51 protein-coding genes and 5 pseudogenes (1 of these 56 only partly in view) are annotated in these 56,646 nt (G+C 72.6%); 29 read left to right on the top strand and 27 right to left on the bottom strand.

Annotation, left to right across the window (positions count from 1 at the left end; translation table 11 throughout):
* Positions 1-917, bottom strand: partial view of a cobalamin-independent methionine synthase II family protein gene (locus tag ACFY3L_RS51765; RefSeq protein WP_389342404.1) — the 5' portion only. 148 nt of this gene lie to the left of the window's left edge; 917 of the gene's 1,065 nt are visible here — the first part of the coding sequence; it begins with the start codon at positions 915-917; its stop codon lies off the left edge, out of view.
* Between the two features lie 557 nt (positions 918-1,474).
* Positions 1,475-2,314: a helix-turn-helix transcriptional regulator gene (locus tag ACFY3L_RS51760; RefSeq protein ID WP_389342401.1), complete on the bottom strand. Its 840-nt coding sequence runs from the start codon at positions 2,312-2,314 to the stop codon at positions 1,475-1,477.
* Positions 2,315-2,363: 49 nt separating this feature from the next.
* Here ACFY3L_RS51760 and ACFY3L_RS51755 point away from each other — a divergent pair, with 49 nt between their 5' ends.
* Positions 2,364-3,074, top strand: coding sequence for an alpha/beta fold hydrolase (locus ACFY3L_RS51755; protein WP_389342398.1), 711 nt, complete (start codon positions 2,364-2,366; stop codon positions 3,072-3,074).
* Between the two features lie 83 nt (positions 3,075-3,157).
* Here the strand turns inward: ACFY3L_RS51755 and ACFY3L_RS51750 are convergent, their stop codons facing one another.
* Entirely contained in the window at positions 3,158-3,373 is a 216-nt protein-coding gene (locus ACFY3L_RS51750; protein ID WP_389342395.1) for a helix-turn-helix domain-containing protein, read from the bottom strand.
* A 3-nt stretch (positions 3,374-3,376) separates the two neighbouring features.
* On the bottom strand, positions 3,377-3,937 hold the full coding sequence (locus ACFY3L_RS51745; RefSeq protein ID WP_389342392.1) for a TetR family transcriptional regulator: 561 nt from the start codon (positions 3,935-3,937) through the stop codon (positions 3,377-3,379).
* Positions 3,938-4,003: 66 nt separating this feature from the next.
* On the opposite strand from ACFY3L_RS51745, the gene ACFY3L_RS51740 reads away from it, so the two are divergent.
* On the top strand, positions 4,004-4,942 hold the full coding sequence (locus ACFY3L_RS51740) for an oxidoreductase (protein ID WP_389342446.1): 939 nt from the start codon (positions 4,004-4,006) through the stop codon (positions 4,940-4,942).
* Between the two features lie 231 nt (positions 4,943-5,173).
* Here ACFY3L_RS51740 and ACFY3L_RS51735 read toward each other — a convergent pair whose 3' ends face one another.
* Positions 5,174-5,416, bottom strand: a complete 243-nt coding sequence (locus ACFY3L_RS51735; RefSeq protein ID WP_389342389.1) for a hypothetical protein — start codon at positions 5,414-5,416, stop codon at positions 5,174-5,176.
* A gap of 212 nt (positions 5,417-5,628) precedes the next feature.
* Here ACFY3L_RS51735 and sigJ point away from each other — a divergent pair, with 212 nt between their 5' ends.
* Both sigJ and ACFY3L_RS51725 read left to right on the top strand, forming a co-directional pair.
* Entirely contained in the window at positions 5,629-6,579 is a 951-nt protein-coding gene (gene sigJ, locus ACFY3L_RS51730; protein WP_389342386.1) for an RNA polymerase sigma factor SigJ, read from the top strand.
* An 87-nt stretch (positions 6,580-6,666) separates the two neighbouring features.
* On the top strand, positions 6,667-7,839 hold the full coding sequence (locus ACFY3L_RS51725) for an NAD(P)/FAD-dependent oxidoreductase (protein WP_389342383.1): 1,173 nt from the start codon (positions 6,667-6,669) through the stop codon (positions 7,837-7,839).
* On the opposite strand, the gene ACFY3L_RS51720 is transcribed toward ACFY3L_RS51725, so the two are convergent.
* The 7 genes from ACFY3L_RS51720 to ACFY3L_RS51690 all read right to left on the bottom strand — a co-directional run bounded on the left by ACFY3L_RS51720 (position 7,805) and on the right by ACFY3L_RS51690 (position 18,978).
* Positions 7,805-9,964: a DUF3488 and transglutaminase-like domain-containing protein gene (locus ACFY3L_RS51720; protein ID WP_389342380.1), complete on the bottom strand. Its 2,160-nt coding sequence runs from the start codon at positions 9,962-9,964 to the stop codon at positions 7,805-7,807. The genes ACFY3L_RS51725 and ACFY3L_RS51720 overlap by 35 nt on opposite strands.
* The gene (locus ACFY3L_RS51715; protein WP_389342377.1) at positions 9,961-11,079 is read right to left on the bottom strand and encodes a DUF58 domain-containing protein; all 1,119 of its coding nucleotides are present in this window, start codon (positions 11,077-11,079) and stop codon (positions 9,961-9,963) included. Before ACFY3L_RS51715 ends, ACFY3L_RS51720 begins: the two co-directional genes overlap by 4 nt.
* Positions 11,076-12,053 carry an AAA family ATPase gene (locus ACFY3L_RS51710; RefSeq protein ID WP_389342374.1) on the bottom strand — a complete coding sequence of 326 codons (978 nt, stop codon included), beginning with the start codon at positions 12,051-12,053 and terminating at the stop codon, positions 11,076-11,078. Before ACFY3L_RS51710 ends, ACFY3L_RS51715 begins: the two co-directional genes overlap by 4 nt.
* A 12-nt stretch (positions 12,054-12,065) precedes the next feature.
* On the bottom strand, positions 12,066-13,553 hold the full coding sequence (locus tag ACFY3L_RS51705; protein WP_389342371.1) for a protein kinase: 1,488 nt from the start codon (positions 13,551-13,553) through the stop codon (positions 12,066-12,068).
* A gap of 80 nt (positions 13,554-13,633) precedes the next feature.
* A complete protein-coding gene (locus ACFY3L_RS51700) occupies positions 13,634-17,950 on the bottom strand; it encodes an FtsK/SpoIIIE domain-containing protein (protein WP_389342368.1) in 4,317 nt (1,438 codons plus the stop codon).
* Positions 17,951-17,974: 24 nt separating this feature from the next.
* A complete protein-coding gene (locus tag ACFY3L_RS51695; protein WP_344510109.1) occupies positions 17,975-18,238 on the bottom strand; it encodes a WXG100 family type VII secretion target in 264 nt (87 codons plus the stop codon).
* Positions 18,239-18,342: 104 nt separating this feature from the next.
* Entirely contained in the window at positions 18,343-18,978 is a 636-nt protein-coding gene (locus ACFY3L_RS51690; RefSeq protein WP_389342364.1) for an FHA domain-containing protein, read from the bottom strand.
* A gap of 122 nt (positions 18,979-19,100) precedes the next feature.
* Between ACFY3L_RS51690 and ACFY3L_RS51685 the strand changes: the two genes are divergently transcribed.
* The 7 genes from ACFY3L_RS51685 (at position 19,101) to ACFY3L_RS51655 (ending at position 26,018) form a co-directional block, all read left to right on the top strand.
* A complete protein-coding gene (locus ACFY3L_RS51685; protein ID WP_389342361.1) occupies positions 19,101-21,548 on the top strand; it encodes a PASTA domain-containing protein in 2,448 nt (815 codons plus the stop codon).
* 72 nt (positions 21,549-21,620) lie between these two features.
* Entirely contained in the window at positions 21,621-21,932 is a 312-nt protein-coding gene (locus tag ACFY3L_RS51680) for a hypothetical protein (RefSeq protein ID WP_389342358.1), read from the top strand.
* Positions 21,929-22,927: a hypothetical protein gene (locus tag ACFY3L_RS51675; RefSeq protein WP_389342355.1), complete on the top strand. Its 999-nt coding sequence runs from the start codon at positions 21,929-21,931 to the stop codon at positions 22,925-22,927. Before ACFY3L_RS51680 ends, ACFY3L_RS51675 begins: the two co-directional genes overlap by 4 nt.
* Complete coding sequence (locus ACFY3L_RS51670; protein ID WP_389342352.1) at positions 22,924-23,673, top strand: hypothetical protein; 750 nt, start codon at positions 22,924-22,926, stop codon at positions 23,671-23,673. The genes ACFY3L_RS51675 and ACFY3L_RS51670 overlap by 4 nt, the downstream gene beginning before the upstream one ends.
* A gap of 1 nt (position 23,674) precedes the next feature.
* Positions 23,675-23,971, top strand: a complete 297-nt coding sequence (locus ACFY3L_RS51665; RefSeq protein ID WP_389342350.1) for a hypothetical protein — start codon at positions 23,675-23,677, stop codon at positions 23,969-23,971.
* On the top strand, positions 23,968-24,732 hold the full coding sequence (locus ACFY3L_RS51660; protein WP_389342347.1) for a hypothetical protein: 765 nt from the start codon (positions 23,968-23,970) through the stop codon (positions 24,730-24,732). The genes ACFY3L_RS51665 and ACFY3L_RS51660 overlap by 4 nt, the downstream gene beginning before the upstream one ends.
* Positions 24,717-26,018, top strand: coding sequence for a hypothetical protein (locus ACFY3L_RS51655; RefSeq protein ID WP_389342344.1), 1,302 nt, complete (start codon positions 24,717-24,719; stop codon positions 26,016-26,018). The genes ACFY3L_RS51660 and ACFY3L_RS51655 overlap by 16 nt, the downstream gene beginning before the upstream one ends.
* 603 nt (positions 26,019-26,621) lie before the next feature.
* Here the strand turns inward: ACFY3L_RS51655 and ACFY3L_RS51650 are convergent.
* Together ACFY3L_RS51650 and ACFY3L_RS51645 are read right to left on the bottom strand one after the other, a co-directional pair.
* Positions 26,622-27,020, bottom strand: a pseudogene (locus tag ACFY3L_RS51650) (ferric reductase-like transmembrane domain-containing protein); the annotation flags it as partial.
* Between the two features lie 124 nt (positions 27,021-27,144).
* Positions 27,145-28,611, bottom strand: a complete 1,467-nt coding sequence (locus ACFY3L_RS51645) for a DUF1996 domain-containing protein (RefSeq protein ID WP_389342341.1) — start codon at positions 28,609-28,611, stop codon at positions 27,145-27,147.
* Between the two features lie 374 nt (positions 28,612-28,985).
* Between ACFY3L_RS51645 and ACFY3L_RS51640 the strand changes: the two genes are divergently transcribed.
* Together ACFY3L_RS51640 and ACFY3L_RS51635 are read left to right on the top strand one after the other, a co-directional pair.
* Positions 28,986-31,394, top strand: a complete 2,409-nt coding sequence (locus ACFY3L_RS51640) for a family 20 glycosylhydrolase (protein ID WP_389342338.1) — start codon at positions 28,986-28,988, stop codon at positions 31,392-31,394.
* Between the two features lie 77 nt (positions 31,395-31,471).
* Positions 31,472-31,912, top strand: coding sequence for a hypothetical protein (locus tag ACFY3L_RS51635; protein ID WP_389342335.1), 441 nt, complete (start codon positions 31,472-31,474; stop codon positions 31,910-31,912).
* 301 nt (positions 31,913-32,213) lie between these two features.
* On the opposite strand, the gene ACFY3L_RS51630 is transcribed toward ACFY3L_RS51635, so the two are convergent.
* Positions 32,214-32,729, bottom strand: a complete 516-nt coding sequence (locus ACFY3L_RS51630; protein ID WP_389342332.1) for a hypothetical protein — start codon at positions 32,727-32,729, stop codon at positions 32,214-32,216.
* Between the two features lie 38 nt (positions 32,730-32,767).
* Positions 32,768-32,974, bottom strand: a pseudogene (locus tag ACFY3L_RS51625) (ISNCY family transposase); the annotation flags it as partial.
* A 202-nt stretch (positions 32,975-33,176) separates the two neighbouring features.
* On the opposite strand from ACFY3L_RS51625, the gene ACFY3L_RS51620 reads away from it, so the two are divergent.
* The 3 genes from ACFY3L_RS51620 to ACFY3L_RS51610 all read left to right on the top strand — a co-directional run bounded on the left by ACFY3L_RS51620 (position 33,177) and on the right by ACFY3L_RS51610 (position 37,768).
* Complete coding sequence (locus ACFY3L_RS51620) at positions 33,177-33,704, top strand: hypothetical protein (RefSeq protein WP_389342329.1); 528 nt, start codon at positions 33,177-33,179, stop codon at positions 33,702-33,704.
* A 229-nt stretch (positions 33,705-33,933) separates the two neighbouring features.
* A complete protein-coding gene (locus ACFY3L_RS51615; protein WP_389342326.1) occupies positions 33,934-34,833 on the top strand; it encodes an AraC family transcriptional regulator N-terminal domain-containing protein in 900 nt (299 codons plus the stop codon).
* Between the two features lie 172 nt (positions 34,834-35,005).
* The gene (locus tag ACFY3L_RS51610; RefSeq protein ID WP_389342323.1) at positions 35,006-37,768 is read left to right on the top strand and encodes an AAA family ATPase; all 2,763 of its coding nucleotides are present in this window, start codon (positions 35,006-35,008) and stop codon (positions 37,766-37,768) included.
* Here ACFY3L_RS51610 and ACFY3L_RS51605 read toward each other — a convergent pair.
* Positions 37,722-38,309, bottom strand: a complete 588-nt coding sequence (locus tag ACFY3L_RS51605; RefSeq protein ID WP_389342320.1) for a ferritin-like domain-containing protein — start codon at positions 38,307-38,309, stop codon at positions 37,722-37,724. The genes ACFY3L_RS51610 and ACFY3L_RS51605 overlap by 47 nt on opposite strands.
* 300 nt (positions 38,310-38,609) lie before the next feature.
* Here ACFY3L_RS51605 and ACFY3L_RS51600 point away from each other — a divergent pair, with 300 nt between their 5' ends.
* From ACFY3L_RS51600 to ACFY3L_RS51570, 7 genes are read left to right on the top strand one after another with little or no spacing between them, the layout of a single operon-like run.
* Positions 38,610-38,915, top strand: coding sequence for a putative quinol monooxygenase (locus ACFY3L_RS51600; RefSeq protein ID WP_389342317.1), 306 nt, complete (start codon positions 38,610-38,612; stop codon positions 38,913-38,915).
* A gap of 45 nt (positions 38,916-38,960) precedes the next feature.
* Positions 38,961-39,965 carry an alpha/beta hydrolase gene (locus ACFY3L_RS51595; protein ID WP_389342314.1) on the top strand — a complete coding sequence of 335 codons (1,005 nt, stop codon included), beginning with the start codon at positions 38,961-38,963 and terminating at the stop codon, positions 39,963-39,965.
* Positions 39,962-40,585 carry a class I SAM-dependent methyltransferase gene (locus tag ACFY3L_RS51590; protein WP_389342311.1) on the top strand — a complete coding sequence of 208 codons (624 nt, stop codon included), beginning with the start codon at positions 39,962-39,964 and terminating at the stop codon, positions 40,583-40,585. Before ACFY3L_RS51595 ends, ACFY3L_RS51590 begins: the two co-directional genes overlap by 4 nt.
* Positions 40,586-40,611: 26 nt before the next feature.
* Complete coding sequence (locus ACFY3L_RS51585) at positions 40,612-41,358, top strand: low temperature requirement protein A (protein ID WP_389342443.1); 747 nt, start codon at positions 40,612-40,614, stop codon at positions 41,356-41,358.
* A 52-nt stretch (positions 41,359-41,410) separates the two neighbouring features.
* Positions 41,411-41,953, top strand: a complete 543-nt coding sequence (locus tag ACFY3L_RS51580; RefSeq protein WP_389342308.1) for a (2Fe-2S)-binding protein — start codon at positions 41,411-41,413, stop codon at positions 41,951-41,953.
* A complete protein-coding gene (locus tag ACFY3L_RS51575; RefSeq protein WP_389342305.1) occupies positions 41,950-42,945 on the top strand; it encodes an FAD binding domain-containing protein in 996 nt (331 codons plus the stop codon). Before ACFY3L_RS51580 ends, ACFY3L_RS51575 begins: the two co-directional genes overlap by 4 nt.
* Complete coding sequence (locus ACFY3L_RS51570; protein WP_389342302.1) at positions 42,942-45,056, top strand: xanthine dehydrogenase family protein molybdopterin-binding subunit; 2,115 nt, start codon at positions 42,942-42,944, stop codon at positions 45,054-45,056. Before ACFY3L_RS51575 ends, ACFY3L_RS51570 begins: the two co-directional genes overlap by 4 nt.
* A gap of 320 nt (positions 45,057-45,376) precedes the next feature.
* On the opposite strand, the gene ACFY3L_RS51565 is transcribed toward ACFY3L_RS51570, so the two are convergent.
* The 4 genes from ACFY3L_RS51565 to ACFY3L_RS51550 are packed head-to-tail and all read right to left on the bottom strand — an operon-like array spanning position 45,377 to position 48,808.
* Entirely contained in the window at positions 45,377-46,018 is a 642-nt protein-coding gene (locus ACFY3L_RS51565; protein WP_389342299.1) for a response regulator, read from the bottom strand.
* Positions 46,015-47,226, bottom strand: coding sequence for a sensor histidine kinase (locus ACFY3L_RS51560; protein ID WP_389342296.1), 1,212 nt, complete (start codon positions 47,224-47,226; stop codon positions 46,015-46,017). The genes ACFY3L_RS51565 and ACFY3L_RS51560 overlap by 4 nt, the downstream gene beginning before the upstream one ends.
* Positions 47,184-47,984 (bottom strand): ABC transporter permease, encoded by an 801-nt coding sequence (locus tag ACFY3L_RS51555; RefSeq protein WP_389342293.1) that lies wholly within the window; start codon positions 47,982-47,984, stop codon positions 47,184-47,186. The genes ACFY3L_RS51560 and ACFY3L_RS51555 overlap by 43 nt, the downstream gene beginning before the upstream one ends.
* Positions 47,972-48,808, bottom strand: coding sequence for an ABC transporter ATP-binding protein (locus ACFY3L_RS51550; protein ID WP_389342290.1), 837 nt, complete (start codon positions 48,806-48,808; stop codon positions 47,972-47,974). Before ACFY3L_RS51550 ends, ACFY3L_RS51555 begins: the two co-directional genes overlap by 13 nt.
* Positions 48,809-49,368: 560 nt before the next feature.
* Here ACFY3L_RS51550 and ACFY3L_RS51545 point away from each other — a divergent pair.
* Complete coding sequence (locus tag ACFY3L_RS51545; RefSeq protein ID WP_389342440.1) at positions 49,369-49,872, top strand: MarR family winged helix-turn-helix transcriptional regulator; 504 nt, start codon at positions 49,369-49,371, stop codon at positions 49,870-49,872.
* Between the two features lie 142 nt (positions 49,873-50,014).
* Here the strand turns inward: ACFY3L_RS51545 and ACFY3L_RS51540 are convergent, their stop codons facing one another.
* Positions 50,015-50,401, bottom strand: a complete 387-nt coding sequence (locus tag ACFY3L_RS51540) for a four-helix bundle copper-binding protein (protein WP_389342287.1) — start codon at positions 50,399-50,401, stop codon at positions 50,015-50,017.
* A gap of 108 nt (positions 50,402-50,509) precedes the next feature.
* Between ACFY3L_RS51540 and ACFY3L_RS51535 the strand changes: the two are divergent.
* Together ACFY3L_RS51535 and ACFY3L_RS51530 are read left to right on the top strand one after the other, a co-directional pair.
* Positions 50,510-51,058 (top strand): annotated as a pseudogene (locus ACFY3L_RS51535) (DM13 domain-containing protein).
* 9 nt (positions 51,059-51,067) lie between these two features.
* Positions 51,068-51,589: a GNAT family N-acetyltransferase gene (locus ACFY3L_RS51530; protein ID WP_389342284.1), complete on the top strand. Its 522-nt coding sequence runs from the start codon at positions 51,068-51,070 to the stop codon at positions 51,587-51,589.
* Between the two features lie 3 nt (positions 51,590-51,592).
* Here the strand turns inward: ACFY3L_RS51530 and ACFY3L_RS51525 are convergent, their stop codons facing one another.
* Complete coding sequence (locus ACFY3L_RS51525; protein ID WP_389342281.1) at positions 51,593-51,973, bottom strand: FtsX-like permease family protein; 381 nt, start codon at positions 51,971-51,973, stop codon at positions 51,593-51,595.
* Between the two features lie 135 nt (positions 51,974-52,108).
* Positions 52,109-52,423, bottom strand: coding sequence for a hypothetical protein (locus tag ACFY3L_RS51520; RefSeq protein ID WP_389342278.1), 315 nt, complete (start codon positions 52,421-52,423; stop codon positions 52,109-52,111).
* Between the two features lie 67 nt (positions 52,424-52,490).
* Here ACFY3L_RS51520 and ACFY3L_RS51515 point away from each other — a divergent pair, with 67 nt between their 5' ends.
* On the top strand, positions 52,491-52,775 hold the full coding sequence (locus tag ACFY3L_RS51515; RefSeq protein ID WP_389342275.1) for an AI-2E family transporter: 285 nt from the start codon (positions 52,491-52,493) through the stop codon (positions 52,773-52,775).
* Positions 52,776-53,291: 516 nt separating this feature from the next.
* Positions 53,292-53,609, top strand: a complete 318-nt coding sequence (locus ACFY3L_RS51510) for a hypothetical protein (RefSeq protein WP_389342272.1) — start codon at positions 53,292-53,294, stop codon at positions 53,607-53,609.
* Between the two features lie 816 nt (positions 53,610-54,425).
* On the opposite strand, the gene ACFY3L_RS51505 is transcribed toward ACFY3L_RS51510, so the two are convergent.
* Positions 54,426-54,992 (bottom strand): hypothetical protein, encoded by a 567-nt coding sequence (locus ACFY3L_RS51505; protein WP_389342269.1) that lies wholly within the window; start codon positions 54,990-54,992, stop codon positions 54,426-54,428.
* 472 nt (positions 54,993-55,464) lie between these two features.
* Here ACFY3L_RS51505 and ACFY3L_RS51500 point away from each other — a divergent pair, with 472 nt between their 5' ends.
* Positions 55,465-56,199, top strand: coding sequence for a hypothetical protein (locus tag ACFY3L_RS51500; protein ID WP_389342266.1), 735 nt, complete (start codon positions 55,465-55,467; stop codon positions 56,197-56,199).
* A 4-nt stretch (positions 56,200-56,203) separates the two neighbouring features.
* Here ACFY3L_RS51500 and ACFY3L_RS51495 read toward each other — a convergent pair.
* Both ACFY3L_RS51495 and ACFY3L_RS51490 read right to left on the bottom strand, forming a co-directional pair.
* Positions 56,204-56,311 (bottom strand): annotated as a pseudogene (locus ACFY3L_RS51495) (IS5/IS1182 family transposase); the annotation flags it as partial.
* 93 nt (positions 56,312-56,404) lie between these two features.
* Positions 56,405-56,646 (bottom strand): annotated as a pseudogene (locus tag ACFY3L_RS51490) (methyl-accepting chemotaxis protein); the annotation flags it as partial.

Raw genomic sequence — 56,646 nt, 5'->3', positions numbered from 1 at the left:
TACTCAGCGGCCCGTAGCACGCGGTCGCGCACTTGTTCGGCGGTCTCCACCACTGGGTCGACCGGGTCGGTCACGCCGACGAAGATCCGCTGGTGCGGGCGGGAATGCTCAGCGATCGAGGCGAGCACCCGTCCCGGCTCGGGCTCGCCGGCGAGCTGCACGTAGAAGATGCCGGCGTCGATCGCGAAGAGGCTGGGCAGCAGCTCGACGTAGTCCACATCAAGGCTGTGGGTGGAGTCCTGGTCGCCGCCGGGGCACGTGTGCACACCGATGCGCGCCCGCTCCTGCGGAGCGAACCGCTCGAGCACACGGTTGTTCAAGGCCACGAAAGCCTGCAGCAGGGCCTTGGAGGGGTCGAGTTTGATCGAAAGCCGGCCCTCGGTGAAGTCCAGCTGCACGGTCTGAGCGCCGGCGTCCAGCGCGCCGCGGATGTCGGCCTCCGCCTCGTCGACCAGGTCGTCGAGGAACGCCTCTCGGGGGTACCCGTCGATACCGCACTCCGGATACAGCAGGCTGAGCGCGGACGGCGCGATGACCGCCTGCTTGACCGGCACGCTCGCGTGCCGTCGCGCGGCGCTCAGGTACGTCTGCGATCGCGTCGCGTAGCGGAACGGCCCCATGGTGAGGCGGGGAAGCTGCCGCGTATGGCCGTCGGCGAATGGGATGACGGCGCCGTCCGGCGCCAGGGTGTCCAGACCCGACAGCGGGTACGTCGCGAAGCTCGGCTTGCGCTGTTCGCCGTCGGTGACCACAGGTGAGCCGAGCCGCTCAAGGGTGGCGATGGTGTCCCGCACGGCGTCGTCGTACCGCGCGTCCAGAGTGGCCTGCCCGATCCGCCCGGCGGCGTGATCGGCGATGGCGGCCAGCAGCTCCGACGGGCGTGGAAAGCTTCCGATCGGCTCGGTCGGGAGAATCATGGCCGTCAACCTATTGACGGATGACGGGCGGCGCATCTTTCAGCGTGCCCACTTCGGACGGGCGTCGATGAACGGCCAGACTCACGCGATTACTTGAGCGCACGGCTCATCGAGCAGCCCATCGACCCGCTCAGCGAGGGTCACCGCGCTGCTCGCCGTGACCGGCTGTTGCGGACTCTGCGGTGGTGCGCCTCCGGTGAGCTGCGGATGGAACACCGTCTCGCCCTGAAACCTTCCAGTGGGTGCGTGGTGCCGGACACGTGTCGCGAAGCGCACGGACGTGGTCCGTGGGGCGTGGCGGGGTTGCTGGTCGCCGCGTGCGGGGACGGGCGGCGGCACGACGGCGCGGGTCCGAGACGGCGCCGGCCGCGAGCGGCTGGGACCCGCCGCCGGTCTGATCGGCGCCGAGCCCGACCCGGCGACGCGGAAGCACGGTCCGGAGTTGGAGCCCCCACCGCCGGACCGCTCAGCGGGTCACGGCGCGTAGACGCCCTCCCGGACCGGGGTGGCTGCGGATGTGCTGTCGATCCAGCCCTGGAACGTCGGGCGCCACTACCTCAGCTGGGCGCCGCGGCGTTGACGGCGGCGCGGGTACGGGCGTCCGCGGGCACCAGGATCCGCAGGCGCAGCCACGGCGCGTGGGCGGGGCGGCTCTGGGCCGACAGGAACGTGAGGTCGCCGAGCGCCGGGTGCGGGATCCGCTTGCGGGACGGCTCCAGGACCTGCACGTCGTGCCCAGCCCACCAGTCCCGGAAGGACGGGCTGCCCGCGGTGAGCTCCTCGACGAGGGACAGGAAGGCGGGGTCGCCGGGGTGCCGGGCGTGCTCGCTGCGGAAGTCGAGCAGGTTCGCGTGGGCGGTCCGCCGCCACGCCGGTGACCCGGTGTCCCAGCTCGCCGGGTCGAACAGCCACAGCAGCAGGTTGCGCCGGCCGCCCGCCGGGGGCGTGACCAGCCCCGACATGATGATCTCGGCGGCCCGGTTGTGCGCGACCACGTCGAACCGCGGGTCCAGCACGAACGCGACGTGCGGCAGCAGCGCGTCGACGAACGCGGCCGTCTCCTCGTCGACCGGACCGTCCCCGGGCTGCGGCGGGGCCACGGCGGCGAGCAGGAACAGGTGGTCGCGCTCCGACTGGGTGAGCGCGAGGGCGCGGCTCAGCGCGAGCAGCACCTGCGCCGACGGGGTGACGTCGCGGCCCTGCTCCAGCCACGTGTACCAGGACAGGCCCACGCCGGACAGCTGCGCGACCTCCTCGCGGCGCAGCCCGGGCGTGCGGCGGCGGCCCGGGCCCGGGTCCAGGCCGGCGTCCTGCGGGCGCCGCGCCGCGCGGCGGGTCCGGAGGAAATCCGCCAGAGCGGCGCGGCGAGCGGCGCTGGGTGGTGGTGTGGGTCCCACGATGGACCATCCTCTCCCGCCGTCCGCTCCGGGACCGAATCCTGGGCCGGTGACCAACGACGACGTGACCTTCCTCGAGCTCGGCGCGGGCGCCGAGCCGTTCCTGCTCCTGCACGGCGGCGCCGGCCCGCGCTCGATGCTGCCCTTCGCCGAACTGCTCGCCGCGTCCCGCGACGCCCGCGTGATCGTGCCGACGCACCCCGGATTCGCGGGCACGCCGCGGCCCGCGGAGCTCAGCTCCGTCGCGGGGCTCGCCGAGCTGTACGCCGCCCTGCTCGACCGCCTCGACCTCAGCGGCGTGACGGTGGTCGGCAACTCGATCGGCGGCTGGGTCGCCGCCGAGCTCGCGCTCCTGCACAGCCCGCGCGTCGGCCGGGTGGTGCTGGTGAACGCGGTCGGCCTGGACGTCCCCGGCCATCCGGTCACCGACGTGTCCGGCCTCACCCCGGCCCGGCTCGCCGAGCTGTCGTTCCACGACCCGGCGCGCTTCCCGCCGGACCCGGCCCGGCCGAAGCCCGACCTGGCGGCCCTCGCCGCGTACACGGGGATGTCGATGTCCGACCCGGGGCTGCGGGACCGTCTCGCCGGGGTCGACCTTCCCGTGCTGGTCGTGTGGGGCGGGTCCGACGGCATCACCACGCCGTCCTACGGCCGCGCGTACGCCGGCGCCATCCCGGGCGCCCGGTTCACGCTCATGCCCGACGCCGGGCACCTGCCGCAGCTGGAGGCCCCGGACCGGCTCCTGGCCGCGGTCGCCTGACCGGCACCGCGGGCGGCGGACGGAGCCCCCGCCCGGCACCTGCACCGCTCCATGCAGGGGACGGACCAGCGGTGCGGGGCACGTCACTCGGTCGGGCGGGCGGCGAGGCGCAGCTCCAGCATCGCGGCGAAGCGGGCGTCCGGGTCGTGCAGGTCGAGCGGGCCGGCCTCGGCCGCCCGGCGCAGCCGGTACCGGAAGGTGTTCGGGTGCACGTACCTGGCCAGCGAGGCGTACTGGGACTTGCTCGACCGGTTGCGCCAGACCGGCACATCCGTCGCCGCGATGACCGCTCGGGACAACGGTCACGGGGCGGTCAGGCGGCGGACGGCTTCGACCACAGCCGCCCGGCGGCGGTCCGGCTCGACCAGGTCCAGGAACTCGGGCTCGCGTAGCTGCCACATGTTGGCCAGGGCCAGCACGAGGGCGAGGATCTCGCCCGGGGCGATGCGGTCGGTGACGACGCCCCGGCTCTGGGCCTGCGCGATCAGGGCGACCTTCTCGGCCATCGCGGCGGTGGTGGAAGCTCGCCGGGCGGCCGGGTCGCCGCGCTCGAGCTGGTACCAGGCCACGAAGCGCAACACGTCGGGGTGCGCGAGGCCGGCGTCGCAGAGGCGGCCGGCGTACTCCCCCAAATCGTCGGCGTCGATTGGGACGGCCGAGACGGTCTGCTCGACGATCAGGTCGAAGACCGCATCGAACAGGCCGTCCTTGTTCTCGTAGAACGAGTAGACCAGCCCGGCGCTGATGCCTGCCCGCTTGGCCAGCCGGTCGACCCGCGCGCCGGCCACGCCGTAGGCGGAGAACTCCTCCAGCGCCGCCTCCAGCAGCAGGCGGCGCTTGGTCTCGGGATCCCGTGTACGCATACCTCCAGTCTTCTTAATGAACATTCATTTGACAAGTCGCTCCGAACCCTCTATCTTCCATGCCTACTGAATGAATGTTCATTACGAAGGAGGCGTGATGGTCACCTGGACCCCGCGACGATCAGCGATCAGGCCGGGCGGGTCGCCCTGATCACCGGCGGCAACAGCGGAATCGGCTGGCAGACCGCCCGGGTCCTGGCTGTTCACGGCGCCCGCGTCGTGCTCGCCGGACGCGATCCCGGCAAGCTCACGGCCTCCGCCGAAGCGATCCGCGCCGAGGTCCCGTCGGCCGCGGTCGACACGCTCGTGCTCGATCTCGGCAACCTCAAGTCGATCGGCGCCGCGGCGGCCCGGGTCGTCGACCACGGTCCGCTGGACCTGCTCATCAACAACGCCGGCGTGATGAACATCGCCGAGCGGCAGACCACCGCCGACGGATTCGAGATGACCTTCGGCACCAATCACCTGGGCCACTTCGCCCTCACCGCCCAGCTCGTGCCCGCTCTGCGCGTCGCCCCGGCCGCCCGGGTGGTGACGGTCAGCGCAATCGCCGCCCGCTGGGGCAGCGGTGAGCTGACCGACCTGATGAGCGAGCGGAGGTACCGGCCGATGGGCGCCTACGCGAAATCCAAGCGGGCCAACATCGTGTTCACCATCGAACTCGCCCGCCGGCTGGCCGGCACCCCGATGACTGCCGTCGCCGTCCACCCCGGCGCCGCCATGACCAACCTCCAGCAACACTCCCAGGGCCTGGCCGCCCGGCTGCTCCTGCCGATGCTCGGGCGGCTGGCGATGGGTTCGCCCGAGGGCGCCGCCTGGCCCTCGCTCTATGCCGCGACCAACCCCGCGGTCGAGAACGGCGCCTTCATCGGGCCGGCCGGACGCCGCCAAGACTCCGGCACGCCGAAGCCGGCCCGCCTACCCCACGGCGCCGACGACCCGGCCGTCGGCGCCGCCTTGTGGCGCGACAGCGAGCGCCTCACCGGCACCCCCTTCGCCGTCTGACCGGCATCGCCACGCGAAGACGCCGGACGGGCGGTAATGACGTGTTACCGCCACAGCCGCGCGTAAACGCCAGGCCGCCGGCGACGGCCGCCTGCCTCGCCGTCCCTCGTCCGGCGCAAGTACGGCCTGCGTACTGCGTGCTCATGCTGATCGAACGCATCGTCGCCCGCGGCGCGGGACCGCGCCATGCTCCGCATCACTCTGCCTGCTTGACCGCCTCGGCGGGGCGGCTCACCGCCACCACGCGCTGACCGTCATCCCGACCCCGACGACGGTCATCACGACGCCGGCGAGCCGCGCGGTGCGGACCGCGTCGCGTTCCCGGTCGGCGGATACCTGCCGGTACCGGCTGACCAACGCGGCCACGTCCGCAGGCATCGTCAGACACCTCGTGGCGAGCCCTCTGACGTTCGTCGCGAGGGCCGCGCCCGCCACGACAAACGCCAGCCCGAACCCGAACAGCTCCCAGTCCATGGCGGCGCAGCCTACGGCGCTACACGCACACCGCCGTTACGAGGCCGTGTCGCGTGGGTGCGGATCCCCATCCCGGGCGGCGCGCTGTAGTAGGCGGGTTTGCGGCCGCCGCGATGCCGCGGACCACGCGGTCCAGGGTGTCGCTGAACGGCAGCGGACCGTTGCTGCGCCAGGCCGCGATGGCGGCGGCGAGAAGCACGTACCGTGTGGTCATGGTGCTGACCGTTGGAGACGTTGAGCGGTTCGAGATGGCCCGGCCGCGGCTGGAGGCCATCGCCTACCGCATGCTCGGCTCAGCGGCGGAGGCCGAGGACGCGGTGCAGGAGACGTTCCTGCGCTGGCAGGGCGCCGACCACGGGCACATCGAAGTGCTCGAGGCCTGGCTGACGAAGGTCCTCACCAACCTGTGCCTCAACCAGCTCACGTCGGCGCGGGCGCGCCGCGAGGTGTACGTGGGGCAGTGGCTGCCGGAGCCCCTGCTCGCGGGGGATCCGATGCTCGGTCCGGCCGACACCGTGGAGCAGCGCGAGTCGGTGTCCTACGCGGTGCTCACGCTGATGGAGCGGCTCACGCCGAACGAGCGGGCGGTGTACGTGCTGCGCGCCGCGTTCGACTACCCGCACCGGGAGATCGCCGGGATCCTCGACATCACGGAGGCCACCAGCCAGCAGATCTTCCACCGGGCCAAGCAGCACGTCGCCGAGGGCCGGGCGCGCACGGAGATCGACGAGGCCGCGGCGCGGCGGATCGTCGAGGAGTTCCTGGCGGCCGCGACCAGCGGGCGGACCGAGCCGCTCGTGCGGCTGCTCGCCGGGGACGCCGTCTCGATCGGTGACGGCGGCGGGAAGGTGCCGGCGCGGGCGAAGGCGTTCGAGGGTGCCCTCGCGGTGGCGAAGTTCGTGCGGGGGCTGTTCGCGCCCGGCGAGGCGAAGCGCGCCGCCGCCGGCGGGTCGCCTGAGATCTACGCCACGACCGCCAACGGGGAGCCGGCCGTGGTGGCCGTCGTGGAGGGGCGGGTCGTGGGGGTCATGTGCCTGGAGGTCACCGCCGGCGGTATCGCGGCGCTGCGCAACCAGGTCAACCCCGACAAGCTCGACCGCGCGACCGAGCGCTGGGCGGCCGCCGGCGACCACGGGAAACCTCTGTTCACCGCGTTCCAGTGAGCATGTGAGCTGCTTCACACCATGTTCCTGTCAGCAAACGGCGGGCCGCCCGGTTCAAGGGGCACACCGTCAGACAGGAGCAGGGACATGCAGCAGCACCGCATCATCGTTCTGGGCGCCGGGTACGCCGGGGCCATCGCCGCCGGCCGGCTCGCCAAGCGGCTGCGCCGGGAGGACGTCGCGATCACCCTCGTCAACGCCGAGCCGGACTTCGTCGAACGGGTCCGCATGCACCAGCTGGCGACCGGCCAGACGCTCAAGCCGCGGCCGTTCAGCGCGATGCTCGCCGGCACCGGCGTCCAGCTGCGGATCGCCAAGGTCACCGGCGTGGACGTGGAGCGCAGGACCGTCACGGCCGGCGGTGAGGAACTCGGATACGACACCCTCGTCTACGCGCTCGGCAGCGGCTGGAACGCCCAGGGCGTCCCCGGCACCGCTGAGCACGCCGACGAGGTCGCCAGCCGCCCCGGCGCGCTGCGGCTGCGGGACCGCCTGACCCGCCTCGACGCCGGGCAGCCCGTGGTCGTCGTCGGCGGCGGCCTCACGGGGCTGGAGGCCGCCACCGAGATCGCCGAGGCGCGTCCGGACCTCGAGGTCGCGCTCGCCGCCCGCGGTGAGCTCGGCGACTGGCTGTCGGACAAGGGCCGCGCGCACCTGCGGAAGGTGGCGGCCCGGCTCGGGATCATCGTGCACGAGCACGCCGACGTCGCCCGGGTCGAGGCCGACGCCGTCGTCACCGCGGACGGCCGCACGATCCCGGCCGCGGTCACGGTGTGGACCGCCGGGTTCGCGGTGCACCCGATCGCGCAGGCGAGCGGCCTGGAGGTCACCGGCACCGGCCGGATCGTCGTCGACGGCACCATGCGGTCGGTGTCCCATCCGGAGGTGTACGCCGTGGGCGACGCCGCCTTCGCCATGGGTGCCGGGGACAAGCCGCTGCGGATGTCGTGCGCGTCCGGCACCCCGATGGCGTGGCAGGCCGCCGACGCGATCGCGGCGCGCCTGACCGGCGGGAAGCTGCCGAACGTCCCGCTGCGCTACTTCAACCAGTGCATCTCGCTGGGCCGCAAGGATGGCCTGATCCAGTACGTGACCGCCGACGACCGTGCCGTCTCCGCGGTCCTCACCGGTCGGCTCGCCGCGGTCTACAAGGAGCTGGTCTGCAAGGGCGCGGCCTGGGGCGTCGCCAACCCGATGCTGGGCATGCCCACCCGCCGCCACCCCGTCACCGCGGAACCTGCCGTCGGGGTCCGGGGGTGAGCCTCGGCAGCAGCCGGCGCCACCAGGGGGTCGCCTTCGCCAGTTCGCCGCGCACAACCCCGTTGAGCGTCCACGCGTGATCAGCATCGCCTGCGGTCGGCTGCGAGGCCGCGTACCCGGCGGCGTCGGCGAGGCGGGCAAGTCTGCGGGTCGGCTCGCCGACGGCGGGGAAGCGCTGCGCCGCCGCGTCGGCGACCTGCCCGGACGTCGTGGACGGTGGCCAGGTCAGGCCGGCGTCGGCGTACCGGTCGAGCGCGTCCAGCCAGGCGCCGTAGATCCGCCGGCGGGGGTCGGGCGCGGTCCGTCTGCGCCGTGTGACGAGGCCCCGCGAAATGGGGCGGGCCGCGAGCAGCATGGCGGCGACGCCGGCCGCCAGTCCGGTAATGATCCACTGTGGATGGTTGCCGGCCATCGGTCCGCCGGTTGCCGAGGAGGCCGCCGTGGATTCAGCGGAGGGTGCGGTCAGGGGTGCCGGGGTCGTCGTGGGTGCGGGCTCGGCGGGTTCCTCCGGCTCGGCCGGCTGCGGCTCCGGCGCACGCTGCCGCGAGCCCGGCGTCGGGTAGAACCCGACCCATCCGGCGCCGGCGAAGCGGACCTCGGCCCAGGCGTCGACGTCCCGTTCGGTGATCTTGCCGGGTGTCGACGGGCGGAAGCCGACGACGACCCGGGCGTCGTAGCCGAGGGCCCGGGCCATCAGCGCGTACGCCGACGCGTACTGTTCGGCGGTGCCTGAGTGGCTGGTCAGCAGCCGGTCGATCTGGAACAGGCCGTGGCCGGTCGGCGGCCTGTCGGACGAGCTCACGGAGAAGCCGCCGTCGAACGCGAGCTGATCGGCGAGCCGGCGCAGCGCCGGGTATCCACCGTTCGCGCCGGCCAGCCGGGTCGCGTGACCGACGAGCGTCGCGGGCGGCCGTTCTCCGGTGAACGCGGCGGGTGTGTCACCGGCGAGCGTGGCCGGGTCGGGCTCGGTCACCAGGCTGCGGACCGTGTACTGCCGCGGAACCGGGCGGCCGGCCGGCATGACGACGTCACCGGTCTGCGTGTCGACGCCGAGCCCGGTCTCGGAAACCTGGACCGGCCGGCCGGTCGCGACGAGCCAGCCGAACGTGCCGGGGTCCTCGACGTGCACCTCGTCCTCGACGGTGACACCGGCCCGGTCGGGGGCCGGCAGGCGGGTCCCGGCACGGCGGTACGTGGCGGCGCTCGTCCAGTACGTCCCGTCGAACCGGTCCAGCGTCGCGAACCGAAGTCGTGTCGAGGGCTGCGCCGACCGGACGGTGAGCCGCAGCGTCAGCTTGCCGGACCTGAGGGCGGGGTACTGGGCGAGCGGGCTGGTCCCCTCCCGTGGCTGGACGGTCTGGTCGGCGAGGAGCCGCAGGTCGACCGGTTCCGGGTCACCGGCGAGGGTCAGCAGCGGTGTGGCGAGCAGCGCGCCGGCGGCACCGATGGCGGCGATCGCCAGCAGGGCGACCGGTGGCAGCAGCCGGAATCCGGCGGAGGCCGCCGAGACCGGTCGGCGTTCGCGGGCGGTCAGCGCGAGCAGCGCGACGGTGACAGTGACGAACGCCGGCGCGAGCCAGGTGGCCGGGCGGCCCGGGACGGCGAGCAGGACGGCGATGCCGGTGCCCAGGACCGGGGCGATCAGTGACCATCCGGCGGCGGTGCGGCGCAGCGCCGGTTCGACCGCGCCGATCGCGACGAGCCCGGCGAACAGCGTGCAGGCCGCGAGCTCGGCGCCGTCCGGGTCCAGCGGCGGGATGCTGGTCAGCAGCCGGAACGGGCCGGCGGCGAGTTCCGCCGGGGACAACCCGAAGATCAGCAACACGTACCCGGCGAGCGCGGCGAGCGCGATCGTCAGCCTGGTGACCGGCGGGACGCGCCGGGTCGCGCCGGACGCGGCCGTCATGAGCAGACACGCCAGCGGCGCGAGCGCGACGGCGCCGAGCATCGGCAGCGCGTACGCCGGTTCGGTCAGCGCCTCGACGCCGGTCCGCCCGTATGCGGGCGCCAGTGCGACGACCGGGGCGAACGCGAGCAGTCCGGCCAGTCCGGCGCGCGGCAGCGCCGCGCCGGATTTCCTCGCGGCGGGTCCGGTCCCGGCCGGTCGGGTCGCCGTTGCGGTCACCGTCCACCGCCGAGCCGGGTGTACGCCTGCGCGGCCACCTCGGCGGTCGGCGCGGAGATGATCGAGACCCCGGAGCGCAGCGACGTGCCTGTCGAGTCGCCGATCTGCACGAGCACGACGCGGGCGTGCCGTCGCCGCTGCGCCCCCAGGAGCGGGACGAGCCCGCCCGATTCGCCACTGACGACGACGATCGTCCCGCCGCCGGGCGTGCCGCGGACCATCGCGAGCAGTCCGGCTTCGTCGCCGCCGTCCTGGACGGCTGCGGCGAGCCGGTCGAGCGCGGTGACCGGCGGCGGGTCCGTCGGTGTGGTGCACAGCAGCGTGACCGGGTGGCCGCCGCGGCCGGCGGCCGACACCACCGACGCGGCGAAGGCAACCGCCTCCTCGAACCGCTCCGGTGACAGCACCGCCGCGCGCGTGTCCAGCAGGACCGTGGTGGACGGTTCGGTGGTGTCGACGCGGTCCTGCACGACGAGGTCACCGACGCGGGCCGTGGTCCTCCAGTGGATCTGCCGGAAGTCGTCGCCGGCGCGGTACTCCCGCAGCGACGCGAACGCGGTCGAGCCGTGCTGCGCGCGGTCGATCATCTCACCCTCGAAGTCGACGGCGACGCCGATCGGCAGTGCCTTGAGCGGGTGGATCTTCGGGTGGACCCAGATCCACAGCGCGGGGGCGAGCGGCTCACCGCGGCGGACCAGGCCGAGCGGGTCGCGGCGGTCCAGCCGGACCGGTCCGAGCGCGATGACGCCGCGGCGGCGGGTGCTGATCTCGTACGAGTCGTCGAACCGCGCGCCGGGTGCCAGCGGCGGCACCGCGATGCGCTGCGGTTCGCCGCCGAAGGAGTCGAGGACCTCGAAGACGCCGGTGGGCAGCCTGCCGGCGTTGACGACCGTGACGTCGGCGCGGACCGCGTCGCCGACGGTCAGCCGGGTCCGGGTGGCGGTACGGGTCACGTCGAGGCGGGCCGGTAGGAGTACCAGGGCGGCCGCGCCGAGCATCAGGGTCAGCCCGGCGGCGCCGATCCCGGCGAGCGTCGGCAGGCCGGCGGTCAGGCCCGCCGCGACCAGTGCGCCGCCGCCGAGCCCGACGGCCAGGCCCGTGCCGGTGGGTCTCATCGGCGTCCGGCCGCCTCGGGTACCGGCACCGGCAGCGTTTCGAGGACGTCGCGAAGGATGTCGGCGGGGTGGACGCCCTCGATCTCGGCCTGCGGGCGGACCAGGAGCCGGTGGGCGAGCGCGGCGACCGCGACGGCCCGGACGTCGTCGGGGACGACGTAGCCGCGTCCGTCGCCGGCTGCCCAGGACTGCGCGGCACGCAGGAGCGCGAGGCTGCCGCGGGGACTGACGCCGAGCTGCAGCCGCGGGTCGGCGCGGGTCGCGGCGGCGATGCGGGCCACGTAGTCGGCGATCTGCTCGGCGACGTGCACCTGCTGGACGTACTCGATCATCCAGCGGATCTGCTCGACGGTGGTGACGGGGGTGAGCCGCCCGGCGGCGCCGGTGCGGGAGCGGCCGAGCAGGAGGTCACGTTCATCGTCGACATCCGGATAGCCGATGCTGATCCGCAGCAGGAACCGGTCGAGCTGCGCCTCCGGCAGCCGGTAGGTGCCTTCGAGGTCGACCGGGTTCTGGGTGGCGACGACCAGGAACGGCACGGGCACCGGGTAGCTGCGCCCGTCGACGGTGACCTGCCGTTCCTCCATCACCTCCAGCAGCGCCGACTGCGTCTTCGGCGACGCGCGGTTGATCTCGTCGGCGAGGACCAGATGGGCGAAGGTCGGGCCGGGCCGGAAGGAGAACTCGCCGCTGTGCTGGTCGTAGACGGTGCTGCCGGTGATGTCGGAGGGCAGCAGGTCGGGGGTGAACTGGATGCGGTGCCAGTCGGCGTCGATCGACGCGGCGATCGACTTGGCGAGGGTTGTCTTGCCGACGCCCGGCACGTCCTCGACGAGCAGGTGCCCACCGGCGAAGAAGCAGGTCAGCGCGAGACGGATGGCGTCGGGTTTGCCGGTGAGCGCACGAGCGACGTTGTGATGGATGGCGGTGTACTGCTCGGCGAAGTAGCCGGCCGGGTCGCTTGCCTGGGTCATCGGGGCACTCCTTCACTTACCGCCGGTGGCGGCCAGGCACGGGGGTGGTGGTCCGGGCGGCGGCGGCACATCGGTCATGACGAGCGCCCAGATCTGGTAGCAGTACTCGGTCCGTGGGTCGAGCCCGCGCACCAGGTACGGCGACGGCTGGTCCTTGGACGCGTCGCCGATCTTCTCGCGGTCCCGGAAGATCACGTACGAGACGAAGCCGGGGATGTTGGAGGCGTCGCGGAAGTCCAGCCGGACGACGCCCGCCTGGGGTGACGTGGCGGTCACCGGCACCGGGTAGAGCTGGCTAGCCGGACCGGCGGCGCTGCTGGTCCCGGCCGTCGCGGGGATGCCGGTGCTGTCGGGCCGGCCGGTCCAGAGGCCGACGGCGGTCGCCGCGACCAGCAGTGTCAGCAGGCCGAGGATCGGCGCCAGCAGGCGCCGCCGGGCCGGTTCGGGCGCGGGCGCGTCCGGCACCGGCAGGGTCGCCCCGACGGTGGGTTGCAGATCGTCGTGGTCGGCTGACGGGGGCCGCGGGCCGGTCGGCGCGGGGGCTCCCGGCGAGGCGTCGGACCCCGGCGCGGCGGCGCGGAAGGCGACGTCGGCCGGCCGGGCCGGGGTCGGCGGCGGCGCGTCCGGCGGCAACGTCCCGGTGTGCCCTTGCAGGCCGGCGAACCGCTCGGCGAGGGCGGCCGCTTCGGGCCGGTCGGCGGGCCGCTTGGCCAGGCAGGCCTGGATCACCGCCCACACCGGGTCGGCGAGCCCGTCGGGGCGGGCCGGCTCCTCCTCCAGGTGCGCCCGCAGCAGCGCCATCGGGTGGTCGCCTGCGAACGGCCGGTGGCCGGCCAGCAGCTCGTACGCGGTGACGCCGAGGGCGTACACGTCGACGGCCGGGCTCGCGGGCCGGCCCATCGCCAGCTCGGGCGCCAGGTACGCGGGGGTGCCGACGACCATGGACTGCTGGGTCAGGTCCTCGCCGCCGGCGACCTTCGCGATGCCGAAGTCGGTGAGCCGGGCCCACGGCTCGCCACCGCGCCAGGTGATCAGCACGTTCTCCGGCTTCACGTCGCGGTGCACGATGCCGGCGGCGTGGACCGTGGCCAGTGCCGCGGCGACCTGGGCGAGCACGGTCACCGCCCGGTCGGTCGTGAACCCGCGTTTCGTCGCGCCGCGCAGGTCGAGCCCGTCGACGAGCTCCATCACGATCGCGAGGGTGTCGCCTTCGACGACGAGGTCCAGCACCCGGACGAGGTTCGGGTGGACGACGGCCCGCAGCGCGTTGCGTTCCCGCAGGAACCGGGCGACCGCCTCGGGGTCCGCCGCGTACTCCTCCCGGAGCACCTTGATCGCCACCGGCTGCCCGTCCGCGCGGCGGATCCCGCGCCAGACCCGACCGTTGGTGCCCTGGCCGATCACGCTGTCACGGAGGTAACCGCTGCCCAGGGGCGACCCGGCCGGGGTGTACGGCGTCGTCGGTGGCAGCGTCGGCTGAGCCGCCGGATCGTCGGTCATGATCTCCACAGTGGGGGTGTGGTCCGCAGCGGTTGGGCGGCGCGACAGCACCGCGGTGTCCACACCATAGCGACTCCCGCTCATCGCACCGACTCACGGGGTTCGGTGCTCGACGCCGCCGGGACCTGTACCGCCGAGTACTGTCCACGGGCGACGAGCAGACCACGGCCGGCCGGCCAGCCGCCGGCGGTCGAGCGCGGCAGCCGGATGTCGAACAGTTCGCCGTCCACATGCGACAGTGGGTTGAGCAGCAGACCGGTCCGCGCCCGGCGGAGCATCGCCAGCCAGCCCCGGTAACGGTGCTGCTGCAGGTCGTCGGTGGTGCCGGCGGCGACGATCACGCTGCCGGCGTCGCGGGCCGTTCTTACCAGCGTCTCCAGGGTCAGCGCCGCCGGGCCCTCGGCGAGCAGCTCCGCGTCGTCGACCAGCACCGCCACAGGCGTGCCCACCTCCTGCAGCACGAGCGCGAGGTCTGCGGCGTCCTCGGCGCCGGCGAGGGCGGCGGCGAGCCCGTCGAGGTCGGTCAGCGGCGACCGGCGCGGGCAGAGGGCCACGACGGGCACCGGCCGTGCCACCAGCGACCGGGCGACCTGCAGCAGCGCGCCGCTGCGGCCGGAGCGCGGCGGCCCGGAGATCAGGAACGCGTTGCCCGCTTCCGCCAGGTCGACGTCGACCGGGCCGAGCTGGTCACCGCCGACGCCGACGGTGACCGCGCCGGCGGCCCGCGGCACGCTGCGCAGCGCCTCGGCATCGACGCTCGTGATCATCGACGGGAGCGGGTCGACGCGTTGGGGCAGCGCGTCGGAGGGCACGCCGTCCCAGCGGTGGCGGGTCGCCGCGCAGAGCCGGTCCAGCGCGGCGACCTGCGCGGCGCCGTCGGGTTCCGGGTCGAGCAGCGCGACCTGGACGCTCTGCCCGCCGGGGCAGGCGATCGCCCGGCCGGGAGGCATCTCGCTCGGCGCCTCCCGCGGGTTGATCCCGTACGCGGCGAGGTCGTCGCGGTCGGCGTGGGCGAGCACCAGGCGCGTCGCGACCGCACCGGCGAGCCGGTGGGTGAACCCGGACCGATCCGTGGACAGGACGGTCAGCACGCCGGCCGCGGGGCCCCGCCGCAGCAGCGCGTCGACGGCGTCGACGAGCCGGCCACCGTCGAGCTCGGCGAACCGGGCGTGGAATGTCTCGTACCGGTCGATGATCAGCACCAGGTACGGCAGCGGGTCCCTGGAACCGGCCCGCTGCTCGGCCAGCGACGCGTGCCCGCCGGCGGCGAGGAGCCGCTGACGCCGGCCGATCTCGGCGTCCAGGAGCCGCAGCACGCGCGCCGTGCGGTCGGTGTCGTCGCCGTCCACGTACGCGCCGCAGTGCGGCAGCCCGGCGAGCCCGGCCAGGGCGTGGTTGCCCTGGTCGAGGATGTACAGGTGGACGTCGGCGGGGCCGGCGGCGCTCGCCAGCCCGGCGGCGATCGTCCGCAGCGCCGTGGACCGGCCGCTGCGGGCCATGCCCGCGACCAGGACCGGGCCGGTCGACGCGAGGTCCAGCACGTACGGTCGCTGCGCCTGCTGCGACGGCAGGTCGGCGAGGCCGACCGCGACGCGGACCAGTCCGTCCACGGCGGGATCGGCGAGATCGGCGGCGACCACGACCGGCGGCAGCGGCGGCAGCCACGGGCTGGCCGGCGCGGCGAGTCCCGCGTGCTCCGCGGCGCCCCGGATCGCGTCGACGAGGACCGCCAGGTCGGTCTCGGCGTCGTCGGCGGGCGCGGCGGGCGGCGGCTGGTGGCCGAGCGAACCGACCGTCCGGGCCCGCACGAGGACCTCCGACTCGTCGGCGTCCACCACGGCGGAGCGCGGACCGCCGATCCGCGCCGCCTGCAGCAGCGCCAGGTCACCGTGGCCGGCGCGCAGGTAGGCCCGGCCCGGCAGGTGCCGGGACAGCCGCACGGCGTCGGGGACGTCCACGACGTCGCTGCTCTCGCTCGCGCTGGTGACCCGCAGGCAGATCCGGAGGTTCAGGTTGGCGCGCAGCTCGGCGCTGACCACACCGGCCGGTCGTTGGGTGGCGAGGACGACGTGGACGCCGAGGCTGCGCCCGCGCATGCCGATCCCGGCGACGCCGGCGACGAACTCCGGCACCTCCTCGACCAGCGACGCGAACTCGTCGATCACGATCACCAGGCGGGGCAGCCGGCTGCCGGTCGTGGCCCAGTACTCGGCGATGTCCTTGGCCTCGACCTCGGCGAGCAGCGCCTCCCGGCGGCGCAGTTCGGCGCTGAGCGAGGCGAGCGCCCGCGCGACCAGATGCCCGTCGAGGTCGGTGACCATGCCGGCGCAGTGCGGCAGATTCCGGCACTCGGCGAACGCGCTGCCGCCCTTGTAGTCCACGAGCACGACGGCGAGCGCGTCCGGCGGGTTGACCAGGGCCAGGCCCGCGACGAGGGTCTGCAGCAGCTCGGACTTGCCGGCGCCGCTGGTGCCGGCGATGAGCAGGTGCGGCCCGTCCCGGCTCAGGTCGATGCTGAACAGTCCGCCGGCACCGACCCCCAGCGGCACGGTCGCGGACCGCCCACCGGGACTGGCGGCCCACCTGCGGGCGACCGCCTCCGCGGTGGGTGTGTGCCCGAGCCCGACGAGGTCGAGCAGGCGCACGGTGTCCGGCAGTCCCCCGTCGTCGCCGGAGCGGCCGCCGAGGACCCGCAACGGAGCGAGGGCGTGCGCCAGCGCGGCGGCGTCGGCCGCACCGAGCCGGTCCAGCAGCATGTTGTCCAGGACCCGCCCGTCGGGGTGCCGCAGCCGGGCCCGCGTCCCCGAGGGGGAACTGATCACGGCAGTGGCCCGGCACTCAGCCGGCAGATCGGTCTCCTCGACGTCCACGCAGATCGCGTACACCCCTGCATCCGGACCGTCGGTGAGCAGTTCGGCCAGCTCTGGCAGCCCACGCAGCCGCCGGGCCCCGTCCGCGACCACGATCATCCGCCGGCCGGCCGGCACTGACGCGCGCAGCGCCGCCTGCCGCTCGGCCCGGCGCGCCGCCACGATCCGGCGCAGCTCGGTCAGCCGCGCCCGGGCCTGGTCCGCGTCGGTGGCGATCATCCGCTGGCACGCCAGGTCGGCGGTGTGCGGGACGGTGTGCGGCAGCCAGGTCGCCCACTCCCACTCCGGTGCCTCGTCCGTGCCGGTCAGCACCACGATCCCCAGGTCGTGCGGGGCGTGCAGGGTGGCCAGGTGCGCGATCACGGCACGGGTCGTGGCGAGGACCGCTTCCCTGGGACCGGCCAGCCCGAGCACACCCGCCGCCGCCAGGTCGACGGTGGACGGCAGGTGTTCGACGGCGGGGATGTCGAACTCACCGTCAAGGTCGACCCGTGCCGGCGCGGTGCCCAGCCCCAGCCGGACGTGCAGGAAGTCCTGGTCGGCGGGCCGGCGCTCGTACAGCCGCCGGCCGGGACCGCTCGCGATCCCCAGCAGGCGGGCCGGGTCGGGCCAGGCGTCACGGCCGGCCCGGCCCTGTTCGCCGGCGAGCCGCTCGAGATCGGTGACCAGGGCGGCCCGCGCCCGTTCGTACTCCTTCACCGCCGCGCGGTGCTCGCTGCGGCCGCTGCGCCGGTCGGACAGCACCGTCGCCAGCATCAGCACCGGCGACAGCGCCAGGAAGATCAGGAAGTAGCCGGCGCCGGGGAGCAGCTTGTACATGACCCCGGCGATGACCAGCGGCAGCAGGATCACCAGCAGCGGAAAACGCACGGCTCGCGGCCGCTCCGGCCGCCGCGGCACGCTCAGCCGCACCACCGCCGCGGGTGCGCCGATGCGCGGCGGCCGGTTGTACGGGACCGTCCCGTCCTCCGCGACCGGCCCGACCGGCCCGTCGGCCGGATCGACGGGCCGGACGGTGAGGACGGTCTCACCAGCGGAGAACACCTCGCCGGGCGCGACCTCAGCAGCGCCGACGAGCCGCACCCCGCGGTGCGCGACGCCGTTGCGGGAGCCCGCGTCGGCGATCTCGAACCCGGTCGCGGTGGGCCGCGCCGTCGCGTGGACCCGGCTGACCTCGGGGTCGGCGATCACCAGGTCGTTGCTGGGTGCCCGGCCGACGCTGACCGTGCTGCCGGCGGGGAGCGCGGTCCGCGCCGCGCCACCCGCCCCGCCGACAGCGACCAGCTCGACCCCGTCCCGGTCATGATCCGGACCGCCTGGTTCGGCGTCGGTGCGCAGCAGCGCGCCGATCGGCACTGTCAGGTCCGCCACCCGCGCGGTGCCGGGCAGCGGCCGGCCGGCCAGCCACAGCTGCCGGCCGGCGCAGTCCAGGGCCCGCGCGAGATCCTCGACGGTCGCCCGTGCCCCGGCCCGGACCCTCGTCGCGAACTCCCGGCCGTCCGCGGCGACCCGCACCTCACGCTCCATGCCCGTGATCCGCATGTCGCCGGTTCAGCCGCCGGCCTGCTCGAGGGCGTCGGCACGCCGGCGCACCTCGTCCGCCGCGTCCTGCAGCGCCACAGACAGCCGGGTCAGCGCCGGCTCGTACTCGCTGCTCCACGACGAGCGGAACCGTTCCGACGCGCCGCCCTGCCAGTACGTGTTGGCCAGTGCGGTGCGCAGGTCACGCAGCAGGCTGTCGACCGTGCTGCTCTGTCGGGCGAAGTTGCCGTTCAGCGTGTGCAACTGCCCGATCTCGCCGCCGATCACCGACATGGGACTCTCCTTCGCTGGTGGACTGTTCGCCACTCAACGTAGGGACCGCAGCGGCACCGGCGACATCGGAAAGGCTCCCCAATCCCGGTGACCCCGGCGGGTGCTCAGCGCAGCAGCCGCAGGTCGTCGCGGGTGATCAGCTCCCGGCTCAGCGCATACTCGGCCAGGCCGACGAGTGCGTTGTGGCCGGTCATGCCGGGCACACCGGCCTCGTCGAGCCGGGCCCGCAGGTATTCGATCCGCTTCACGAGGGTCGTGCGCGGCCAGTCCAGCCGCGCGGCCGCGGCCGCGTACGTGCGGGGGTGCGGATCATAGTGCGGCGGCTCTCGCAGGTACCCCGCGAACAGGGCGACCATCGCCAGGCGGTCCGCCGCGCTGATCACCACGGCGGCACCGACCTCGGTCGGCACGGCCGGTGCGAGCGGCTCCGCCACGGGCCCGCCGGCCGGTAGTGGCGCGGACGGCGGTGTCAGCCGCAGATCGTGCTGGGCGAGGCTGCCGTCGACGAGCACCGTGACCGGCCGCTCGACCGCGACCCGCCGGCCCGGCGGCAGGACACTGCGGAAGCCGTACTCGTCGGCGACCGCGAACGGCCGGGTGGACGACGCGTTCGTCAACCACCAGACGGAACCCTCCCTGGTGATCGTCCCGGCGATCCGCGAGATCGCCGCGTCACCCGGGTCCAGGCAGATCGTGCACTCCTTCGCCCGCCCGAACGTCAGCCGATCTTCATCGACCAAGGTCAGAGCCTGTCCACCGCTTTCAACACGCATCCGTTGGGAAACCCTTCCCGTCCGACCGCCGCTCCGATTGACCGGCATCGTCGCTATTCTCGGCCACGCCGACAAACCGAGGGAGTGCCATGTCCGGCTTCACCGACCGGCTCAGGTCCATGCCGCTGCGCTTACCGGGCCGCTCGTCATCGACCGGCGAACGGGTCAACCGCGCCGCCCTGGCCGTCGTGCTGTGCGGTGCCGTGATCGCGGTCGGGCTCGGCGTCGGCTACCGGTCCTCGCGTGCCGCGTACGGCGACGGTGGGGCGTTCCTGCAGAAGGACACCAGAGTCGTGCACGTCAACGCCGACAACCGCGACGCCGACGCCGTGGTCGCCAAGCAGCTGGCGACCGGCAAGCAGATGCTCGAGGTCGTGCAGGTCCGGCCCGGCGTCGTGTACGTCGTCAACAACGACACCGGCACGGTCACCCTGCTGCCGACCGACACCCTCGACCCGAAGACCGTCGACAAGCGACCCGACTCCCAGGGCAAGCTCACCGTGGTCAGCGGCGGCGGCGACGCGTACCTCCTCGACTCGCAACGCGGCACGGTCAGCCGGCTCGACGGCACCGCCGGGCAGCAGACCCAGGTGACGGACCTGCCGCCGGTCGACCGCGCGGTGGTCGACGGTGCCGGAACCGCCTGGGGATACGCACCCGCCTCCGGCGAGCTCGTGGAGATCGTCAAGGACAAGATGAAGTCACGGCAGCGCGTGCTCAGCGCCGGCGAGCGCGCCGAGCTGACCCTCGTCGGCGGCGCACCGGTGATCTACGTACCGCACACCGGGCAGGCCGGCATGTACGGCCCGGACGGTCCGAAGCGCATGCTCGACCTCGACGCGACGTTCGGGGTGCTGGCCGCCCCCGGCGCGGCCGCGACCGTCGCCGTCGCCGTCCCCCGCACGGGGGAGCTCGTCCTCGGCGAGTTCAGCGACGAACGGGACGTGCGCCGGATCACGCTGCCCGGCCGTGCCGGTCACCGGTTCGGCGCGCCAGTCATCCACAAGGACCGCGTGTACCTCCCGGACTTCACCGCCCGGCACGTGATCGTCGTGCACACCGCGAGCGGCAAGGTGGAGACCGAACAACCCGTCCCCGGCCGCTCCGACTCGTTCCAGGTCTTCAGCCGCGACGATCACGTCTGGGTCAACGACCCGCACGACACCGCAGTGGTGATCACCTTCGACGCTGACGGCCGGCCCACCACCACGGACCTCACCGACGCGACCAAGCCGAGCCCGTCACCGAAAGCGTCGCCGAAACCCTCGGGGAAACCGTCGGCGAGCCCCAGCGGCTCCCAGCCGTCGGCCCCGGCGAGCGCGGCACCGCAGCAGCCGGTCACCCTGCCGAACCTGGTCGGCGTCGACCGCGCCGACGCATGCGCGCGGCTGGCGCAGCTCAGCCGCCAACTGCGGTGCAGGCTCGTGGCCCAGCCGGACGGCCCGGCCGACACCGACAAGGTGACCGGCACCGACCCGCCAGCCGGGTCGCGGGTCAACCCGCGCAGCACGGTGACCGTCTTCTACCGTGGGCCCGCGCAGGTGCCCGACGTCACGAAGCTTCCCGCCGGCCAGGCCTGCCGGGCGTTGATCGCGGCGAGCCTGACCTGCCGGGAACAGGTCGGCGGGCTGGCCGCCGACGGCGGCCAGGTCCGCGTCGTCACCGCGCAGAGCCCCGCGCCGGGGACGGCCGCGGCGACCGGCACGCCGGTCACCGTCACCTACCCGGACATGATCGCGGTGCCGAACCTCGTCGGCCAGCCGCCCAACGTGGCCTGCCCCACGGGTCTGACCTGCGCCCCGCACAGCCTCGGCCCGGGCACCCCGGCGTACGTGGTGATCGCCCAGCAGCCGGCCGCCGGCACGGGCCTGGCGCCGGGCGCGACGGTGACCCTCGACCATTACGTGCACGGCGGCGTGGGGAACCTGGTCGGGATGAGCCCCGACGAGGCGTGCGCGAACCTCGCGCAACAGCAGCTGGGCTGCACCCGCAGCGACACCGCCCAGATCCTGTCGCCGATCGGTGTCGTCGTCGCGCAGGACCAGCCGCCGGGCGCCGCGCTCCCGGTCGGCACCGCCGTCACGATCACCTACCAGTCACGGACTCCGGTGCCGATGAACCGGTTCAAGGCACCGGGCGCCAGACGCGGCAACTTCCTGTCGCCGGGCGGCGGCGGTCCGGCCGGCTTCTCGTCACAGGGCCCGATCGGGCGGATCTATCCGGTCGCAATGGCCGCCGGAATGCCCGGGCTGACACTCATCTACCAGTCGCACTGCGAACGGGGCTGTGGCGAGGTGGGTGGCTACTACTACTCCGCCAACCCGAACACACCAGCCAACTGGGTCATGGACGGGCCGGCGTTCGCCTGCTTCGCCGACCAGATCCCCGGCACCGTGCCGATCCGGGCGCTGTTCCACCCGGGCGCCGCCGCGTGGGCTTGGGCCGAGCCTGGCAGCGGCGAGTACAACGCCTTCGTGGCCGGTGGTTTCGGCTCGCAGTACGACTTCACCCTCTGCCACGTCTGGCCGCGCTCGTAACCGTCACGCGGCGCGATGTCGCGGGGAACCCTTCCCATTGAAGGGTTCCCCGCCACCGGCAACGCTTGGGGCATGCTCCCGCGCGATCCTGTTCTCATCGACGGTGCCCGCTACGCCGAGTACGCGCAGACGGCCACCACCCAGGCGGCGGTCCTGCGATCCGCGGCGGTCCGCGCCGAGGCGGCCGTCCGCGCCGTGGGACGCGGCACCGCCGGCGCCGCGTTCGAAAGCCCGTCGGCGAGCCGGTTCAAGCAACGCACCGGCGACATGACCGAGGACCTCCGTGCCGCCGCCGACCGGCTCACCGAGCTCGCCGACGACCTCGACCGGATGTCGAAGCACTACGGCGACCTCTACCTCGCGTGGAAGGCAGTCCAACCATGAACCCGGTCGTCCGGTACGTCTTCAACCTCGACGACCTGCACGGCCTCGCCGGCACCCTGCGCAGCGCGGCCCACGCGCTCGACGACGCCGCCGGGTCGGTGCGGGAGGCGCGGGCGGCCGTCGCCGACCTGCCCGGGATCGGTGCCGACGCCGCCGCGGTGGCCGGCGGCATCGCGGTCCGGTTCGACGCCGCGGCCCGCGGGCTGCGCGCCGACGCCGGCTGGCTCGCCACAACGGTCGGCAAGCTCGCCGCGCTCGACGCCACCTTCTGGGCCGGGGCCGGTCTCGGCAAGGTCACCAACGCGTTCAAGGACGACCGCGCGCTGCGCCGACGGTACGGACGCGACGCCGGCGCCGCCCGGCGGCTGGGCAACATCACCCGCACCGGCGTCGACCTGTTCGGCGAGGACGTGACCGGTTCGAAGCTGCCGCAGCAGGCGATGCGCTACTACCAGGGGCTCAAACACTTCAAGGCGGTCGACCGGGCCCTGTGGCAGCTGCGCTACCCGCTCGCCTGGCACGCAACGGCCGCCGCCGACGCGCTGCGTCATGCCGCCCGGCGCGCCGGGGTGCCGGCCGCGAAGCGACCCGACTGGATCCGGCGTCTCGCCGGCGACGGCCACGGCCTGCGCCGCCTCAGACGCATCGGGAACTGGGCGGTCCCCGGTGGCTCGGCGGCGCTGCTGCTCGAGGACGGCCGTCAGCTGTTCAACCAGAAGCACACCGGCGCGCGGGGAGGCCTCGAGGTGCTGCGGGACACCACCGCGACCGTCGGCTCCGGGTTGCACCTGGCGAGCGACGTGCTCAACGTCGTTCCGGTCGCCGGTACCGTCGCCGACAAGGGCGTCGACGCCGCCGTCTTCTTCACGTTCGACGCGTCGGTGATGGCCCTGGACGCCGTCGACTTCGTCGGCTTCGAGCACGGCGACGACGTGGTGCACGCCGTCGGCGACGCGGCCGGCGAGGTCAAGGACTTCGTGGGCGGCATCCTGTGAACGGCCCCGTCGCACCGCCGGCACTGCTCGCCACCGCCGATGAGCTGGACGCCCTCGCCTACGGCCTCGCCGGTGCCGGGTTCCCCGGGGTCGGGCCGACATTGGTCGCCGCCGCCCCGCCGGAGCACCGGGCGGCGGTCGCGCGCCGGCTCACCGGCGCGCTGCGGATGCGTGGGATCGTCCGGACGGACCCCGGCGGCTGGCAGGTCGCCCCCGCCTACCGGGACCTCCTGGACGCCGTCCTCGACCCCGACCTGGTCGTCGGTGTCCGGGTGCGCACACCGGGCGCGTCGACGATGACGCTGGTGTCCCGTGGCCGCGGCGCGGTCGTGCTGCACGAGGCCACCACCGACGGCGACCACCGGCTGCGGTACTCCCCCACCGACCTGCCCACCGCCGTGCGGCAGCTGCTCGCCGCCCCGACCCGGCCACCCTGCGGCCACGGCGCGGAACGGCTGACCCGGACCGAACTGCGCCGGCGCGTCGGCCAGGGCCCCGCGACGCCGTTCACGCACGCCGTCGCCGGCTGCCGATACGCCGCCCGGGTCACACCGTTCGGCGGCGCCGGCGACGGCACATACCACGCCGCCTCAGCCGTGCTGCTCGCCGCCGACACAGGTCCACTGTGGACTGTCGAGGTTCACGACGACGCGCTGATCGCCGAACCCGTCGACCACATCACCGCCTGGCTCCGGCACCTCCTCCTCCTCCTCGAACCCGTCCCCGCCCGCTCGAACCGAGGCTGACATGGCGCTCACCCCACCCCACGAACTCGACGACCTCGCCACCGCGCTCGACCGGCACGCCGGCGAGCTGGACCGGGTCCGCGACGAACTCCGGCAGGCCGTCCAGGACACCCGCGGCGGGTGGGAGGGACTCGTCGCCGACCGCTTCCGCGCCCACCTCGACGGCCGGCACCGGCAGCACCACCTCGCGCACGCCGCCGACCGGCTCCGCGACACCGCACGGCTCGCCCGGCTGGCCGCCGACGAGCAACGCGACCGGCTCGCCACCGCCCAGACAGGCGGGACCCCGGCACCATGACGGTCCACACCGCGCCGACCCGGCTGGTGCTCACGCTCGACGAGCTGCGCGCCCTCGCCCGGCTCGCCGGCTACTGGCTGCCCGCGGACGTCACCGACGACGACGACGCGGACATGCGCATCGACCTGGCGGCGGTACGAGGCGCCGCCGCGCGTGGACTCCTGCCCGGCGAGGAGCCGCTCGCCGGGGTCCTCGAACCGCTGACCGGGCCACGAACCGCCGTGGAGATCGACGCCGACAAGGCCGGAACCCGGCGCTGGTACGCGGCCGCCGGTGACACGTCCACCACCGTCCTGGCCGGCCGTCACGACGGGCTCGTGGACGTCGAGCTCCTCGACGGGTCGCCGGCGGCGGTCCTGCCGCGGCTGCTGCTGTTGCCCGACGCCCACGCCGGGACGACGGGCTTCGACGTCGATTCCGACGCCTTGGCGGAAGCCGACGATCTGGTGGCCGCCGGCGCGGACGGCGCCGCGCTGGACGTCCTGTGCCGCGCCGAGGTTCCGGCGGGGCCGGCGACGAGGTGGCTGCGCGCGATCACCGGGCGGCGGTTCGCCGCCGCGGTCCGGGTCGCCCACCACGACCCGGCAACGGGCCGGTTCGTCGCCGACGAACTGCGGTGGCTCGTCGCCGGCGACGGGACCGGCTGGCAGGTCACCACCATCCACAGTGGACGCCATCGGGTCGCCCCGGCCGACCCCGGCGACATCCGCGAAGCCCTCGACCACCTACTGTCCTGGAGTGCCTCATGCCGAGTGCCCTGAGCCGGTTCATGGCCGCGATCCGCTCGGTCGAGTCCGGCGGCGACTACCACGTCGCCGGCCCGCCGACCCCGTACGGCCGCGCGAGCGGCGCGTACCAGTTCATCGACTCGACCTGGAACAACTTCAAGGGCTACCCGACCGCGAGGAGCGCCCCGCCGGCCGTCCAGGACCAGAAGGCAGCGCAGCTCATGTCGTCCTACCACCGGGAGTTCGGCCGCTGGGACCTGGTGGCCGTGGCCTGGCACGCGGGCGAGGGCACCGCCCGCCGGGTCGCGCACGACCCGTCCTACCTCAACCGGCTCAGCGACGGGTACCTGCCGACGTCGGCGTACGTGCAGCGGGTGCTGCACCGGGCCGGCCTGCCGGCGGCCGGCGGCCGGCGTGGCGGTGGCGGTGGCGCGGTCCTTCCGATGCGACCCTGGCAGGTGCCGCGCAACATCGCCGGCGAGCACGGCCGCATCGTCATCGACCCGCCGCTGCTGTCCCGGCTCGCCCGGCAGTTCACCGACAACCTGGCGACCGTCGACTCGGTGTACCACCGCACGAAGCGCGCCGGCGCCGACGTCCACCGGATGCGGTTCGCCGACCCGGCGACCGGCAGGCGCCTGCACGCCGCCCTCGCCGACGTCCTCGACGGCCAGCACGGACTCAGGCTCGTCCCGGGCTACCTGAGCCGCGACGTCGGGTACCTCCTGGAGGCACGCGACCGGGCACTGCGCGCCGACAGCGACAACCGGCACGAACGACGTGGGGTCGAGCGCCTGATCGCCTCGCTGGCCGCACGGCACGGCGCCGGTACCCGCAAGAGCGTCGCCCACCTCCTCCGCGACCTGTACCGACGGGACAGCGCCCCCACCCGGCGGCACCTCCCGACGTCTCCGGCATCGTCACCGTCCACGCCCCGGCCGCACGGGTTGTCGAACGTCAAGCTCGGACACGCCTGGGGAGGCAGCAAGTCGATCTTCGACCAGTTCGTGACGCCGTTCCTGCGCAAGGAGGGCCTCACGGCCGGGTCGCAGAAGCGACCAACCGACTCCGTCCCCGGCCCCGCCACCTCGGACCACTTCGTCGGCAGCAGATCCTCCTACGCGATCGACTATCCGACCTCCTCCGGCGAGGACGAGGCCCGCGCCCTGGCCCGCGCGATGGGAAGCCACTTCTGGCAGCCGAACAGCTACGACTCGTTCGTGGTCAAGGTCGACGGAGCGCAGTTCCGCGTGCAGATCCTGTGGGGCGCCCGCATCGACCACGCCGACCACGTCCACGTGGGCATCCATCGTCTGTGAACGGCAGCAGCGCCGGTACGGCGCGCGTCCGCGACCGTTGTCCGGCCCGTCGGCCGCCGGCACGACGCCCCGAGCGCGGCGCGGACCGCTCCGGCCGTCAGCGGTACTGCAACCGATCAGCACTGCGAGGCGGGCCGTCACCAGGCGAAGCGCTCGCGGTGCAGGCGCGGGGCGGGGACTCCGACGCGGCGGGCGGCGCGCAGGACGGCGTCGGTCCACGGGTCTGGCGACCCGGGCCGTGGCCTCGCCGACCGTCTTCACGGTGATGCGGAGGCGGTCGGCGCGGGGCGGGCCGGACAGGGAGTACGGGTTGCCGCGCCAGCCGCCCTCGCCGTCCAGGAAGCGCCAGACGAAGAACTGGCCCGCGCGGGCGGGAAGGCGGTCCAGGCGGCGACCACGCAGGTAGACCGAGACCAGGCCGGGGGCCTCCTCGACGACCCGGTCGACGCGCAGGCGGTGGCGCAGCGTCCGCCACACCGGCATCCCGAGGCGGAACACGACGGTCGAGCCGGCGGCCGCGCCGTACATCGTCCACCAGAACACCGACGCGAGCGGCGTGCCGAAGTCGCTGCCCAGCCACAGCTCGTGCGGCACCGCGAGGGCGATGCCGGCGTACGCGTACAGGTGCAGCAGATGCCACGTGGCGTAGCGCAGGCGGCGGCGGACCGGACGCAGCGACGTCGCCGCCACCACCAGCACGACGGCGATCAGGCCGAAGGTCGCGGGGACCATGCCGCGGTACCCGGTGAGGAACGCCCACAGGTGCCCGGCGCGCTCGACGTGCGACGCGAGCGCCAGCACCACGTGGGCGAACAGCAGCGCGAAGGACGCGGTGCCCGTCCAGCGGTGCCAGCGGCCGAGTGTGTCCTGGCCGAAAGCGCGTTCCAGCCACGGGATGCGGGCCGTGCCGAGCACCTGCAACAGCAGCAGGGCGGTGGACCACAGCGCGGCGAGGCGGCCGGCGGCGGCCAGCCCTGGCGCGGACGTGGGCAGGCCGAGCACCCACAGCACGGTCGCGACGGCCAGGCTGGACGCCGCGAAGAGCTTCGCCGCGGTACGCACACGAACCTCACTGGGCAAGAGGAACGGCCCCGCCACCGGGGCGGGGCCGTTCGGAGGGACGAGGTCAGCCGCCGGTGAAGGACGGGGTGGTGCCGCACTTCGCCTTCGCGTTGAGGCAGACCTTCACGAGGGGGCCGAGGTTCTCCGGCTTCCAGGCGTTCATGAAGTCGCCGTGCATCGACGAGGCCATCCCTGATGACAGCGCGAGGCCGTCGCCGCCGAGGGACTCGTAGTTCACCATGAACGACAAGTTCGGGATGGCGACCGGGTAGTCGCCCTGGCACTTGCCGTTCTTCGCACCGCCCATGTGCGACTTGTGATCAGGCGAGTCGATGTGCTTGCCGTCCCAGCAGTCCTGGAAGGTCAGCTGGAAGATGAGGTTGCCGCCGGGGGCGCAGACCGGCCAGTTGCCGTCGGCGCTGCGGCCGGTCTCGGCGCTGCCGGCGCACCAGAACTGGCCCAGGGCGCCCTTCTGTGTGGCGACCTGACGCTTGGCGTCGCCGTGGACCATGACCAGGCCGGGCGGGAACGGCACTGTCGCCGACGGGTCGGGCAGCCGCGAGCCGTAGTACACCCGGAAGCTCTTCATCTTGACCGGCTGCCCGTTCTTGAGCAGCTGGGGCACCCAGTAGGCGCTGTTGTCGCCCGGGGCGTTGCAGTTGGTCTTGCGGGCGAAAAGATCGGCCGGCTTGGTGGTGGCGTCGACGGTCGGGCCGAAGAACGTGTGCATGTGCGACGCGCCGGGCAGGCCGGGCAGCACGATCGGGTCGTCCTTGGCCTCGTTCGACACCGCGCAGTCCGTGTGGAACTCCGCGACCCGGGTGGTGCCCGCCGGCACCGGCAGCTGCTTGAGCTGGTTGAATGCGGCCAGCTCCGCCTGCCACTTGGCCTGGTCGACGTCGACCCAGCCGCCGGCCGGGGCGGAGCCGGTCGGTGAGGTGCCGGGCGAGGTGCCGCCTGTCGGGGCGGCGCTGCTCGGCGGCGGCGCGACCGTGGCGGTCGCCGGCGGGCGCGTGCCAGAGCCGAGCGCGAACCAGTTGACGTTCACGAAGTCGCTCTTCTGGTCGCTTCTCATCACGGCGACCAGGGTCTGCGGGCCGGACGGGACGCGCGCCGCGGTGGCGTTGACGGTCGTCCACTTCTGCCAGCCGCCGGTGTACGCGACCGGGAACGTCGCGACGACCTCGCCCGACGGCGAGCCGAGGTGCAGCTCGATCGAGCCGCCGGCCCGGTTGTTCGCCGCGATCCGGGCGCTCACCTGGGCGCCGACGGTCACGTTGTCGTACTGCAGCCAGTCGCCGGCGGCGAGCCACCCGACGTTCTTGCCGCCGCCGCTGTCGGCGGTGTTCTCGGTCCGTGCCCCGTTCTGGGCCGACCAGTTCTCCGCCTCGATCCTGCCGGGCGCTGTCTCGTCGGCGTTCGCGGTCGCCAGGTAGGCCCCGCTCACACCGACCGCCGACACGACTGTCGCGGCGATGAGGATGTTGCGGGCCCGGCGTCTTCCTCGCGGGTTCTGGGAATAGTTGCGCATACGTCTGTCTCCGCCGTCCTGGGCTGACGTCGTGGAATCCGTGCGGTCAGCAAGTTACGGCAGCTCAGAGGCTTACTTCAAGTCGCAAAGGAACTCTTAGAAATGCGCCTTCCCAGCACTGCTGGCCCGGTCGCGGACCCCACTCGATTACGCTTTTCCGGCTTAAGTTTGGCTTAAAGACGTACGGGAATCAGACGGTGACCTTCCGCGAGGACATTCATGGAGGTCGGCCGGTTCGCAGCCGCAGTCCTTCCGGTCCGACGAGGGGTTCCGGAGGACCGCCCCGACGACTGAGGCCCTTGACACCCCTCCCGTTCAAGACATAGCCTGCCGTCAAATTAGCAGGTAACTTAACAGTTTCGCCGGAGGATGCCGTGCACAGTTCCCCGCGCAGCCTGCTGCTGGCCTCCGCCGTGGCCGTCGCGACCGTCGCCGCCGGCGCCGCCTGGGTGCTGGCGGGCTCCCCGGCCAGCGCCGCGGTGAGTCTCTCCGACGTCGTACCCGCACCGGTGTCGGTGCAGCCCGCGGCCGGCGTGACCTACACGCTGCCGTCGAACGCCGCGATCCAGACCACAGCCGGCGCCACCGACATCGGCGACTACCTCGCCGGCATCCTCCGCCCGTCGACCGGTTACGCGCTGCCGGTCTCCACCACGACCGGCACGCCGGCGAGCGGCATCGCGCTGCTGCTGTCCGGCGCCGACCCCAGCGTGGGCGCCGAGGGCTATCAGCTCGACGTGACCGCCGCCGCCGTCACGCTCCGCGCGCAGACCACGGCGGGGCTGTTTCACGGAGTACAGACGCTGCGGCAGCTGCTGCCGGCGACCGTCGAGGCGCGGACCGTCCAGAGTGGACCGTGGGCGGTCACCGGCGGCCGGATCGTCGACTTCCCGCGGTACGGGTACCGCGGCGCGATGCTCGACGTGTCCCGGCACTTCTTCGCCCCCGACGTGGTGAAGCGGTACATCGACGAGATCGCGCAGTACAAGATCAACACTTTGCACCTGCATCTCTCCGACGACCAGGGCTGGCGCATCGTGATCGACGCCTGGCCGCAGCTGGCGACCGTAGGCGGCAGCACCCAGGTCGGCGGCGGCGCGGGCGGCTACTACACCAAGGCGCAGTACTCCGACCTGGTCTCCTACGCGGCGTCGCGGCAGATCACCGTCGTGCCCGAGATCGACATGCCGGGGCACACCAACGCCGCGCTCGCCTCCTACGCGCAGCTCAACTGCAACAACACGGCCCCGCCGCTCTACACCGGCACGAGCGTCGGCTTCAGCTCGCTGTGCGTCGGCAAGGAGGTCACCTACACGTTCGTGCAGCAGGTGCTCAACGAGCTCGCCGCCCTCACCCCCGGGCCGTACCTGCACATCGGCGGCGACGAAGCGTCGAGCACTCCGCCGGCGGACTACACCACGTTCATGAACCGCGTGCAGCCCTTCGTCGGCGCGGCCGGCAAGACCGTCGTCGGCTGGCACCAGATCGGGCAGGCCGCCCACACGGCGAACCGGGTCGCGCAGTACTGGGGAACCTCCACATCGGACGCTGACCTGAGCGCGGCGGTGAGCAAGGGCGACAAGATCCTGCTGTCGCCGGCGAACAAGGCGTACCTCGACATGAAGTACACCAACTCGACCCCGCTCGGCCAGACGTGGGCCGGCCTGATCGAGGTGCAGACCGCCTACAACTGGGACCCGGGCGCCTACCTCGCAGGCGTTCCGGCCAGCGCGATCCTCGGCGTCGAAGCTCCGATGTGGACCGAGACGATCACCAACCTGGCCGGCATCGAGTTCATGGCGTTCCCGCGGCTGCCCGCACTCGCCGAGCTTGCGTGGTCGCCGCAGTCGGCGCGCGACTGGGACACCTTCAAGGTACGGCTCGGCGCCCAGGGTCCACGGTGGACGGTCCAGGGGATCAACTTCTACAGCTCGCCGCAGGTACCGTGGGGCACGCAGCCGACGACACGCAGCGCGTACACCCAGATCCAGGCCGAGAGCTACAACGCGCAGTCCGGTACGCAGACCGAGACCACCACCGACACCGGCGGCGGCCAGAACGTCGGCTACATCGCGCCCGGCGACACGCTCGCCTACGACCTCGACTTCGGCGCGGCGTCGCCGGCCTCGGTCACGACGCGGCTGGCCTCCGGCGCGGGCAGCGGCACCATCCAGTACCGCCTGGACTCCGCCACCGGCCCGATCATCGCCAGCGTCCCGGTCACCACCACCGGCGGCTGGCAGGCCTGGACCAGCACCACCACCAACCTGACCGGCGCGGTCACCGGCGTGCACCGGCTGTACCTCACCTTCACCGGCACCGCGGGCACCGACTTCGTCAACCTCAACTGGCTGCAGTTCACCGCCGGCGGCGGCCTCCCCAACGCCTACAGCGTCCGGCAAGCGGAGGGCTTCAGCAGCCAGTCCGGCACCCAGACCGAGACCACCACCGACACCGGCGGCGGCCAGAACGTCGGCTACATCACGCCCGGCGACTGGCTCGGCTACACGAACGTGGACTTCGGCACCCCGGCCGCGGCGTCGGTGACGACACGGCTGGCGTCCGATGCGGGCAGCGGCACCATCCAGTACCGCCTGGACACCACCACCGGCCCGATGATCGCCAGCGTCCCGGTCACCACCACCGGCGGCTGGCAGGCCTGGACCAGCACCACCACCAACCTGACCGGCACGGCCACCGGCGTCCACACCGTCTTCATCACGTTCACCGGTACCGCGGGCGCCGACTTCGTCAACCTCAACTGGTTCCAGTTCAACCGGTAGCGCGCGCCGCTGCACCCGCTGCTCGCCCGGGTCGGCCGCCGGGACGGTGGGTCTCTCCGTCCCGGTAGGCTGCCCGGGTGGCGAACCCGCTGGTCCGGCGGAGGATGCTCGTGCATCCGACGTACCGGATGTTCGTGCTGCACGACCCGGACTGCGACGACAGCTCGAATTTCAACGAGGCGATCGTCGCGGCGATCGCGGACTCCGTCGGCTGGGCGTATGGCATGGTCGCTGTCACCACCGTCGCGGAGGTCGGCCGGGTTCCGGTGACCGTCGAGATCTGGGATGCCGCCACCGAAGACGCCGGTGTGGTCTGGTTCGCCGACCTGGACTTTCCCAGCGGGCGGTACTGCATCGACGCCGCCGTCGAGGCGGAGGACCGGCTCGGCATCGACCTGCCCGGCGAGCCTGCCGTCTATCGCGTCCATCTCACCGCCCGGCGCGACGCCGAAGAGGAGTACCTCTTCCACCTGTGGCGGATCGCAGACTCGCCGCCGTTGCCGGACGACGACGAGTAGGCCGGCGTTGTTGTCATGAGGCGGTGCCACGTCAATACACGAGCGTGGGCGGCCGATCTGCGCCGTCCATACCGACCGCCCAATCCCGCATCGGATCGGACCCGACCAGCGCCGTGACCCTCCCTCGTACGACCCTTCACATCAAGACCGCTCCTGGGCGGCCAACGCCCTCACATGCCGCTGGTCTGGCGCTGCGCTCGGCGGTGACCGTCACGCTTCGTACGCAACGCTGGGAGCCTCCGTGCGTACTCGTGTCGATGGGTGCTCAGCTGATCCAGGTCGGGCACCGAGGCTTCGGACGCTAGCCGCCTGCCTGTAGTCCAGGTCGGTCCGCGACCAGCAGGGCCGCTGTCGTGGTGATCGCCCGGCTCAGCACCGGTGCGCGGTGCGCGGGTGGGAGGGCGCAGGCCAGGCGGAGCAGGAGGTCGGTCCGGTCCTCGAACGGGTCGATTGCTGCCGTGGTGAGGAGCGCGGTGTGCGCCACGGCGGGCTGCCGGCTGGGTGGTAGGTGCGGCAGGATCGCGACGAGGGTTTCGACGCGCAGCTGCGGATCGGGGAGATCGGTTGCGGCTCTGACCGCGTGATCCATGCGTGTGGCGCCGAGGTGTGGTGCGATGCCTGCGAGCGCTTCGCTGCGATGTGTATCGTCGGTAAACGCCAGCACCGCGGCGAGGGCATCGTCGAGGACATCATGACCCACCACGAGCGAAGCGGGCGACCGACCATCGCCGGGCAAGCCGTTGGCCCGCGCCAGTGACGGCAGGCCAGCCTCATCGCCGCCGCCGAGCACCCTCAGCCAACCGTCGTCGACGAGCAACCCACCTGTGTGCAACGCCAAAGCGCCGAAACACTGGCGCGGAGTTGGATGCGGCGGATCGCTGGTTCGAGTTGCGGCGCGTCGGCTGGGTTGCCTTCCTCGACCGTGTGGTCCAGGACGATTCCGTCTGCGTTGTCGACGACCTGGGCGTTGTAGCCGAACTCGACTGGCCGGTCGATGCGGCCCTTGTGGATCGGCCGGGCGCCGGGGGCGTACAGACTCACGACACGGGTGGCGGAATCGGGTTTCGGCGGACGCCGACAACCGTCGTGCTTGCACCGGGAGCACGAATACAGTCACGATCTGTGATGGCGGCCATAGCCGGTCTGCGTCGTACGACGCAGACCTCCACCGCCTTGTCGGGGTCTTCTTTCTCTGTCACAGAACCGGTCATGCACAGCGACGAGCGCGTTGCGCGGCCGGTCCAGCCACGGAGGAGCATCACTCATGTCCATCACCCGAGCGTTGCGGATCGCTGGCGTCGCCCTCGCCGCCGCGGCAGCGACCCTGGTCGGTCCCGCCACTGCGGCGCACGCCTTCCCGGTCCGCACCCTCAACGTGCAGTTCAGCCTGTTCATCCACGACCAGGACGGTCCAGACCCAGACGACACCGGCACGTTCCCGTTCACCAGCGGCCCGATGACCGTCGGTCCCACCGCCGGCGTCACCACCGGCGGCGGCTTCGACCTGTGCGTGGACGAGGTCCGCATCAAAGGCGAGTTCACCGCCAACCTGGACGTGACCGGCCGGGTCCGAACGAAGACGACGATGCGCCTGTTCGAGGGCGCCTCATGCGCCACGACCGATCAGGACGGCGGCCCGGTGGAGTTGTTCGACGCCGCGACCGACGAACTGCCGTTCACCGGAGAGCCGCACACCCTGCGGGTCAACAACACCGACGAGTACGACCACGCCGAGATCGTCGCCATGGACTGCGACTTCGCCATCCTCACCCAAAGACTGTTCGTCACCTGACGGCACGGCGCCTTCACCGGCCGGTGCGGCCCGCGCCGGCCGGTGGGCGGTTTACGCGACGACGAACAGCCCCGCGCAATTCCCGAAGGATCTTCAGTGCCCGCGGTGTAGGGCGAGAAGGTACCGCGGGGACAGCGCAGCACGGTATGCAGGTCGCAATCCTCCATGAGGTTTTGGAACACCTGGCTCGCACCGGTACCGGCCACGATCGAGTGCTTCAATCGGGACCATGCCCCTCGAAGAGTTGCGCGAACTCCTTGCCCGCCATGCTCGACCCGACCTGAGCACAAGTATCGGGGAGGTCCGCATCTTCCGGGCTGACCGGCCGCACCCGCCGGTACCGACCACGTACGGCAAGGTCGTGGCCCTCGTCGGCCAAGGCACGAAGCGCTTCGCGCTGGGCGACCGCGTGTACGACTACCACGCCGGGCAGTACCTCGTCGCATCGGTCGACATGCCCGTGACCGCCTACTTCGCGAAGGCCAGTCCTGAGCTGCCCGGGCTCGGTGTCGGGTTGGACCTGCACCCGTCCGCCATCGCCGAGCTGCTGTTGCAGGCAGCTCCGGGTGACCTGCCGGACATAGGTCGCGCCGCCCCGCCCGGGCTGGCCGTCAGCACCGCCCCCGCCGAACTGGTCGAGGCGTTCGTCCGGCTGCTGCGCCTGCTCGACCGTCCGCGCGACATCAGCGTGCTCGCACCCCTGATCAAGCGTGAGATCATCTGGCGGCTGATCACCGGTGAACACGGCGCCATCGTGCGTCAGTTCGGCCTGCCCGACAGCAGCCTCAGCCACATCGCCCGGGCCGTGCAGTGGATCCGCGATCATCATGCGCAGCCCTTCCGGGTGCAGGAGGTGGCTCAGCAGGCGGGCATGAGCGTCTCCGCGTTCCACCGCAACTTCCATGCCGTCACCGCGATGAGCCCCATCCAGTTCCAGAAGCAGATCCGGCTGCAGCGTGCCCGGCTGCTGCTGGTCGCGGACCCTGGCGACATCGCCGCGATCAGCCGGCACGTCGGTTACGAGAGCCCCGCACAGTTCAGCCGCGAGTACCGCCGGCAGTTCGGCGCGCCGCCGAGCCGCGACGCCGCCGTGCTGCACGCACCTGCCCGGACCGCCACGTCCGCCTGACCGGACGACTGTTGATCAAAGCTCGCGAACTCTTGCCCGATCCTGCCTGCGACCGGACCGGAGTTTCCAGATCATCGACCGGCCGGTATAGCGTGCCGACACATGCTTGCGGTCGCGTGCGCCACCAGGCCGGCCGAGCGGGTAACGGACATCAAGAGCGCGTGAGGTACGTGTGGCCACCATTGGACTCTTCGGACGCCATGCTGAACTCGAACGGCTCGCCAGCTTCCTCGAAGGCGTACGGCAGCACGGCGACGCGCGCCTGATCTGCGGCGATCCAGGCGTCGGCAAGTCCGCCCTGATGTCCGCCGCGGCGGAGCTCGCCGGCGCCCGGGGGATGCGGGTGCTGCGCGCTTCCGGTTCCGAGTTCGAGGCCGACGTCAGCTACGCCTGTCTCAACCAGTTGCTCCTGCCCGTACACCCGGACCTCGAGCGCCTTCCGCCTGGTCCGCGCGAGGCGCTGTCGGTGGCGCTCGGGTTCGGCGCCGGTACACCGCCGGACGTACTCCTGGTCTGCAACGCCGCGCTGCTGCTCATCACCGAGCTGGCCGCCGACGTGCCGATCGTCCTGCTGGTCGACGACGTGCACTGGATCGACCGGGCGAGCGCCGTGGTCCTGGGCTTCATCACCCGGCGGCTGGAGGGCCACCGCGCCGGCCTGCTGGCGTCGGCCAGGGTGGGGACGACGAGCTTCCTCGACCGGCGCGGCCTGTCCGAGCAGGTCGTCGAGCCGCTGGACAGCCAGGCGGCCGGGCAGCTGGTCGCTGCCAACCATCCAGAGATGCCGGCGCGGGTCCGGCACCGGCTGCTGGACCTCGCGCAGGGTAACCCGCTCGCCCTGATCGAACTGCCCGCCACGTTGCTGGGCGCCGCGCGGCGCGCGGTGACGCAACCGGAGGTGATCCCGCTCAGTGAGCGGCTTCAAGGAATCTTCGCCGCGCGCCTCGTGGGCCTGCCGGAACCCACTCGGCAGCTGCTGCTGCTCGCCACCTTCGAGAGTACCGGCGATGTCCGGGTGCTCAGGGCCGCCCTGCCCGACGGGGTCAGCCTGGCCGACCTGGCTCCGGCGGAACGGGAGCAGTTGGTCCGCGTGGACGACGCCACGGCGCGGATCGCGTTCCGGCATCCGCTGATCCGGTCGGCCGTCGTGGCGACGTCCACCCACGAGGAGCGCCGCAAGGCGCACGCCGCCCTCGCCGGCGCCCTGACCGACGACCAGGAACGCCGCGCGTGGCACCTGGCGGCGGCCGCTGCCGGCCCGGACGAGATGGTGGCGGAACTGTTGGAGGACGCGGCGCACCGGGTGATGCTGCGCGGGGACGCGCTCGCCGCGATCGCCGCCCTGATCCGCGCCGCGGAGCTGAGCACGACGAGCGCGGGACGGGGGCGGCGGCTCGGTGAGGCCGCGTACATCGGTGCGGAGGCCAGCGGCGCCGACGACGCCGAGTCGTTGCTCCGCGATGCCCGGCGGGCGGCCCCGGACGCGGCCGGCTCCCTGCACGTGGCCAACGCGGCTGCCTTCCTCATGCTCAACGGCGACGGCGACGTCAACACCGCGCACCGGCTCCTGGTCGGGGCCATCGAGGTCGGCGACCACGGCTACCGGGCCGACGATCCGGCGCTGATCGAGGCCATGCACACCCTGCTGCTGGTGAGCTGGTACGGCAGCACGACGGACTACTGGGAGTCCTACTTCCGGGTGCTGCGCAGACTGCGGCCTGAGCCGCCGGAGGTCCTCGCGCTGGTCAGTGAGACCTTCCCCGATCCGGTACGCACCGGTGCGGCGGCGCTGCCGCGGATCGACGCGATCCTGCGGTCGCTCACCGACGAGGTGGACCCCACCCGCATCATGCGGATCGGCACAGCCTCGGTCTATCTGGACCGGCTGGGCGACTGCCGCGAGTCCTCCTGGCGCCTCGTCCGGCAGGGACGCGACGGTGGGCCGCCCCGCCGGCACCTCGGCGCCCTGATGCATCTGTGCCTGGACGACTTCCTGGTCGGCCGGTGGGACGAGGACGAGGAACTCGCCCTGGAAGGGCAACGGATCTGTGACACCAGTGGCTTCCCGTTCTTCGCGTGGTACTTCCGGTACAACCGGGCGCTCGTCGCCGCCGGCCGGGGCCGTTTCGACGAGGCCTACACGCTCGCCGACGAGATCACTCACTGGGCACTGCCTCGCGGCGTGTCCGCCGCGGCCCTCTTCGCCCATCAACCGCGCTCACTGGCCGCGTTGGGACAGGGAGACTACGAAGCCGCCTTCCGGCACGCCGCCGCCATGAGCCCGCCCGGCGTCCTGGCCACGCACGTGCCGCACTGCACCTGGGTCATGTTCGACCTGGTCGAGGCGGCGGTGCGGACCGGGCGCACGGTCGAGGCCAGGGCACACGTCGAGGCGATGCGGGCCGCGGACGTGGGGGCGTTGTCGGCGCGGATGGCCCTGATCCAGGCGGGCGCCGAGGCGCTGGTCCTCGACGGCGACGAGCCGATGACCCGCCTGGAGGCGCTGCTGGCTGAGCCCACCGCCGAGCGCTGGCTGTTCGACGTCTCCCGGGTCCGACTGTCGTTCGGCGAGAGGCTGCGCCGCACCAGGTCATCGGCGCAGGCTCGCCGGCATCTGCTCGCCGCGTGCAACGGCTTCGCCGCCATGGCGGCCGAGCCGTGGCTCGCACGCACCCGGGCCGAGTTGCGGGCCGCCGGGCACCGGCCAGTCCAGCAGCCGGCGGGTGAGCTGACCGCCCTGACGGCACAAGAACGCCAGATCGCCCAGCTGGCGGCGAGCGGCCTGACCAACAAGCAGATCGCCGAACGGCTGTACCTCTCGCACCGCACGATCGGCGCCCACCTGTACCGGATCTTTCCCAAGCTCGGCGTCACCTCACGCGCCGGGCTCAGGGACGCCCTTTCGCCGCCGGCTGATGGGAAGACTGGGCGCTGAGCTGGCCCGCCTGGTTCTCCTTGTCCTCCAGCAGCCGCTCCAGCAACCGCCGGGTGGTGGGATCGTCGTCGCCCACCCAGCGCACTGCCTCTTGCAGTGTTTGGACGAGGATCCGAACGCCGACGAGGTTCTGCGTCACGATGCCGGTGAGGTCGCCGTCGGGGAACGCGCGGAAGGCGATCCGGGACCGGGCGCTCAGGTGCTGCGGATCGTACTCGCCGACAGCGCCGAGGTGCCCGATCCGCGCCGCGAGGAGTCGCGCGCTGCCGCGGTCCCGGTCGGCGCAGGTGCAGAGGAAGTCCGCGAGGGGGCGCGCGGAGGGCGCCGTGACGGCCTGAGCGTGCTGCTCGTACTGCAACGAGGACACGATCAGACTGGCCAGCAGCCCGTTGAGCAGCCGCGTGGTCGCCGTCAGTTCGGCGCGGTTCGACGGCGTCACCGGCCCGTCTTCCAGGTCGAACAACGCGCGGTCGCGGACCTCACGCATGCGCAGCGCGGCCGGCTGCGATCCGGGGCGTTCCCGTCCTGAAGGCGTCGTCACGGCTTCGATGTTCGAGCACGGCACGCCGCAGTGCATCTGTCAGATGACTTAAGTCCCGGGGTTCACCCGGCCTGTCCGCCCCGCTGAGCGGCCCCGGCAACCGCGAATCCGGGGTTGCCGCGGCCGCGCTCGCGGTACCCGCGGCCCCACGGCGGAAACCGGTGGCCGGCCGCACGGCGGGACGTGTTAGGTCACCGGCCGCGTCCGCCGGATTTCTCGCAGTCAGATGACTGACGAAGGTCCGCCCTGGCGCTCCGAGAGTGGAGCTGTGACAAGCGGAACCAATCGAGGAGATGCCCGATGACCATCAACCACGGCTTCCACGCCACCATGACCGCGCAGCCCGGCCGGGGCGACGAACTGGTCAACTTCCTGCTCGACGCACCGTCGCTGGACAACGACGACTGCGTTGTCTTCCTGGTCGGCCGCTCGGCCGGCAACCCCGACGTCGTCCACGTCACCGAGGGCTGGACCACTCCGGAGGCGCACAGCAGGTTCTTCGCCACCGCCGAGGCCCAGGACCTGGTGGCGAAGCTCCAGCCGCTGCTGGCCGGCGAGTCGCAGTACACCGACGAGGTACCGGTCGGCGGCAAGGCAGCGATCTGAGCACCCGACCCTCCCTCGACCAACCCACAGCGACAGGACTCCACCATGACTCAGCAACGTCCCCCCTTCGACCCCGAGTTGGGCAGGCTCCTGGCCGACATGCCGCTCCTAGCGGAACTCGACACAGAGGTTCTCGCCCAGATCCGCCCGTTCTCGTCGGTTCCCGTCGAACTCGCCCTCGCGGGCCGCGCCGTCGATCGGCACGAGGTCGGCATCGCCGGTCCGGACGGTACTCAACTCGCACTGTCGATCTTCAGCCCGGCCGGTGCCGGTCGTCCGACCGGCGCACCCTGCGTGTACTGGATGCACGGTGGCGGCATGGTCATGGGTGACCGCTTCTCCCAGATCGACATCCCGCTGGACTGGCTCGAAGCGTTCGGCGCCGTCGTGATCTCCGTGGAGTACCGGCTGGCACCCGAAGTCACTGGCACGAGCCTCGTCGACGACTGCTACCGCGGCCTGCTCTGGGTCGCCGAGCACGCCGACGATCTCGGCATCGATCCGGCCCGCATCGTCGTGGCCGGGGCCAGCGCCGGCGGTGGCCTCACCGCCGGAGTCACTCTGATGGCACGCGACCGCGGCACCCCGGCGCTGGCCGCCCAGATACTGATCTGCCCCATGCTCGATCACCGCAACAACACCGTCTCCAGCCGGCAGTACGCCGGCGGGCCGGGCGTCTGGACCCGCGAGATGAACGAGTTCGGCTGGCGGTCGGTCCTCGGCGGCCTCGATCCCGACGCCGTGCCCGGCTACGTCTCCCCGGCACTCGCCGACGACCTGTCCGGCCTGCCCGCCACCTACGTCGACGCGGGCACGGCGGAGGTCTTCCGCGACGAGGACGTCGCCTACGCCACCCGGATTTGGGCCGCCGGCGGCCAGGCCGAGCTGCACGTCTGGGCCGGCGGCTGCCACGGCTTCGACGCGCTGTACCCGCACGCGCGGCTCTCGGTGGCGGCGCGCCGTACCCGCACCGAATGGCTCTCCCGGATCCTGACGCCGGCGGACGCGGCGTCGGTTGCGCGCGACGCCGGGCAAGGGGGCGTGCGATGACCTCCGAGCACCGTGCCACGTTCCTGCGCGAGTTTCTGCGCGACCCGTTCACCGTCGCCGCCGTCGCCCCGAGTGGCGTGCCACTGGCCGATCTCATCACCTCGCCCGTGCCGCGCACCGGCGACCCGGTGGTCGTCGAGCTCGGCCCCGGCACCGGCGCGTTCACCGACGCCGTCCAGCGGCGGCTCGCCGGTCGCGGGCACCATATCGCCGTCGAGGTCAACGAACGGTTCGCGGGCCTGCTGACCACCCGGTACCCGCAACTCGACGTCGCCGTCGCCGACGCCCGCAACCTCCGCGAGGTGCTGGCCGAACGCGGTCACCGGCACGCGGACGTGATCGTGAGTGGGCTGCCGTGGGCGGCGTTCGCCGGCGGGCAGCAGGACGACCTGCTGAGCGCGGTCACCGACACCCTCAGCCCCGACGGCGCGTTCACCACCTTCGCCTACACGCTCGCCCGCTGGGCCCCGCCTGCCCGCCGGCTGCGTCGGTCCCTGGGCACCCGATTCGACGAGGTCGTGGCCGGACGGACGGTATGGGCCAACGTGCCGCCGGCCTTTGTCTACTTCTGCCGACGGCCCCGGGTACCGGCACAGCAGCAGGCCCTGGTCTCCGCCTGACAGCGACGCAGAAAGGAGACGTGGCCATGACGCGGCACAAAGCCCCGCGGACTGTGCGGCCGGCCGGCGAGGATCACCGGGCGACACCGTTCGAGCTGTTCTTCGACCTGGTCTACGTCTTCGCCACGACGCAGGTCACCGCCTATCTTGCCCACGAGCACACCGTTGACGGCGTGTTGCAGGGGTTGCTGGTGCTCGCGCTGCTGTGGGGGACCTGGTCCGGCTACACCTGGCTGGGCAACTACTCACGGGCCGACCAGGGTCCGCTGCGGGCGGGCATGGTCGTCGCGATGGCGGCCATGTTCGTGGTCGCCCTGGCCATCCCCGAGGCGTGGCACGACGCGCCCGGCGGCCTGCCCGGCCCGCTGGTGCTGGTGTGCGCCTACCTGCTCGTCCGGGCGGTGCATCTCACGGTCTACGCCGTGGCCTCGACCGGTGACGCCGGGCTGCGGTACCAGATCACCATCACCTGGCTGCCGCTGTTGGTGGGCGCTCTTCGGTGGCGTGGCGCTCCACGTCGGTGGGCATCTGCTGTTCGCGTACCGCATGCACGGTGCGCTGAGCGTGCCCCGGCTGGTGACGGCCGGCGTCCTGCTCGCGGCCGTTCCGGCTGCCGTGGTCCTGCCCCCGATGGCCGGGCTGGCCGGCCTGGTCGCCGTCCTGACCGTGCTGATCGTCGTCGAGGCGACCCGGCACGCGCGACAGGTTGCCGAGCAGGAATAGGCAAGCATCCGCGATCAACGGACAAGATCTGCCGCTCGGTGACTGCTTGAATCAATTGATCGCGGCAACGCACCTTCGCCGCGGACGGCGAGAGGAAACGCGATGACCGGAACCTTCATCAGCGATATCACGCTGCACGTGAACGGCACCGATCACAAGCTCACTGTGGACAATCGCAGGACGCTGCTCGACGCGCTACGGGAGAACCTCGGCCGGACCGGGCCGAAGAAGGGCTGCGACCACGGCCAGTGCGGCGCCTGCACGGTGCTGCTCGACGGCCGGCGGGTGGTGTCCTGTCTGACGCTGGCGGTCGCCGCCGAGGGCGCCGCCGTGACCACCGTCGAAGGCATTGCCGGCGACGGTGCCCTGGGTCCGATCCAGCAGGACTTCATCCGGCTCGACGGTTTCCAGTGCGGGTACTGCACTCCCGGGCAGATCTGCTCGGCTGTCGGGATGCTGGCCGAGCACGCGGCCGGCTGGCCCAGTGCGGTCACCGCCGACGTCTCGCCGGACGGCCCGGCGCGCGAGCTGGACACCGCGGAGGTGCGCGAGCGGATGAGCGGCAACCTGTGCCGCTGTGGTGCGTATCCGGCGATCGTGCGCGCGGTGCTCGAGACCGCCGCCCGCGGGGAGGCGGCCCGATGAGGGAGTTCGCGTACCAGCGCGCGGTCCAGGTCCGCGAGGCGCTCATGGCGGTCGCGGAGCACGCCGGCGCCCGCTACCTGGGCGGTGGCACCAACCTCGTCGACCTGATGAAGGGCGGGGTCGAGACGCCGGCACGGCTGGTGGACGTCCGGCATCTCCCGCTGGACGGTGTCCGCGAGACACCGGACGGTGGACTTGTCCTCGGTGCGACCACGACCAACAGCGACGCTGCCGCCCATCCCGAGGTACGGCGTCGGTATCCGGCGCTGACCCAGGCTGTCCTGGCCGGCGCGTCGGGGCAGCTCCGGAACATGGCTACGGTGGGCGGCAATCTCCTGCAGCGCACCCGGTGTCCCTACTTCGCCGATCTCGCACAGCCGTGCAACAAGCGCGTTCCCGGCAGCGGCTGTCCCGCGATCGCCGGGGAGCACCACAACCACGCGATCCTGGGCCGGTCCGAGCACTGCGTGGCGACGCACCCCTCGGACATGGCGGTGGCGCTGGCCGCCTTCGACGCGGTGGTGCACTACGAGACTCTGAACGGCCCCGGTGAGATCCCCCTGTCACGGTTCTACCTGCCGGTCGGTGACCGCCCGGACCGCGAGACGGCGTTGCCGCCCGGCGCGCTGATCACCGCGGTCGCCCTGCCCGGGTCCGCGGTCGCCCGGCGGTCGCGGTACCGCAAGGTGCGCGAGCGGGCGTCGTACGCCTTCGCGACGGTCTCTGTCGCCGCCGCCCTCGATGTCCACGACGGTCTGGTGCGCGACGTGCGGATCGCCCTCGGCGGCGTGGCGTCCCGGCCCTGGCGCGCCCGCGCAGCCGAGGCCTTCCTGCGGGACGGACCCGCCACCGCCAGCCGGTTCCGGCTCGCCGCCGAGTCGGAACTGACAGCCGCGGAACCGCTACGCGACAACGCATACAAGGTGGCCCTGGCCCACAACCTCATCGAAGCCCTGCTCAGCGAGCTGGCCGGAACGGAGATCGAGCGATGAGCGGCAAACCGATCACCGGTGCCGTCGGTACGCCGCGCCCCCGGATCGAGGGGCCGCTCAAGGTCACCGGCACCGCCCGCTATGCCGCCGACGTGCCCATGCCGGGCCTGGCCCACGGCTGGATCGTGACGGCCACCGTATCCCGGGGACGCCTGCGCGCCATCGACACCTCCGCCGCGCTCGGCATGCCCGGCGTGCTGGGTGTGCTCGACCACCGCGACGCGCCCCGCCTCAACCCTGAGGCCGGCAACTACTTCGGTCCCGACGGCAGCCTGCAACTCCTGCAGGACGACGTGATCCCGTACGCGGGCCGGCCGATCGCCCTCGTGCTGGCGGAGACCCTCGAGCAGGCCCGGGCCGCGGCCGGGGCCGTCCGGGTCGACTACGAGGTGCAGCCGCACGACGTGGGCTTCCACCTCGACCATCCGGCTGCCCGTCCGGCGTCGACCGCGTTCGGGCCGGAGGCGGACACCGGCGACGTGGACGCGGAACTGGCCGCCTCCGCGGTGGTCGTCGACGAGCGCTACCGCACGCCGGAGGAGTGCCACAGCGCCATGGAACCCCACGCCGCAACAGCGTGGTGGGAGAACGGTCACCTGTACGCCGTGGACTCCAACCAAGGTGCGTTCAGTGTGTCCCAGGTACTGGCCGCGTTGTGGTCCATCGACCGGGACCGGGTGCATGTCCGCTCCGAGCATGTCGGCGGCGGCTTCGGCGGCAAAGGACTGTGTGGCCCGCAGGTGATCCTCGCCGCGATGGCCGGCGAGCGATTCGGGCGTCCCGTGCGGGTCACCCTGACCCGGGAACAGGTCTTCGAGGCGACCGCGTCGCGGCCGCCGACCGACCAGCAGGTCCGCATCGGCGCCGACGCCGACGGCCGCCTGCGCGCCGTCCACCACCGGGCGGCGTACGCCCTCTCCCCGCTCGCGGAGTACATCGAGTGGTGCACCGAGCAGGCCAAGATCCTGTACGCGGCACCGGCGATCCGCACGCAGCTCACCGCCGTACCCCTCGACGTCCTGCCGCCGGCCTCGATGCGGGGGCCAGGTGCGACACCCGGCTCGTTCGCTCTGGAGTCCGCCATGGACGAGGTTGCCGAACGGCTGGGCCTCGACCCGCTCGAACTGCGCCTGCGCAACCAGCCCACCGCGGCCCCCGTCTCGGGCCGCCCGTTCAGCAGCCGGCGTCTGATCTCCTGCCTGCAGGAGGGCGCACGCCGGTTCGGCTGGGCGGCGCGCGACCGGCACCCCCGGACCCGGCGTGAAGGTCCGCTGCTGATCGGCAGCGGCATGGCCGCCACCTCGTTCAGCGCCGGAGTGTTCCCGTCGACCGCCTCAATCACTGCGGAGACCGACGGCACGTTCACGGTCGGAATCGACGCGAGTGACATCGGCACCGGCACCCGTACCGCCCTGACCGCGGTCGCCGCCGACGCGCTCGGGGTCGGCCCGGAGCAGATCCGGATCCGGATCGGTGACAGCGACCTCGGCATGGCGTGGGGCGCGGGCGGCTCCCGCGGAACGACCTCCTGGTCGTTCGCCATCATCGAGGCCGCCAACAAGCTGCGAGAGAGTCTGGACGACCCGGCACGCCCGGTGACCGCGACGACGGACACCTCAGCATTGATCGACTACCAGCCGGCCCGGGAACGGCAGACCTTCAGCGCCGTCTTCGCAGAAGTGACCGTCGACCCGGCCACCGGCGAGGTACGGGTACGCCGGTTGCTCGGGATGTTCGCGGTAGGCCGGGTGATCAACCCGATGCTGGCCCGCAGCCAGGTGGTCGGCGGGATGATCATGGGCTTGTCCATGGCCCTGCACGAGGAGAGTGTCCGGGACCCGGGAACCGGCCGGCAGGTCAACGCCGACTTCGCCGGCTACCACATCGCCGCGCACGCCGACGTGCCCGACATCGAAGCCGACTTCGTGGCCGACTACGAACCGCAGGACCCATCCGGATTCAACGGCCTCGGCGAGATCGGCACGGCCGGCACCGCGGCGGCGATCGCCAACGCCGTCTGGCATGCCACCGGCAGACGGCAGAGGAGCCTGCCCATCCGCCTGGACCGGGTACTGGAGGCGGTCCCCGCGCAGGCACCGGCGGCCGAGTGAGGTGTGACCGCTCATCCACGCCAGTTTCAGCAGCCGAGCGGGCTCTTTCCGCCCAGCCGCACCGATGAGGCTCCCAGCGGGCACACCAACCGCCCGACCATCGGTAGCAGCATCGGCGGCGCCGTCATCGCGGCCGGCCGCGCCGCGGGACAGCACCGGGGTGCACCCGACGACCGCGCCTCACCGTGATCGCCCACGCCGTCGTCGTACTGATCGACGACGGGCACGGTGCACAGACGCACACGAACACCAGCCCGGCGACGGTTGCCACGACGATGCCGGCCCGGTCCCCCGCCGAGCGTGGGCGGGCCGGCCGCGGATCAGTCCGGTCCGCGGCGCGGCGACTCCAGCAGGCCGGCCGCGATCGCGGTGGTGACCGCCGCGGTGCGGTCGGAGACGCCGAGCTTGGCGAACGTGCGCAGCAGGTGCGTCTTCACCGTCGCCTCGCTGATGAACAGCGAACGGGCGATGTCCACGTTGGACTGTCCGCGTGCGACGAGCCGGAGCACGTCCAGTTCCCGGGCCGACAGCGGGGTGGGCGCTGGCTGGCGTACCTGGTGCAGCAGGCGGGTGGCCACCGCCGGCGCGAGGACCGTCTCGCCGCGCGAAGCCGACCGGATCGCGCCGAGCAGGTCGGCACGGGACGCGTCCTTGAGCAGGTATCCGATCGCGCCCGCCTCCACCGCGCGCAGGATGTCCGTGTCGGTGTCGTACGTGGTCAGGACGAGCACGCGGGTACCGGGCGCCTCGGCGAGTACCCGCGCGGTCGCGTCCGCCCCGTCGCCGCCGGGCATCCGCAGGTCCATCAGCACCACGTCCGGGCCGGCCGCGAGGACCGCGGCCAGCGCCTCGGCCGCGCTGCCGGCCTCGCCCACCACCGCGATGTCCGGCTCGCCGTCGAGCATGCCGCGCACCCCGGAGCGGACCACCGGGTGGTCGTCGACGAGCAGCACCCGGATCACGCCGGGATCACCACCCGCAGCCGGGTACCGGCGCCCTCGTCCAGGCGCAGCCGCCCGCCCGCCTGCGCCACCCGGGTGCTCATGCCACGCAGCCCGTACCCGCGCGCCATCGGGTCCGGCGGCAGGCCGCAGCCGTCGTCGGTGACCTCCAGCTCCACCTCGTCCGGCCGGTACGTGAGGCAGACCGCCGCCCGGGTCGCCGCGGCGTGCTTGCGTACGTTGGCCAGCGCCTCCTGCACCGCGCGCAGCACCACCACCTCGGTACCCACCGGCAGCGGGCGCGCCGGCCCGGACAGCCGCCACTGACCCTGCACGCCGGTCTCCTCGTCGAACCGGCGGACCAGCCGGCTGATCGCGTCGCCGAGCGAGGCGCCCGACAGCGGTGCCGGGGTCAGCGCGCCGACCAGCGCGCGGGTCTCGGCGAGGCACTCGCGGGCGGTACGCTCGGCCAGGTCCAGGTGCCGCCGCCCGGAAGCGCCCTCCTGCGGGGCCGCCGCGCCAGTGCCCGCACCGGCGGCCTGGATCAGCATGACCACACTGGACAGTCCCTGCGCGACGGTGTCGTGCAGGTCGGCGGCCAGCCGCTGCCGCTCCGCGACCATACCGGCCTCGTGCGACAGCCGCGCCACCTCCGCCCGGGTCGCGCGCAGTTCCGCGATGAGCTCGGCCCGGTCCTCGCTCTGGCGCACGATCTGGTCGATCCACGCGGAGATGACGAACCCGAACGCGAGCGCGCCGAGGGCCGGCGGACCCTGAGCGCGTACGGCACCGGCGAGATCATGGTGGCGCAGCGCGTCGCAGACCACCGGTACAGCGTTGAACAAGCTCACCGCGCACACCGCCGGGGCCAGGCGCAGCAGCTGGAACGCGAGCGGACACACGGCCCACAGCAGGTACGCCGCCTCCGGCGCGAGCACCACCGCCGGGACGAACGCGGCGAACACCAGACCCAGGAACGCCGCCGCGGCGCGGGTACCGCGCCCGACCGGCACGAGCCGGCGGCCTACTGCGGCGTACCCGGCGGCGAGCGCGGCCAGCAGCGCCACCGCGCCGAGCGCCCGGGGTACCGGCCGACCACCGGTGAGCACCATCACCGAGGTGAATCCGAGTACCAGCCCGCCGTACCAGTGCCACAGCCGCGCCGATACCGGCTCCTCCGCCGGGTTCACGCGTCCGTCCGGGTGGTCCACCGGAATGTTCGCAGACACAGCAGCAGACCTCCGACACACCAGGCGGCCAGGACCAGGGCCGTGCGCCCATGCTCCCACGTGTGCGCCGGCTCGTGCGCCGCCAGCGCGTCGGGCAGGAACACCGAGCGGAAGCCCTGGGCGAGCCACTTGAGCGGGAACGCCGCGCCCAGCAGTTGCAACGGCCGGGGCAGCGTGGTGACCGGCACGATGAAGATGCCGGACACGAACTGGAGCACCAGGTACGGCAGGTTCAGCACCGCGCCAGCGCTGCGCGCCGAGCGGGGCACGGCGCTGGCCGCGACACCGAGCAGCGCGCACGCGGTGACGCCGAGCAGCATCAGCCACACGAACGTGAACCACCGGCCCGGCGTGGCCGGGATCGGCACCCCGAAGGCGAGCCGGCCGACCAGGAGCAGCAGCGCCACCTCGGCGAGGGTGACCACGAACGCGAGCACGGCCCGGCCGATGAAGTACGCCGCCGGCGGGATCGGCGTGCCACGCAGGCGCTTGAGGGTGCCGTCGTAGCGGTCGTTGGCGATGCCGACGCCGAGGCTCAGGAACGTGGTCGAGCCGACCCCGCCGGCGATCATCCCGGCCGCGAAGAACTGGGCCGTGGTCACCGGCTCCCCCGGCACCCGGTGACCGAAGGCCGAGCCGAGCAGGGCGAGCAGCACCACGGGCAGGGCGAAGGTGAACGCGACCGCGTCCCGCTCGCGGAAGAACAGCTTGACCTCCAAGCCGCCGCGTACCAGGCTCAGCCAGATCAGTCGGGACACGGCCGGGCTCCGATCAGGTCGAGGTACACGTCTTCGAGGGACGGGCGGGTGACGGTCAGGCCGGGCACCGGGCCGCCGTACCGGGAGGCCAGGTCGGCGACCAGGGCGGCCGGGTTGTCGCTGTACTGCTCGCCGTGCAGCCACGTCACGCGCGCCCGCCCGGTCTCCCGGCCACCCAGCGAGGAGGGGGTGCCGGTGGCGACCAGCCGGCCGCCGGCCAGTACCGCGACCCGGTCGGCCAGCCGCTCGGCCTCGTCGAGGTTGTGGGTGGTGAGCAGGATCGTGGTGCCCCCGGCGGCGAGTTCCCGCAGGAGTCCCCAGAACTGCCGGCGTGCCTCGGGATCGAAGCCGGTGGTCGGCTCGTCGAGGAACAGCAGCCGCGGGTTGCCGACGATGCCGATCGCCACGTCGACCCGCCGCCGCTGGCCGCCGGACAGGTGACGCAGCCGGCTGCCCGCCCGGTCGGTGAGGCCGACCAGATCGATCACCTCGCTGGGCTTGCGGGGGCGGCGGTAGTACTGCGCGAAGTGGCGTACCGCCTCGGCGACGGTCGCCTCGGCCAGGTCGGCCGCCTGATGCGGCACGATGCCGATCTGCTCCCGCCAGTGCGGGCCGGCCCGCTGCGGGTCCGCGCCGAGCACGAACACCTCGCCCGCGTCCCGGCACCGGTACCCTTCGAGGATCTCCACGGTTGTGGTCTTGCCGGCGCCGTTGGGGCCCAGCAGCGCCACACACTCGCCGTCCTCGATGTCCAGGTCGATGCCGTCCACCGCGGTGTGCGCACCGTACCGCTTGTGCAGACCGCGTACCCTCACCGCGCTCATGGCTCGAGCATGCGGCGCCGGCCGGGCCCGGCGGAACAACCGGTACGTGGAACCGGGTGTCCACCGGTCGATGGACACCCGGTCCGCCCGGCGAGGTCCTGCAACCCGATCCCGGAACACGTCGTCCGGCCCTGCCGGCACCGCCGGGATGTTCGGTAGCGGCACAACCCGGTCACCGGCTGCCGGCCAGCTGTTCGCTGCGGCACGACGCGCAGCGGTCGGCCGGTTGGTGGCGCGATGGCTGTTCGCCGCCCCGCCGCACCACAGCATCACCTGCGCCTGGCGGTAGCAGCGAACACGTGGCTCGTCGTAACACAGGCATCCATTTCGTCAGGCCGACGGAGTCCGCCGACCTGGCGCAGCGGCGACGGCAATGCCGACGCCATGCATCGCCAGTGTTCGGGTCCGCACCGTCATCGCGTTCTCAGCCGTCTTGTCCTCACCGGCGCCAGCTGCACGAGCTGGCGCCGCTACGGCCGAATGGCGCCACCCCGTAGCACCTGCGCCGCGTCCTCGGCCTGGAGCCATGGAGCTCACCGTGGTGATGACGGCCGCGGCGGCTGTGGCAGGGCGGGGCCATGACCCAGCGGGAGCTTGCCGAGGCGCGCGGCGTGACGCCGCGGAACATCACCGGGCTGGTCGACGGGTTGGAGCAGGCCGGGCTGGTGCAGCGGACCGCCCACCCCAGTGACCGGCGGGCGACCCTGGTCCGCCTGACGCGACGAGGGACCGAGCTCGTCGAGCGGCTGGAGGCAGAGCAGGTGGAGTTCACCGAGCTGCTGTTCGAGGGGATGCCGCGGGAGCGGTTCGAGGGGCTCACCAGCGGGCTCAAGGACATTCTCGACAGGATCAGGGAGCGCTGTGAAGAACATCCTTGCCTACGAGGGGATGATGTGGCGCAGCCTGTACCTTGGGTCACCCACACCGTTGACGACGACGGGATCCGCCTGCGCCCGTGCTCTTCCTGGAGGAGTTCGGGCCGTGGGAGCGGATCACGGCGGTTCGGGCGAGCAAGCGGTACCACAGCGAGAACAAGCGGCGGCAGCTCGACGGGGCGACCCTGAACCTCATCATGTCCGGCCAGACCAACGTCGAAATCGACACCGACGGCGAGATCGAGCGGATCCGTTGCTGGGTGGACGATCCGGAGGCGTTCGTGGAAGCTGCTGAGGCCCGTCGTCCTGGGCGGGGCCTCAGCAGCAACCCTCACATCAGGACGGTCAGCAGGTCGCGGCAGGCCTGCTCGGCGCGCCGGCACGCCTCGGCGCAGAGGCGGCAGTGCTGGTGCATGGCCGCGTGGTGGGTGCACTCGTCGGCGCAGGCCCGGCAGGCGGCGGCGCACGCCTGGACCTGGGCCTGGATCACCGCGGCGTCGGCGCCGGTGTGCCGGGAGAGCATGCGGGCGGTGACCGCGCAGACGTCGGCGCAGTCGAGGTCGAGCCGGATGCACCGGGCCAGGCGGTCGACCGACTCCTCCCCGAGGCAGGCGTCGGCGCACGCGGTACAGGTCAGGCCACACTCGACGATGGTGTCGATCCCGACCGCAAGGATCTCGCGGTCCACGTCGATGGGCTGCGGATACGTCTCAAGCATCGTGGTTGTCGTCACGGGACCGTCGAATACCCAGCCGCGGCGATCGTAAGCGGCCGGTAAGGTCCCGGCATCTGGCGAGCCGGCGGGGTGACCGGTTCACTCGACAGCATGAGACGACGCGTGCTGATCGCCGGGGCCGTGGTGCTCGCGGTGGCGGTGGGGTTCGGCCTGTACTGGTTCGCGCCGTAGCGCCTGCTGACCAATACGACGGTCAATGAGGCCCTGTCGGTGCCGTCGACACCACCGGCAAGCGCGACAACGAGCGGCCCGACCGCCGGCCCGGCAACCGGGCCACCAGCAGGGCCGGTCGTCGTGGCCGAGGGCAGCTTCATCACCCACGAACACGACACCCAGGGCACAGCAAGGATCGTCAGGCTCGCCGACGGCACGACCCGGCCGGAGATCGCCGGCCTCGACACCTCCGACGGCCCCGACCTGCGGGTGTGGCTCACCGACCAGGCGGTCGTCGAGGGCCGCCAGGGCTGGACGGTCTTCGACGACGGGCAATGGCTCGAACTGGGCAAGCTCAAGGGCAACCGGGGTAACCAGACCTACCCCATCCCGGCGGAGGCCGACCTCATGCAGTACCGCAGCGTCAGCATCTGGTGCAAACGCTTCTCCGTCTCGTTCGGCGCCGCCCCGCTCGCCACGCGCTAGCCTCGATCGATGCGGGTGGTACACACGGCGGAACTGACGGACGGCGAGCGCAGCGAGATCAGGGCCCTGCTCGACCGGGCGTTCGGTGGGGGCTTCGGGGACGAGGACTGGGAGCATTCGCTCGGCGGGCTGCACGTGCTCGTCGAGGTCGACGGCGCGATCGTCGGGCACGCCGCCCTCGTGCAGCGGCGGCTCCTCCACCGGGCCAGGGCCCTGCGGGCCGGGTACGTCGAGGCCGTCGCCGCCGAGCCGCGGGGGCAGGGGCACGGGGCGGGCGCGATGGCGGAGGTGGAGCGGATCGTCCGTGCGGCCTACGACCTCGGGGCGCTGTCCGCCTCGGAGGCCGCGTACGGGTTCTACGAGGCGCGCGGGTGGATCCCGTGGCAGGGGCCGACCGCGGTGCTGGCCCCCGACGGGCTCACCCGCACGCCGGACGACGACGACAGCACGTTCGTGCTGCCCGTCGGGTCGACAGACCTCGACCCGACGGGACTGCTGGCGTGTGACTGGCGCGACGGTGACGTCTGGTAACCACTACTCGTTGCGTGCCGTCTCCGGGCCCGTGAGCCGGCGCAGCAGCGGCAGCGTCGAGGCGATGATCGCCAGCGACACCACCAGGCCGCCGGCGACCATCGCGTAGAACGACGGCGGCGGGGCCAGCAGCGAGTAGTCGAGCTGTGCGCGCAGGAACAGGTGCGCGGCCATCAGGCCCATGCCGATCGCAACCGTCGCCACCAGGACGAGCGGCACGACGGTCTCCAGCGCCACCACGCCGCGCAGGGTGTTCAGCTGTACCCCGGTGAGGCGCAGCAAGCTGGACGGACGCTTCCTGTCGCTCATGCCGCCGGCCAGGCTGCAGCCCGCGATCGGCAGGCTGCACAGCATGATGACGTTCGCGAGCTGCTGGAACTGCACGAGCAGCCGCGCCGGGTCGGCCTCCCACTCGCCGACCGAGGACGGGAACCGCGGCGTGGCCGGGAACGCCTGGATGAGGATCGTGCGGGCCCGCTCGAACGCGGCCTGGCTCGTCTTGCATCGACATCGCAGGACCTACCTCCACGACGACCACCAGACAGAAAGCCGCAGAACGTACCACGGCGAACAACAGCAGAGGTGATCTTGCGCGGTAAGGGCAATCAGCGCCGTCGGCGAGCCGTACCTGAGGAGCTCGACCAAGCGATCGACGACTACCTGCATGCCCGGCGGACTGCCGACCGCGCTGCCCGCCGGCCGACGAGCGATGCGCTCTTCGTCCGTCGGAACGGAAGCCGGCTCAACCGACTGCAGGTCTACCGCCTGGTCCGCCGGCTCGTGCGCCTCGTCGCCGCTCTTCGAGCCGGGCTCGAGGTCGAGGGAATCGGTCACGGCGGAAGAGTACGCATCGGGCCAGCGGCTACCCCCCGAATGTCAGCCGCTCCTCGTCCTGGCCGCCGTGATCGTCGTACAACAGGTTGAAGGCATCCTCCTCGTGCCACTGATCGTGGGCCGGGCGCTGCGGCTCCACCCCGCCGTGGTCCTGATCGCGGTGACCGTCGGCGGCCTCACCGCCGGGATCGCCGGCGCGATCGTCGCGGTCCGGCTCACTGCCGGCGTCTACCAGATCGTCAAGACCGTCGCCGCCACCCGCCCCACCCAACCCAACCCGCCAGCAGCGCCAGAGCCAGGGGCCACCAACCGCTCACGGATCTCGGCCCCATCGATCGACCCGCCCTCTTGATCAATCTCCCGTCTACCCTGGCCGTGCTGTCGCAAATCGTCCGCGCCTCCGCTCCGCCCCAAAGGGGCGGGCGCGGCATGCTGACGGGGCGAGCGGTTCAGAAGAAGCGAACGGGCAACTCTCGCACAGTCGCCCGTGACCTCCCGAGTGGATCGACTGGCGACCGCTCGCCGCACGGTGCCCGCTCCGTGGTCGTAGTTGGGACGGTGTCGTCGTGCGGCGTCACACCGGTTCCGGTGTGACCCCACAACGGGGACGGTGTAATCGTCGGCGAGCACACCTGCCTGGCGTCGGCGCCTAGCCATCGCCCTGTCACACCTTCGCGACGCCCAAGTCGGCGACCGAACGCCTGTACGCAAGAAAGCCGCCGTCGCCAGCCGGCAGATGCAAGGTTCAGTGCAGATTTCTGCAAGGTCACGCATCGAAGCTCCGAGATGCCACGTCAACCTCGTCTCCGCCGGATTCCGTCGGGATCCGCGACGGAGTGCGGCCGATAGGAGAATCTCTGTGTGTACGATGCAAAAGGCCCTCGCGGGTGTCGCGCTCGGCACCGCCCTCGCCCTCAGCTTCGCGGTCACGCCGGCCCAGGCGTCGAGCCAGGCCAGCGCGGCGTTCTGCGGGCCGATCCACTGGCAGGACGCCAACACCTACGGCACCCGCTGTGTCGGCGGCGACTCCAACACCCGTTACCGTGCCAAGGTTCTCTGCTCGATCAACGTATACGCGTACGGCCCGGTGGTCGTCGGCTCGGGATGGTCGTACGCCTACTGCACCAGGCTCGGTTCGGGCGTGCACATCAAACCTGGCGCAAAGGGACAGATTGAATTCTTCTAAGGCCGGATCCGCTGTGCGGGCGCGGCACCTGGGCGCGCCCGCACGGTCGTCTCACCTCGGGGCGCGCGGCAGGGCAGGAGCACGCCACGGGTCAGCCGGGCGGCGCTCAAGCGGGTGGCCTCACCACGTGTCGCTGCGGGTGCCCCATGCCAGATTGGGGGGGCCTGATATCCGGGGACCGCTGAGTTCGCGGCGGCGATGAACGACACCGCGGCGGCCTCCACAAACTGCGCCTGGCGGAGCTGGTCATGGAGGCCGAGCAGCTGGCCGGCCGGGGTGTCGAGTCCCTTGAAGGCCCACTACGAACACTCGCGGGGGATCGGCGAGCAGATCGTCCCCGCTGCAGTGCCAGAGGATCATGAGATCACCGCGGCGGAGCCAGTAGCCCACCGAACGAGCTGCAGGTACGCGCGATTCAACGTCAGGCAGTTACGCAAGATCGTGCGGCTACGGCTCTCACACAGCTCATCACCCCAACATGGGAGATCCTCCGCGCTGAATGGGGCAGCTAACACCGCGGCCGTGACAGTCGCGGCGTGGCACACCAGCCTCCGCCGATACTCGGCACCTCAAGCTGTGTGCGATGCCGCGACCGCCCGAGCCAGTCCACCCTTTCGATAGGGACGCCTCAAGGCTGGTCGCGGCCACCGCCGCCCACTACGCAATGATCATGGCTGACATGAGTGGCAAATCCGCTGACATCGAGATGGCCGATAGACGCTGACACCGACGTGGCACCTCGCAGAAGGCCATGATCGGCGCGGCCTCCGTGTTACGAGGTGGTAGGCGGTGATGGGCGAGTGGGTCCGACGGCGGTTACTGGAGTCGGCGCCGCATCATCTGCGTGTGGCGGATGAACTGCGCTTCGCCGATTTCGCGTACTGCGGCGTGCCGGTAGAGGCGCTCGATCTCATTGTTCAGCAACAGGTCGGGACACGCCTGAGTGCACAGGTCGAGCGCCGCGCGCAGAAACCGAGCCGCGGCGGCGGCCAGTTGCACGTAGGTGGCGGACCCGGTAGTTGTCGCCCGCCACTCTCGGGGCCCTGTCGGCTGCCAGTGGGTCACGCTGACAAGGTCCCCGTCGCGGGTGAAACGGATCAGCAGGGACCGGTCTGGAAAGGACAAGTCGGATCGTCCGTGCAAGGCGAGGTCGCGCAGTGCGAACTCCAGGGAGAGCCCGAAGTCGAGCAAGGGCATCTGCTCGGCCTCCACGAGGAGGTTCCCGACCTGCAGCGTCACTGCGCCCAGCATCCACCTTTCGCGGACTTCCCACTCCGGTGCTTGCCGGATGTCATCCGCGTTGGTGCCGGCCGGTAGCAGTTCGCCGGCGTCCGCGCCGTCGAGGATACGAAAACTGACGTCGACCCGTTCGTCTGGCTTCATGTCGCTCTCCAAAGCCGACCGGCAGGTCGGCCTGACGTGGGACGGCCGCCGCCTGATCATCGAATGTTGTGCTGACAACCAATGATCCGGTAGTGGCCGCGGGCCACAGCGTAGAGCCTGCTGGTTTGCAGGTGGTGCTCGACGAGGCCCTCGATTGCATCGCCGCCCGGCTCGGTCGGGTGGAGCCCCGTCGGACCACCCGGGATCTGGTGCTGGGGCTGCTGTCGCCGGTGGAGCGCAAGAACTGCTGGTGGCTGGCGGAGCAGGCTGGACACGACGGGCCGCAGCGAATGCAGCGACTGCTGCGCACGACGGTATGGGACGGCCAGGCCCAGGCCACCGCCCTGCGCAGGATCGGGGCCGCGGCCGGCACCCCCGCGCAGAAACGACCGTTCACCGTCGCCGGCCTGCCCGCGTCCATCGCCTTCACCGACGCTTACGAGCAGGTCCCCGCATCCCTGCGCCGCCCGATGTGGGGCTGCTCGGTGTCGGCGGCGACGACGGCACCGCGGTCGGCGTCGACCTCGCCACGACGTCGGCGTTCTACGTCGGCGGCGCACCCGGCACCGGCCGCAGCAACGCCCTGGCCACCCTCGCGGTGTCGCTGCTGGCCGGCGGTACCGGCCTGATCGTGTTCACGCCGCGCGAGTCGCCACTGCACGCCCTCGCCAGGCACGCCCAGGTCCGTCTCTTCACCGACCCGGACCCGGCCAACGACGCCGTGCAGGCGGCGCTCACCGATCTGCGCGGTCCGGCGGTGGTCCTGGTGGACGGCGCCGACCTGCTCGCCACCCCCGCCGCCGACAAGGTCCTCGGGGCCGTCGCCACCTCGGGCCGCGACCACGGCCAGTCCATCGTCTGCGCCGGTGCCGCCAGCGCCCTCTCGATCGGCCTGGGCGCCTGGCTCACCGCCGCCCGCCGCTCCCGCCGCGGCCTGCTCCTGTCCCCCCAGGGCCGTCACCGAGGGCGACGCCATCGGCGCCCGCCTGACCTCCAGCCAGGTCCGCGGCGCCGCCCCGGTCGGCCGCGCGTACACCTCGGGCCCGGCCGGCACGGCGATCGCCGTTCAGGTCCCCCTGACCGTCCTCCGCGACTGAGGGGTGTCTCAGTTGGTGATTTTGGTGAGTCGGCGGTGGCAGATGAGGATGGCTGCAAGGTCGGCGAAGGCTTGGAAGTGCGCGGCGGGCCAGTCGGCGGTTGTTGGTGAATCAGGACAGGCACGACTCGACGACCCATCGGTGCCGGCCCAGTCGCTGGGAGGACTCGACGCCCTTGCGGGCGATCCGAACCGTGATGCCACGACGGCGGACCTCGGCTCGGATCGCGTAGTCACTCAGGGATGGATGTTGCGTTGGGCCGTTCCGCGATCCGCAGACGGAGCCGTGCCCCGTCCGCCGGGCCGCCGGCTCGACTCAGAAGCGGAACTGCGACACGAGTTGCTGCAGGTGGGCCGCCGTGCGGGCCAGTTCCTGGCTGGCGGCCTGGGTCTCGGTGATGCTGGCCGCGGCCGTCTGGGAGGCCTCGGCGACGCCGTTGATGTTGTCGGCGATCTCGTTGGTGCCGGTCGCGGCCAAGGTGACGTTCCGGCTCATCTCGCCCGTCGTGGCGGTCTGCTCCTCCACGGCGGCGGCGATGGTCGACTGGTACTGGTTGA

The sequence above is a fragment of the Dactylosporangium sp. NPDC000521 genome (assembly GCF_042898305.1).
Lineage (GTDB): Bacteria > Actinomycetota > Actinomycetes > Mycobacteriales > Micromonosporaceae > Dactylosporangium.
Note: the sequence above shows the minus strand (reverse complement) of the source record. Positions and strands in the feature narration are given on the sequence as shown.

Bases quoted from the DNA above. Each gene is read 5' to 3' on its own strand.
- ACFY3L_RS51530 (WP_389342284.1), top strand. From the start codon at position 51,068: ATGCGGGTGGTACACACGGCGGAACTGACGGACGGCGAGCGCAGCGAG.
- ACFY3L_RS51715 (WP_389342377.1), bottom strand. From the start codon at position 11,079: ATGAGACCCACCGGCACGGGCCTGGCCGTCGGGCTCGGCGGCGGCGCA.
- ACFY3L_RS51620 (WP_389342329.1), top strand. From the start codon at position 33,177: ATGTCCATCACCCGAGCGTTGCGGATCGCTGGCGTCGCCCTCGCCGCC.
- ACFY3L_RS51695 (WP_344510109.1), bottom strand. From the start codon at position 18,238: ATGTCGGTGATCGGCGGCGAGATCGGGCAGTTGCACACGCTGAACGGC.
- ACFY3L_RS51550 (WP_389342290.1), bottom strand. From the start codon at position 48,808: ATGAGCGCGGTGAGGGTACGCGGTCTGCACAAGCGGTACGGTGCGCAC.
- ACFY3L_RS51580 (WP_389342308.1), top strand. From the start codon at position 41,411: ATGACCGGAACCTTCATCAGCGATATCACGCTGCACGTGAACGGCACC.
- ACFY3L_RS51540 (WP_389342287.1), bottom strand. From the start codon at position 50,401: ATGCTTGAGACGTATCCGCAGCCCATCGACGTGGACCGCGAGATCCTT.
- ACFY3L_RS51510 (WP_389342272.1), top strand. From the start codon at position 53,292: ATGCAAAAGGCCCTCGCGGGTGTCGCGCTCGGCACCGCCCTCGCCCTC.
- ACFY3L_RS51675 (WP_389342355.1), top strand. From the start codon at position 21,929: ATGAACCCGGTCGTCCGGTACGTCTTCAACCTCGACGACCTGCACGGC.
- ACFY3L_RS51590 (WP_389342311.1), top strand. From the start codon at position 39,962: ATGACCTCCGAGCACCGTGCCACGTTCCTGCGCGAGTTTCTGCGCGAC.
- sigJ (WP_389342386.1), top strand. From the start codon at position 5,629: ATGGTGCTGACCGTTGGAGACGTTGAGCGGTTCGAGATGGCCCGGCCG.
- ACFY3L_RS51725 (WP_389342383.1), top strand. From the start codon at position 6,667: ATGCAGCAGCACCGCATCATCGTTCTGGGCGCCGGGTACGCCGGGGCC.
- ACFY3L_RS51655 (WP_389342344.1), top strand. From the start codon at position 24,717: ATGCCGAGTGCCCTGAGCCGGTTCATGGCCGCGATCCGCTCGGTCGAG.
- ACFY3L_RS51710 (WP_389342374.1), bottom strand. From the start codon at position 12,053: ATGACCCAGGCAAGCGACCCGGCCGGCTACTTCGCCGAGCAGTACACC.
- ACFY3L_RS51680 (WP_389342358.1), top strand. From the start codon at position 21,621: ATGCTCCCGCGCGATCCTGTTCTCATCGACGGTGCCCGCTACGCCGAG.
- ACFY3L_RS51575 (WP_389342305.1), top strand. From the start codon at position 41,950: ATGAGGGAGTTCGCGTACCAGCGCGCGGTCCAGGTCCGCGAGGCGCTC.
- ACFY3L_RS51645 (WP_389342341.1), bottom strand. From the start codon at position 28,611: ATGCGCAACTATTCCCAGAACCCGCGAGGAAGACGCCGGGCCCGCAAC.
- ACFY3L_RS51585 (WP_389342443.1), top strand. From the start codon at position 40,612: ATGACGCGGCACAAAGCCCCGCGGACTGTGCGGCCGGCCGGCGAGGAT.
- ACFY3L_RS51660 (WP_389342347.1), top strand. From the start codon at position 23,968: ATGACGGTCCACACCGCGCCGACCCGGCTGGTGCTCACGCTCGACGAG.
- ACFY3L_RS51700 (WP_389342368.1), bottom strand. From the start codon at position 17,950: ATGGAGCGTGAGGTGCGGGTCGCCGCGGACGGCCGGGAGTTCGCGACG.
- ACFY3L_RS51705 (WP_389342371.1), bottom strand. From the start codon at position 13,553: ATGACCGACGATCCGGCGGCTCAGCCGACGCTGCCACCGACGACGCCG.
- ACFY3L_RS51600 (WP_389342317.1), top strand. From the start codon at position 38,610: ATGACCATCAACCACGGCTTCCACGCCACCATGACCGCGCAGCCCGGC.
- ACFY3L_RS51570 (WP_389342302.1), top strand. From the start codon at position 42,942: ATGAGCGGCAAACCGATCACCGGTGCCGTCGGTACGCCGCGCCCCCGG.
- ACFY3L_RS51595 (WP_389342314.1), top strand. From the start codon at position 38,961: ATGACTCAGCAACGTCCCCCCTTCGACCCCGAGTTGGGCAGGCTCCTG.
- ACFY3L_RS51745 (WP_389342392.1), bottom strand. From the start codon at position 3,937: ATGCGTACACGGGATCCCGAGACCAAGCGCCGCCTGCTGCTGGAGGCG.
- ACFY3L_RS51685 (WP_389342361.1), top strand. From the start codon at position 19,101: ATGTCCGGCTTCACCGACCGGCTCAGGTCCATGCCGCTGCGCTTACCG.
- ACFY3L_RS51735 (WP_389342389.1), bottom strand. From the start codon at position 5,416: ATGGACTGGGAGCTGTTCGGGTTCGGGCTGGCGTTTGTCGTGGCGGGC.
- ACFY3L_RS51505 (WP_389342269.1), bottom strand. From the start codon at position 54,992: ATGAAGCCAGACGAACGGGTCGACGTCAGTTTTCGTATCCTCGACGGC.
- ACFY3L_RS51665 (WP_389342350.1), top strand. From the start codon at position 23,675: ATGGCGCTCACCCCACCCCACGAACTCGACGACCTCGCCACCGCGCTC.
- ACFY3L_RS51615 (WP_389342326.1), top strand. From the start codon at position 33,934: ATGCCCCTCGAAGAGTTGCGCGAACTCCTTGCCCGCCATGCTCGACCC.